Consider the following 57,671-nt stretch of genomic DNA (forward strand, 5'->3'; position numbering starts at 1 on the left):
GCGAGGCCATGCTCGGCTGGCTGCTGCCGCGCGATACGCACTCGTTGGCGGAGATCCTGGCAGCTGCCCAGCGGGCGGGTGTGCGCGACGAGGTCGAGCCTGACACCTCCCGCGTCGACGCGGCCCGGCTGCATGGCTGGGTCAACGGTGTCCTGGACCCCTTGGGTCGGCTCCGCGGGCCCTCCCTGTACCAGATCCTCGAAGCAGACCCCCAGTTGGCGGCCCGCCTCATGCCGCCGCACCTTCAGCTGTACGCCCGGCGGACGGCCTCGCTCACCGCGGAGATCACAGAAACCGACCGGTGGATCGAGGACATCCTCGCCCTGATCAAGCAGCGGACACCGGCCGCCGGGCAGGGCGAGCTGTCACCCGAGGCGGCCGAGGAATGGCGGCAGCGCCGCGCGGCGTTGGCCGACTGGCTGCGCCGCCACCAGGACATCACCCTCCTACAGGACAACGTCAACGACGCCTACGTCATGGCGGTCTACCTGATCAGCGGACCGGACGCGCGGCTGATCACGGCAGTGGACGGCGCGGGGGGCGGCAGCCGGGAGCGGCTGCGACAGGAAGCACGCGCACTGGTGACGGCCGCGTCGGCGAACGAACACCCGCAGTTCCCGCTGCTGTTCCTGCGGGATGACGCGTTCCGTTCCTTTGTCCGCGCGGGGGGGCTCCGGGACCAGAGCAGCCGGGCGCGGGGCCGCGTCGAACAGCTCGCGGAGCAGGCCGAGTGGCTGACCAACGGGCTGGGCAACGAACTCGTCGGCTATGGCGAGCTGGCCGCCGAAGCGCTGGAGATGCTGCCTTCCGTCCACACCCGGATCTACTGGACCAGCAGGCTGCCGGATCCGGCGCAGGGTCTCGGCGTGCCCAAGCCGGGGACGGAACTGGAACTGCCCCGGTTCCACCGTGCGACCACCAGCCAGGAAGCCGCGCTCGGCGAGTCCCGTGACCTCGTCGGAGGCCAGGGCCTGCCGGTGATGTGGTCGGTGGACCGCGCCACGGCCCCCGACGTCTCCCCTCTGTCCAGGACTCCGGAGCTGCGCACGGTCGTCTACCCGTCCAGGGCCAGGTTCCGCGTGGAGTCGGCACGCCTACAGCACGACGCGGCGACCGGTGGCAGCTTCCTGCGGGTCGAGTTGACCGAGCTGCCCCTCGTCCGACCGAGTGAGTCGTGGGACCGGCCGATCGTCACCCGGGACATCATGTCGGCCGGGCGGCGTATCGGTGTCGCCAGCCACAATGCCCGGGGCTGGTCACAGCGCAGGGACTACTTGTCGCGTGTGCGCGAGACAGCCAGCTGGACGCCCTCGAACGCCGACTCGTGGAACGCAGTCGGAGCTCCGCAGCCGCTGAACTGGGACGGGGACTGGTTCGTGGCCAACGCACACGGCGCGGCGCAGTCCGTGGACGTCGTGTCGCGCTACGGTCCGCGGAGCGTCAGCGGGCCGCAGTGGGGCCGGTACCTCAAGGCGTTCCTGGACGGCGACGGCCTGCCGGCGGAAACCCGGATCTTCCTGCACTCCTGTTCGGCGGGCGCCGAAGTGCCCGGCGGGGATCCGGTCGGACAGCAGACCGCCGACTGGAGCGGTCACCGGACCACCGCCCCCACCGCGTCCATCGCGGGGACACTCCGACCGGGAGCAGGGCCGATCATGGCGCTGGCGGTGAAGGCCGGGCAGGAGCTGCCCCGCCTGGCCGAGTTCACCCCGCGGGACCGGGCGCGGGCCGCCGCCGCACCCCCCGGGGACCCCGGCTTCCCCGAGTACGCCAGCGGCTTCCGCGCGTTCTACTCCGACCCCGAGTGGGAAGCGACCAGCCTCCAGTACGACAGGGAACTCGGCGAGGCCATGGCCGCGGACCCGGATGTGCTGCGGGCCGCCTGGCACCTCCTGGACGTCGTCGGCCGCACGTACGAGAGGATCATCGCGGAGTGGTTGACTGCGGACGCCAACGCCGAGGTCAGCGGCTCCGCCCGGCGCTTGCTCGAGGTGCTGCGGCAGGACCCGGTCACAGGCGAAGCCACCGACCGCTCGGCGGACCCCGAGGTGTGGGAGCTGCTGGAGACGGTCGCCATCGCCGTCCTGTACGGCGGGATGCCCGTACGCACATCATCGTACGACTCCGCCGACGGCTGGCGCCGGATGCTCAGCGACGTCCACGGTTTCCGGCTCGCACCGAGCCGCAAAACGGACGTGGCCGGGTGGCTGCTGGAGATCTACCGGGGCAAGGCACCGGTCCGGACGCTGCCCGCCGTCCGGACAGCGGTCATGGCCTGGCTGCTCCCCCAGGAGCGCGACAGCCTGTACGAACTCCTCGCCGACTCGCACGCGGTCGGGGGCTTCCCGGCGGTGGAACGTGCCGTGCTCCTGCGGGATGCCGCGCACCTCTACGCCTGGGCCGACACCGCGTTCGGGGCGCGCTACCAGCTGCCGACGCCCTATCAGACCCTGTACGAGGAGCGGCACCGGTGGCTCACCCCTGAGGTCACCGGGGACGGGCAGGTGCCCGAGGGCATCGAGCGCGCCCTGAACCCGGACACGGCCCCGCCCTCCGCAAACGATCCCCAGCTACCGGCGCGGAGTTGGGCCGTTCGCCGGGAAGCCGCGGATGCGTGGGCACAGCGTCACCCGGAGGCTTCGGCCGCCGACCGGCTGACCTCCGGACACATCACCGCGCTGTATCTGCTGAGCGGCCGGGCGGACCGACGCCTGCTGACCGTCGCGGCAACCGGCGAGCCAGGGGAGCGCGGCCGAAACGCCCTGCGGGACGAGGCCCGAGCTGTCGTCCGCGAGGCCGTGGAGAACATGCACGTCGACGGGGCATTGGGCTTCCCGCGCACGCTGCTGCGCGACGACGCCTTCCGCGACCTCGCACAGACCGTTCAACGGATGCCCGTCACCTCACCCGACCTCCACACCCGGCGAGCGGTCGCCCTCGACAGCATGCTGGAATGGCTGGACAAGGGCTTGGTCGACGAGTTGTCGGTCGAGGCCCCGGAGCATCTGGCCATGGCAGAGGAGGCGTTGGCTCTCCTGCCCCCGGTCGGCACCTCGGTCTGGTGGTCCGGCTGGGTATCGCGGGATACTGAGGACTTCGCTGTGGTGAGCGTGCCACGGTTCCACGCGGGGTCGCTGAACGAGCTCGTCGCCCTGGCGGAGATGCCGCTCTCGGGCGAGCCCGGTGGGCATCCCGTGCTCTACGAGGTGGTGGACGCCTCGGCCCGTGACGTCTCGTTCCTGTCGGCTGATCCGGCGCGCGGTGCGGCGTTGTTCCCGCAGCCGGCCGAATTGGAGCTGGTGAAACGAGTTTGGCGGCAGGACGCGGCAGGGCGGCTGTACGGGTACGTCCAGCTCAAGGAGACCGTCCCCGTCCCCCAGACGGAGAGTTCCGCGGCCCCCTTCGTTTTCCCGGCCGACGACCAGTGGAACGCGCCCTCTTCCCCCGAGGGCTCGTTCGTCGGCGGGGTACAGGCCGCCGACGCCTCTGGTGCCGTGATCTTTTCCGGGGTTACCCCGGAGTCCTCGGATGCCGAGGACGGCAGCGAGTTCTCCGGGACGGAGAGTGACTCTGGCGGCACTGACTTCTCCGAGGGCACTCCGGAGTTCTCGGATGCCGAGGACGACAGCGAATTCTCCGGGACGGAGAGTGACTCTGGCGGCACTGACTTCTCCGAGGGCACTCCGGAGTTCTCGGATGCCGAGGACGACAGCGAATTCTCCGACGAACTCGACAACACAGGCCGGCTCGACACGGAACCCGCTGTCTCCGACGGCACGGAGCAGGGCGTCCTCGGCGTGCTGGACCCCTCCGTCAAGATCGACCCCCTGTACTTGCTGTTCGACCGGAGTGCGGTTCTGCGGATCCACTCCCCCGACGATGCCCCCACGGACGCGCTTTCGTGGGACGAGTGGCGGCGCCTGCGGCGGTGGGAGCAGGTCCGCGTCTCCTACCTGGTCGACGGCCGCATGTCGGCGCAGCGCGATCTCCACCCGCTGGTCGACCGGCTGGCGAGCGCCGGAAATGTCGTCATGGCTGCCGAGGTCCGCGCGTACGCCTTCCGGCTCGACAGCGCGGTGCGCGCGGCCGGGGTCACCGACCCCGCTCGGATGATCTGGACTGGTGACGAGGTCCAGGCCCGGTACCGGGAGCTGGAAGGTGCCCTGAACAGCCTGGAGCAGCTGCTCGCGGACCCGGAGCGGTCCGCGCTGACTCGGCAGACGGCGCTCGAACTGGCCGCTGGGGTCCGTGAGTCTGCGGATCTGGTGGCCGGTGCGCTGGCTGGCTTCGTCCGAAACGCCGCCGGTATCGGCGGCCTCCACCGACTCCGCAACGCGTACACGCCTGTAGTGGCCGCAGCTCGCGGACTTGCGGCGGAGGTAGCCTCGGGCCGCGTATGGGACGCGCCCGACGGCGGCCCGCGCCCGGCGTCGGCGCGGACGCTGAGCGCGTTGGTCGGCCACGCCCGGGACCTCCGTGTCCGCAAGGCGTACGCGCTGCTGCCCACGGGATCCCAGTGGCACCGGGCGCGGCCGGACGTCGACGACCTCACCGACGAGGAGCGGTCGGCCTTCATCCGCGACCTGTCACAGGCGAACCTGGCCCGGCTGCGGAGCGAATTGGCGGTTCTGCTCAACCGTGCGCGGTGGCGGGAGCTGTACGAGCGACTGGCGGCACTGCCGCTGCGGCTCAAGCACGCGACACCCGCATACCACGCGATCGCCAACAGCGGGGTGCTCTCCTCGCTGGCCGCCCTCGACCGGGAAGACCACGGGCACTTCGCCTCCGGCTGGAGCGAGTGGGACACCGACCTTCTCGGCAACCAGGACTTCGTCTTCTTCCGCGTCGAGTCCGGTGATCAGCCGATGGCGACGCGCTACGGGCCGACCACCCTGGTCTTCGACATCGACGAGCTGGGACGGCTCGGCGGCTGGGTGTCTCTGCACGACCAGCTGGACCCGCTCAACCGGGCCAGCATGCGCGCGCTGCGGATGCCCGGCCGCGAACGACCCGTCCGCACCTCCACGCTTGCGGAGGGCGACGACGGAGACGGCGGACGCGTCCGGTGGATCAACACCTATCCGGACGCGCCCGAGCAGGGCCGCACCTTCACCGTGTCCTTCGAAGACGAGGTCTTCCACGGCGCGGACGTACGGGAGGGCATCGCCCTGTCCGTGCTGCGCGAGGTGGCGCGGATCGGCGGGGACTTCCGACGGTGGGTCCTGGGCCTCAAGGACGCCGACGAGCTGGGCAGGGTGGTGTCGAGCCTCTACCGCCCGGAGGCGAAGTTCGCCTCCGGGATCCCGATCGACCGCAGCGGCGACGTGCGGGACTCCCCGCGGCCCGTCCCCATCGACGTGCTCAACCCGGACGGCGACGGCCGCTACCTGTCCGACGGCACCGTGGACCCGGCCGGCATGGCCGCGAGTAAGAGCGCCCTCAAGGCCGACAAGCTGGCGGCCGAGCTGGACTACGACTGGTCGCGGTTCCGACTCGACCTGGAATCTCGCCAAGGTCCCATGCCCCTCAACGATTACGAGGAGATCAAGGGCCGGGCGGGCGAACTGCGCGACCGGTTCGCAACCGCTCTCGTTGACCACCAGGCCGCCGGGGATCAGGCCGTCGCACACTACGAGGAGTTCGGGCAGACGGCGCAGGGGGACCGCGCGTTGCTGGCCGAACGCCTGCTGCACCAGCACCGGGAGAACCTCGCCAAGGCCCAGCGCGACATGACGTCGGTGGTGCACGAGCTCGACCGCGTGATCACCCCCGCCGCCGGCTCCACGGGCCTCGGGGTCCTCATCGCCGAGCCAGAATGGGACAGGTCGAGCCAGGAGTACGAGAGTGCCCTCGGCGTGGCGCTGGCCGCCGACCCCGCCGTGACGCGACAGGCCAGGCGGGCGGTGACCCGGCTGCACCAGGTGCTCGCCGAGGCCTACGGGCCCATCGACGCGGCCCGTGCTTTCCTCTCCCCCGAGGTCGGCGGGACCGACGCAGAGGGAACACTCAGCACACTCCTCGACGAGTTCTCGGGCACCTCGCTCTACGAGCTGATGGACGCGTTCATCCGGGCCGCGCACGCGAATCCCGACGTGCCGCATACGCTCGGCCACCTGTGGGAACAAAGGCCCGAACTGCGCCCCCAGAGCCTGCCCACCCGACCGCAGACCGTTTTGCAGCACACCTACGCCACCCGCAACGAGATGGCCCTCCGGGGCTTCCTCCTGGGCGAACGCCCCGCGGCCGAAGCGCACTGGCTGCTTCAGGTCCACCGGACGCTGGGAGTGCCCGGAGAGACCACGGACTTCGCCAGGGCCGTGCTGGCGCACGCGCTCGAATCGCGGACGCACACACTCTTCGAGGTGCTGCACGCCGTGAACGCGGACGCGCCTTCGCCTGAACTCGCCGCCGCCTTCGACACTGACGCCCAGGCCTTGTACGCATGGGCCGACCGGAGCTTCGACCCCAGGAGGCACGTCCCGGAGGGCCACATCCTCAGCGGTATGCTGGTTCCTCCCTTCACGAAGGTGTATGACGCGCTGGTACAGCGCGTGTCCGTACCCGCCGCCACCGTCTCCCCGGACGAATTGCGGCGCATGCTTCTCGCCCCCGGCGACTACCCGACCTCCGGCCTGCCCGAGTACCTCCAGCAACGACTCGACGGGATCAAGCGCTGGCACCGGCACTACTCCCGGCGCGGCCAGCTGGACACCTCGGCGCTGAGCCGGCTGACGGCTGGTCACTTCGCTGCGCTCCGGCTGCACGGCGATGCCGCTGCGGCGGGCATGTCCGCCTTCAACGGACTGCTCGCGGAATCCGGTGTGGACCAGCGGACCGGGCAGTGGCTGACGCAGTGGGCCAACTGGTGGACTCACCAGGCGTGGACCCGAGCCGCGATGAGCACGGAGGGCATCTTCGGTGGAGACGCTCGGACCTTCCCGCAGCTGCTCGCGCAGGACCCCGACTTCCGGAGCCTGCTCGACGAGGTAGCGGCGCACTCGGAACTCGGCGGGCCCGACCCTGAGGACCAGCGGCTGCGGCAACGTCTCGACGAGCACGCCGACTCCATCGTGCGGACGCTCCCCGCCCACGCCTGGGCCGCGGTGCAGGCGCTGGAGGCGCTGCCGCCGTCCGGCCGTGAGGTGTGGTGGACCGAGCTGGTGCCGGGGGAGGCCCCGGACGGGAACCTGCCCGCCCCCGGCACGCGGATCGTCGTGGACGCGACGCGGTTCCTCACCACCAATCCGCAGGCGCAGCAGGCGTTTGCACGTCCGATCAACGCCGACAACCTGTCGGGCGAGGGCCCCCGCCACATGCGCGTCTACCGCGTGGCAGGCTCCACCGCCCGCGACACCACGCTGTTCGTCAGTCGCCCGACCCAGCCCCAGTTGAGCTATCCGCCGGGCATGGCGTTCCAGGTGAAGAGCGCCCGGGTGATCGCCAGCCGGGACGGTCGGTCCTTCGTGGAGGTCGCGCTTACCGAGGCCACCCCGCTGTCCAGCGGCGTGCCCACGGCCGATCTGGCTCAGGCTCTGCGCCCGGCTCAGGCTTCGGCGGACGTGGAGCCGGTCGTCGCGCAGCCGGGATCGGAGTCGCCGCGCCCTGAGACGGCTCAGGCTTCGGCGGACGTGGAGCCGGTCGCCGAGCAGTCGGGATCGGAGCCGCGGCGCCCTGAGATGGATCAGGTTCCGAGCCCGGCCCCGGCTTCGGCGGACGTGGAGCCGGTCGCCGAGCAGTCGGGATCGGAGCCGCGGCGCCCTGAGATGGATCAGGTTCCGAGCCCGGCCCCGGCTTCGGCGGACGTGGAGCCGGTCGCCGAGCAGTCGGGATCGGAGCCGCGGCGCCCTGAGATGGATCAGGTTCCGAGCCCGGCCCCGGCTGCGCCGGACGTGGAGCCGGTCGCCGAGCAGTTGGCATCGGAGCCGTCGCGCCCTGAGACGGCTCAGGCAGCCCACACGACCTGGCTCACTGCTGGTCCCGACCGGCACGCCGAAGTCGTCCGAGCCATCGCGGCCCTGACCGCTCTCGCCGCTCAAGGCGGACGCGCCGCGGACGCGGCCCTGGACGGGATGGAGCCGTGGCAGGAGGCCCTGGGGGAGTGGCTGACGCACCACCAGTCCCCGGTTGTGCCGATTCCGCCGACAGACGTCTCGCCGCCCGTCTTCGACCTCTCCGGTACGGATTGGGCATTCCACGGGAAGCCGTCAACAGGCCAAGAGCTCAGCCCTGTTCAAGCCACCTCCAACCTGAAGAACCTGGCACGTGACTGGATGAAGATTTCATCCCACAAGGTGACACGGCGTTCGACGGAGTTGCAACGAATCGACCAGGCCGTTGCGGAGTGGCTGAACGGGACAGGAATCGAGTTTGTCTCCGGGCAGTGGGAACAGCAGCGGGACGCTCTGCAAGAGATCAAAGCGCGGATTCAGGACTGGCGGAATTCCAAGCGTGGCGCCAGTCGGCGGATGTCCGCCGTCAATGAGCTCGAGGGCAGGGTCGACGCCGCGCTGGAGGGAATCAAACGCTTTTGGCAGAGTCCGGCCGAGACCACGCTCCTTGAGGATTATCGGCGCCAGACTCAGGATCCCACGCTCCGAGCGCTCCTGGACGAGTTGACGCCGCTGGCCGGCAAGGTGACTGAGTACAAGCCGACCCCTGAAACGACCGGCGGTTCCACCATCGCCCTCGGTGACGGTGCTTACGAAATCGAGTACGCAATGGGTCGTACTCCGCAGGAACACCTTGCCGCGCTCATTCGAGGACTGACGCAAGTCGCCGTCAACGAGGCTTACGGCTCAGATGCGCTGAAGTATTCGGTTCCCACTCAGGAAGAGCTCAGTCGGGAAGCGGAGACTGTCGATTCGCAGAGCATCGACGACTTCAGGGTCCATGTCCTGTACGGCGTCAAAGAACTGCTACAGCTCCTTTCTGGATCGGGGCTTTCCGCTTATCGGAAGGAGAGTATCCGCGAGAAGTTGTTCCGCCACACCGATCGAACTGGCCTGGGTCGGTATGATGCGGACCTTTCTCAGATCCTGGTGTGGAGCAGCACGGAGAACGCCACATCCTCGCCGTTCCATCGGCGGTTGACCGAGATGGTCGCCGAGGCTGCCGGGTGGCGGAAGGGTAAGAAGGTCATCGTACCCAGCCATCCGGAAGAGACGCTGGGGAAGTTGCTGTTCCCGATCCTCAGGCTGAACAGGGAGCTCGCCGCTGGTCAGCAGCTCTCCGAGGAACTCACCGTCAATGCCGATGGCGAGGTGTTCGGCTCGGCTGGGCCGGACGTATTCGAGTTGGTCGAGGCGAAGACCGGCAGCGACAACGCGCTGGCGCTGATCGGCAAACCTTCCCACGAACAAAAGTCGGTCGAAAAGCGGTTCAAGGGCTTCGACCTCAGTGAGAACGGTGTTCTCTATCACTATGATCGGCCTGCCGGCGGCCGGTTCATCGTCTACGGCGATAACACGTTCCCGCTGCCTGAAGGCTTGGCTGGGAAGCCCATTCTCGTCATCAACGGGCATGGGGAACCGGACCACATACAATTCGGTCTGAAGGGCCGCTCTTCTCAGAATAACGACTCGTCAGAGGCCAGAAATTGGGTCTCACTCACCCCTGCCCACTTGGTCGATACGGTCATGAAGTCCGATGCCTACGCCAAGGCGCTGAAGATGGCGGAGGGCAGGGGAGAAAAGCTGAACGTCCTGTTCTGGTCTTGCGAGGTCGGCAACGAAGACCTGACCGATGTCTCGTTTGCCGAAGGAGCCGCCGCGAAGCTTCCCGCGGATCAGGTGAACGTGTGGGCCAGCCCCTATAAGGTCGTAAACGCCTCGCATGGGAAGATGGGTGTGTGGGCGCCGCGGAGCGGCGTTTCCGATGTCCTCAAACAGTTCTTCCCGCCGGTGGTGAATTCGGATCTCCACGGTCGCGAGGCGGTGACGATCGGAGATCTTTCCCCCTTCGCCGGTGCCGTTTCGCTGCGGAAGGCCGGCGAAGATCTACGGCTGCGGCACGAGTACGCCCTGCCGATGTCGGAAGCTGATACCGACAAACTGGTTGCCCGACTCGGCGGTAAGCCTCATGTCGTCCTCGGGCGTCGTGTCGGAAACAAGGTGGAGCTCTACGAGAAGAAGGACGGAAAAGAGACCAGGACCCTGCTGAGTCCGAAGGGGCTGGCCGACTGGCTGAGCGAGGATCGGGTGCCGAGGAACGCTCCGCTGTTCCTCGCGGTCGACGGCTCCGGAGTCAAGGAACTGATCGGTTCGGGGCGTGACGGCGACTCCGAGGAGTGGGGGGACTCGTTCGCCGATGAGTTGGCCGACCTCTGGGAAGCCCCGGTCATGGGCGTCGGCGGGCCCCTGCGGCAGGTGAAGAACCTGCAGACCGGAAAGTGGGGGTTCAGGGTCGACTACTTGCCGGGAGTCGGAGCGGACAGCCCGCTGACTCTTTCCTGGCCCCGTAAGGCAGTCGCCGCCGCGAGCGGACTGGAAGCCGCGGCGATGACGTTCCATCGGGAAATCGGCGAGGTCACGGACCGAGTGCGTGACTCCTTCCAGCTGGCCAAGGACATCATTGATGCGAAGGGCGTCGAGGCCTTCGACGCTCTGGCTGCCCAGGTCTCCGGCATCGTGCGGGAGGAGATCGTCTTCCCCGTGAGCGGTCTGCCGCAGGAATTCCAAGCGGTCGTGCACGCTGTCGGCATCCTGGCCACGCACCCGGTGCCGCAATCCGTCGAGGCCTTCGAATCCGTCAAGGCCTACTTCAGCGACCTGCGCGGTTGGTGGAACCTTCCCAAGCCGACCGGCACGGAAGCGAGCTCGGCAGCTGTGCGAGGTGAGTGGAGCGCCACGGGCTCGTCGCGCGACGGTGAGTCGGTGTTCCTGTCAGCGTTCAGCCACCTGACACCCGCGCTCGTCGTGCGGGATTCGGTCACGTGGCAGAGCCCCACGGCTTCCGCGTTCGAGCCCGTGCCGAGTCGTCCGTGGCCGTCTGTCATCGGTTTCGACGAGGGGAAGAAGGTCCTCACCTCCGAAGCCGAGGCTCAAATTCGGGAGGTCGCCGGGGAAATAGCCGAGGAGGCGGTGCGCAACTACCGAAGTGGTTCGCCCGTGCCCGAGGTCTATATCACCGGATTCGGAAATTCAGAGCTGACTGGCATGAACGCCGGTGAACAGCGGGCTCGCAGCGTCGAGAAGATCCTCAAAGAAGAGCTGCTGCGACGGCTGGACGACCTGAACGTCGGATTGGAACCGGGCAGCCTGCGTCCGACCATTCCGCTTCTGGAAAGCATCAAAATCGTATCCGCCTCGCTCGGTTACAGAGGGGCCGCACCGCAACACGGTGCCACACCGGGGGACAGACGTCGGACGGCGGTCATCGACGTCGTTCGCAGGCCGCATTTCTACGAGACGTTCCTCGAGGGCGCCGTCTCCCTTCGGCCGACTGCTGAGTTCCAGGGAACGTGGGGCCTTCCGGACCGGGCAGGGCTCGAGCGGGCGGTTCGCAGCGTTGGGAACGCCAATGCGTTCCTGGCGGACGTGCCGGAGAGGTTGCGGAGGGGCACCCCCGTCGAGATCAAGCTCCTGGCGCAGGCGCTGAGAAACGCGGGGCTGCCCGGGACAGGACCGGTGGTCCTGAACCTGCCGGGCACCGAAAGCGACGCCGGGCAGGAGGGCGTCCGGGCGGAGGTCCTGCTGGCCCAGGAGCTGGGACGCCCCGTCATCACGCACACGACGGCATCCGAAAGCGGCTCGGACGCCACCAGCGCGACCTGGCGGGTTCACCACCCGGCCGGCTCCCCCACCCAGCCGCAGAGCGCGTCGACGGCCGACTCCAACGGGACAAGCCCCTTCCCCGCACCGGCCCAACCGCCCGCCTCGGACAGCAATCCGCACGCCTCCACCGACGACCTGGCGGCGACCCCCGCACCCGTCACGCCACAGCCGGACCACAGCGAACTCTCTTCGCAGTCCGAAGAGATCAACGTCCCGCCCGCATCTTCCAGCCCGCACCAGGGGTCCCACACCGGAGGAAGGAGAGGTGTCGGGGCAGCAACGGACTTGGAGGCCATGCTGGCGAACCTGGACCTCGCCAGGCTGAACGCCCTGTACTTGGCGAGTGGACCCGACGCGCGCCTTCTGGAGGAGCGGGCCGCCGGGAGCGAAGAGGAGGGCATTGCACACCTGCGACGCCAGGCCCGGATCACCGTCGAGCGCGCGTTCGACAGCGGTGGCATCATCGACCACCTGCCCCTGCTGTTCCTGCGCGACCCGGCCTTCGCCGACCTGGCTGAGGAAGCCGCGCAGATCGCGGGCCTGCCCGGCCGAGGCCAACGCCTCCAGGAAGTCCGGCGGACGCTCGCGGACATGGCTTCCGAGCTCGTCTCGGGTATGCGCGAGGAACTGCGCGACCACCGCGAGCGAGCCGTCGCCACGCTGAGGGAGCTGCCACCGCTGGTGGATTCCGTGTGGTGGGCGACCCACGAGCCCGGGGCGCTGGAGGCCCGTGTCGGCGGATACACGCTGTCGGAGCGTCCCGCCGTTCTGCCGAGCCTGCACACGGCCACGGCCGACCGGTCAGTGGCGCTCGACACCGCACTGGCGCGCGGAGCCGCGCTGGGCGACGACCACCTGGTGCTGTGGGAGGTGCGCGGATCGAGCGGGCGCTCCCTCGCGCCGTTCTCCCGCGACCCGCGCACCCGACCCGTGCTGTACCCGGAGCGCGTCCCGCTGCGGATCACGGACAGCAGGATCGTGCACGACGCCCGGTCCGGGCTGACCTACGCCCATGTCACCGCTGAGGAGGTCCCGTTCCGGGCGGCACCGGTGTGGGACCGTCCGGTCACCACCCAGGACGTGCACTCCCGCGGCGACGAGGTACGGATCGGCACCATCAGCGGCGACGCACCCACCGCCCTCGCCCGGATCGAGGCGGAGCGGGCCCAGGGCCGGCGCAACGACCAAGTGTTCCAAGCCCTGCGCCTCACCCTCTCCGGCACCCAGGTCCCCGGTTCGCGCGGTGAGGGTCTGGCGGGACTCCCGGCGGCGAGCGGTACCGAATTCGCCGGTGCCGCTGTGCGGGAAACGGTCCCAGCGCCCGAGCCCCTGGAGACACACGGCCCGGACGAAACCCACATCGCCGCGCTGCGCCTGCTCACCGTCCAAGCCGATGGCGAGGTGTTCGGCTCGGCTGGGCCGGACGTATTCGAGTTGGTCGAGGTGAAGACCGGCAGCGACAACGCGCTGGCACTGATCGGCAAACCTTCCCACGAACAAAAGAAGTTCAAAAGGCACTTCAAGACCTTCGACCTCAGCGAGAATGGTGTTCTCTATCACTATGATCGGCCTGCCGACGGCCAGTTCATCGTCTACGGCGACAAGACGTACCCGCTGCCTGAAGGCTTGGCTGGTAAGCCCATTCTCGTCATCAGCGGGCATGGGGGTCCGGACAACGTACGATTCGGCCTGAAGGGCAATTCTTCTCGGAGTGACGACTCGTCAGAGGCCAGAAATGATGTCTCACTCGCCCCCGCCCACTTGGTCGATACGGTTATGAAGACCGGTGCCTACGCCAAGGCGCTGAAGATGGCCGAGGGCAGGGGAGAGAAGCTGAACGTCCTGTTCTGGTCTTGCGAGGTCGGCAATGAAGACCTGACCGATGTCTCGTTTGCCGAAGAAGCTGCCGCGAAGCTTCCCGCGGATCAGGTGAACGTGTGGGCCAGCCCCTATCAGGTCATAAGCGACTCGCGCGGAGATTTCGGTGTGTGGGCGCCGCGGAGCGGCGTTTCCGATGTCCTCAAACAGTTCTCCCCGCCTGTGGTGAATTCGGATCTCCACGGCCGTGAGGCGGTGACGATCGGAGATCGTTCCCCCTTCGCCGGTGCCGTTTCACTGCGGAAGGCCGGTGAAGATCTACGGCTGCGGCACGAGTACGCCCTGGCGCTTTCGAAAGCCGATACCGAGAGAGTGTTTTCCGCGCTCGGCGGTAAGCCTTATGTTGTCCTCGGGCGTCGTGTCGGAAGCAAGGTGGAGCTCTACGACAAGACGGGCGAGGTGGAGACACGGACCCTGCTCGGCCCGGAGGAGCTGGCCGCCTGGCTGAGGCAGAAAGGCCGGGTGCCGAGGAAGGCTCCGCTGTTCCTCGCGGTGGACGGCTCCGGAGTCAAAAGGCTGACCAAGGGCGGCAGCGACGGGGATTCCGAAAAATGGGTGGATTCGTTCGCCGATGAGTTGGCCGACCTCTGGGATGGTTCGGTGTTGGGGCTCGGCGGGCCCCTGCGGCAGGTGAAGAACCTGCAGACAAGCAAGTGGGGGTTCAGGGTCGACTACTTGCCGGGAGTCGGAGCAGACGCTGCGTGGACCGTTTCCTGGCCGCGTCAGGCAGTCGCCGCCGCGAGCGGACTGGAAGCTGCGGCGATGACGTTCCATCGGGAAATCGGCGAGGTCACGGACCGAGTGCGTGACTCCTTCCAGCTGACCAAGGACATCATTGATGCGAAGGGCGTCGAGGCCTTCGACGCTCTGGCTGCTCAGGTCTCCGGCATCGTGCGGGAGGAGATCCTCTTCCCCGTGAGCGGTCTGCCGCAGGAATTCCAAGCGGTCGTGGAAGGCGTCCGCATCCTGACAATGTTCCCGGTGTCGGATTCCGTCGAGGCAGTCGACGCGGTCAAGGCTTACTTCAGCGACCTGCGCGGTTGGTGGAACCTTCCCAAGCCGGCCGGCACGGAAGCGAGTTCGGCAGCTGTGCGAGGTGAGTGGAGCGCCACGGGCTCGTCGCGCGACGGTGAGTCGGTGTTCCTGTCAGCGTTCAGCCACCTGACACCCGCGCTCGTCGTGCGGGATTCGGTCACGTGGCAGAGCCCCACGGCTTCCGCGTCCGAGCCCGTATCGAGTCGTCCGTGGCCGTCTGTCATCGGTTTCGACGAGGGGAAGAAGGTCCTCACCTCCGAAGCCGAGGCTCAAATTCGGGAGGTCGCCGGGGAAATAGCCGAGGAGGCGGTGCGCAACTACCGAAGTGGTTCGCCCGTGCCCGAGGTCTATATCACCGGATTCGGAAATTCAGAGCTGACCGGCATGAACGCCGGTGAACAGCGGGCTCGCAGCGTCGAGAAGATCCTCAAAGAAGAGCTGCTGCGACGGCTGAACGACCTGAACGTCGGATTGGAACCGGGCAGCCTGCGTCCGACCATTCCGCTTCTGGAAAGCATCAAAATCGTATCCGCCTCGCTCGGTTACAGAGGGGCCGCACCGCAACACGGTGCCACACCGGGGGACAGACGTCGGACGGCGGTCATCGACGTCGTTCGCAGGCCGCATTTCTACGAGACGTTCCTCGAGGGCGCCGTCTCCCTTCGGCCGACTGCTGAGTTCCAGGGAACGTGGGGCCTTCCGGACCGGGCAGGGCTCGAGCGGGCGGTTCGCAGCGTTGGGAACGCCAATGCGTTCCTGGCGGACGTGCCGGAGAGGTTGCGGAGGGGCACCCCCGTCGAGATCAAGCTCCTGGCGCAGGCGCTGAGAAACGCGGGGCTGCCCGGGACAGGACCGGTGGTCCTGAACCTGCCGGGCACCGAAAGCGACGCCGGGCAGGAGGGCGTCCGGGCGGAGGTCCTGCTGGCCCAGGAGCTGGGACGCCCCGTCATCACGCACACGACGGCATCCGAAAGCGGCTCGGACGCCACCAGCGCGACCTGGCGGGTTCACCACCCGGACGGCTCCCCCACCCAGCCGCACGGCTCCACCGACGGTCCGGCGGCGCCCCCCGCACGCGTCACGCCACAGCGCTTCACTTCCTCCGGCACCCAGGTCCCCGGTCCGCGCGGTGAGGCTCTGGCGGGACTCCCGGCGGCGAGCGGTACCGAATTCGCCGGTGCCGCTGTGCGGGAAACGATCCCAGCGCCCGAGCCCCTGGAGACACACGGCCCGGACGAAACCCACATCGCCGCCCTGCGCCTGCTCACCGGTCTGGACCGCCCACTGCTCAGCGACCGGTTCACCGCCGGCACGCAAGGACTTGCGCAACTGCGCGACCAAGCTGAGAGGTTGGCCGTCGTCTCGTTCGACAGGCGGAACTCCGGCTACCCGCAGCTCTTCCTGCGCGATCCGGGACTCCGCGGGCTCCTGGACGAGGCCAACGGGGTTCCAGCGCACAATCCCCGCCACGACCAGTGGCTCGCGGAAATCCGCGCGGACGTGGCCGCTCGCGCCCGCGAACTCGCGGCCGACCTGAGTAAGGAAATCACCGGCCATCTGGATGCGGCGGCCGAAGCCGTGCGGGCGATGCCGCCGCTGGACGGCCCGGTGTGGTGGGGCATGCGAGTGGACGGGAGGCTGGCGGCGGCGCTGGACGCCATCACCGTGCCCCGCTTCCACGAGGTGACGACCGACCAGCGGAAGGCTTTGGAGGATCTCTTCGGGCTGGACGCACCGCACACAGGTCAGGTGGTGCTCGTCCGGCTGGACTCCTCCTCGGCTCGGGACATCACCGCCGCCCTGGCAGCGGGCCAGGTCGGGCCTCGCACCGGAATGTTCCCGCACGACACCGAGCTGCGGATCGTCGCCCGGGAACGGCACACCGGCGAATCCGGACGGTCGTACGTGTACCTGCGCGTCGCCCATGCTGAGGCGGGGACCGCGACATTGGACTCGGTCCGCCCGGTGCCGCACTCCGTGGCAGTCGGCGCCAATCCCCTCGAAGGCGCGGTCTCCAGTGTTCCGGGCGGCAGTCCGGTCACCGCCCCCGGTGCGGGTACCGGTGACCCGGGCCAGCAGTCCGAAGCCGGAACCGGGACCGGGACGGCGGCCTCCGGCCCGACCGGCGTCTCCGCCGCCGAGATGCCGGACCGGGGCTGGAACAGCCCGGGCCACCCTCAGCCGGCGCAACTCGACGCGGCCGGCGGCGGGTTCGGGGATGCTTCCGAGGATGTTCCAGAGCGGATCAAGGCTCGCATCCTGTTCGAGAAGGAAGCGGCTCGCTTTGAGGATTCCCTCGGCTGGCATTTGATGGAACACGCGGCGGCCAACGAGCACCTGGGTCGGATGGTCCAGGCCGCCTGGGAGCGTACGCCGGTGGAGTGGCGGGACGAGTACGGCACTGACGATGCTGGTATCCCCGGTGCTGTCGGCCGGGATTTGGATGCGTTGGAGCAGGCCGTCTACTCGGGCAATCTGCGAGAGCGCATAGCGATCTTGTTCAATGGATGGGAGCTCATCCACGAGCTCCTCGGGCTCAGCCATAGGGACCCGCGAGCGATCGCGATCGAGCGCAGCCAGCGTCGTACACATGAGATGACCCGTTGGCTCCGGACGGTGAACGCGCAGATTGAGGCGTCGGACCTGCCGGACGATGAGAAGAGGGCGCGGCTGGCCGAGGCCAAGGCGAAACTGCTGGTGAGCATCCCGGTGGACCGTGTCCGGCCGCCGTTGAGCGAGGCAGAGCGGCGGCTGGTCCAGGGGGACGCCGTCGCATGGAAGTCGGGATCGCGGCGATTCGAATTGCCGATGGGTGGAGCCTTCCACAAGGCCGCCCAGTCTTCCGGCGCACTGGCAGCCGCCGGCACGTCGGCCTCGACATACCGGCCTCTGCTCCAGGCAGCCGCCATGCGGGAGCGGTGGGGGGTCGACATGGACCTCGGTCTCGTCCGCCTGGCGCTGCTCGGCTCGATGCTGACCATGCGGCACCACACCTTCCACGAGGTCATGCGCGGCGCCCAGTTGGTCTTCGACGCACTAGCCCAGAACGGCACGCCGGAATCTCCGGAACTCAACTACTACGACAATTGGGGACGCTACTGGCGAGTGGCTCCGCTCTCTGAGGACGAGCTGCGTACGAACGTCGCCATCGATGGAAAGTTCCCAGACGAGCACGTGTGGGAACAGATCGGGCTCCCCGGTCAGGAGCCGGCCGCTCCCGCTCGCCCACAGCCAGCGCAACTCGACGCGGCTGTAGGCACATCAGAGACGGCCGTCCTCCCCAGCCAGCCCGACGTGGTCCAGGAGAGCGCTGCCGCCCATTCCCGCGACAGCATGGAAGCCCCGCTCTACCCGGCCCCTGAGGACTGGAACGCACCCCAGCGCACCGCGCCGAGGACTGCAGCCGAGTCGCTTGAGCGTCACCCGCCGAGGCTGACGAGCATGTACGGCGACCCGCGTTGGGAGGAGGCCAGCCGCCGACACGAGCACGCCCTGGGCCACGTGCTGGCCGCAGACCCGAACGCCATCGAGGCGGCCAGGAACGCGGTCAGGCATCTGTACCAGTACCTCAGCAGCCTGGTGGGCCTGAGCGCCCCGAGCGCGTTCTTTGGGAACATCCCCGACCCGAGTGAATCCCTGGTCCGGCTGGTCGATGACAAGGGCGGAGCGAGCCTGGGGCAGCTGATGAGCGCGTTCCACTATGCCGCCTACGCCAACCCGACCACGCCAAACACGCTCAGCCGGCTGTGGGCTGCCGACCCGCGCTTGAACACCAAGGGTCTGCCGCTGGAGCCGACGCTTGTACCGAGAAACGGCGACTGGCACCAAGCCATGACGCGCAATCGTGGCTTCCGGATCATCCACGGGTCCTCGCCGCTGGCCGAGTGGCTGCTGCAGATCCACCAGAGCGTCGCTCCTGACGACGACCCGATGCTGTTCCGCGAGGCGCTGCTCGGGTGGCTGCTGCCCGCCGATACCTACTCGCTCGTGGAGATCCTCCAGGCTTCCCACCGGGTAGGTGTGCGCGATGCGACGGAGCCCGATTTGGAGGTCATCGACGCCTCGCGTCTCTACGGCTGGGCCGCCGCGTTCTTTACCCCGCTCGACCGGGCGTCCCGTACCAATCTGAGTGGGGCTGAGAAGCACGGGGACCTTTGGCAGGACCTGTGGCTGCCGCACCGACGGCTCTACGCCGAGCGAACTATGTGGCTCACCCCACAGCTCACACATGACGGCTCAGCGTTTAGGACGATCAAGAGCCTGTACAGCCTGTATGGGGCCGTCGAAAACTACCCGCAGTTCGACGAGCGGCCTTCAGACGCACCGACCGAGGTGACAGGTGCCCAGCGCAGGCAGGCATGGCGTGCTTGGCTGCTGCGCCACCGAGAGCCGGAGCTGATGCACAACGTCAAGCTCGAGCTCGTGCCCGCCCTCTACCTGGCCAGTGGTTCCGATGCCCATCTGTTCAACACGTCCCTCACCGGTGACCAGGAGGGCTTGCGGACGCGGCGTCGGCTTGCCCGTTCTCTCGTCGACCAGGCATTCGACTTCGGCGACCTGCGTTTTTCCCTGCCGCTGCTCTTCCTGCGGGACGCCACTTTCCGGGCACTGGCTGACCGGGCCAGGGCCGTGTCCGATTCCGCGCCCGACCGCGAAGCCCGGCTGAGCGACGTGCGTGCCCGACTCGCCAACCGGGCGGCCGGACTGGTCGATGGACTCGCCTGGGAGCTGCCCGAGCACCGCGACATGGCGATGGAGGCGGTCGAGCAGCTGCCCCCGGTGCTTGCCCGCACCTGGTGGGCCAGTCTGGAGAACGGTCCGATGGAGGGTGCCACGGCGGTGGGTCAGCCTGGGCACACCATCGCTCGGAAACCGCTCCACCCGGTTACCTTGAACGCCAGTTCGGCGCTCGATGCCGCGCTCGCCCCGACGAAGATGCCTGGCTATCCGGTGCTGTGGGAGGTTTTGCAGTCGACCGCGCGGGACGTCTCCATCTTCGCCCGTGATCCCGGGGAGCGGCAGGCGCTCTACCCGGAGAAGAGTGAGTTCCGCGTCAAGGAACGGAAGATCCGAGTGGATGGCACGACCGGCCGCCGGTACGTGCATATCAGGCTCAAGGAGCGCAATCCGGCACTGTCGCGCAAAGCGTGGAAGCGCGAGATCATCACCCGGCCCATCCTCGACGAAGGCGGTCGGCAGATCGGCTTGACCAGCCTGGAGGGCCGGGACTGGGTAAACGCCAGGTGGCAATTTCCCCGGTTCTTCGAGGAGAGCGCCTACGAGGTCTATTACGGCGAGGATCTGACACCGGTGTCGGGCCCGCACCCCATTCCGTGGCACGGCGAGGACGCATTCCTGTGGGTTTCACACGGCAGCGAGAGCAGCATCAAGGTGATGTCGCGCTTTGGCACGAAGCGCGTCGCCCCGGAGCAGGTCGGCACCTATCTGAGGCGGGTGCTCAAGGGGCTTGGGATGCCCGCGACCACACGTCTGGTGGTGTTCTCCTGCTCCACGGGGGGGCAGCTTCCGCGAGTCGAACGGGTGGGCCAGGCCGTCGCCGACCGCAGCGGCTACTCCGCCTTCGCCCCCGAAACCGAGGCGGCATCCGCCCGTCGCCCCGACGGGCGGACGTGGATCAGACTGCAGTCGCAGCCGGGCGATCCCACGCCTGCCTGGGTGCGGTTCGATCCGCGTAAGTGGACGGCGCTCGACGCCGCCGCCCGCTCCGCCAGACGTGACTTCTACGGACAGGCAGCCAGGTTCAGCGCCTTTTACGGCACCGAGCGGTGGGAGGAGCTGACCCGTTCGTACGAGGACGCGCTCGGCCGGGCGCTGGCCGAGAAACCCTCGGTGATCGCCGCCGCTCGGCGGGCCGTGACCCGATTCTACGAGCACGAGGTGACCCAGCACGGCCGCCACGGCGGCGCCAGTCGGTTCTTCCCGCCCACCCACCCCGCAGCGTCCGACTACCAGGCGGCGATGGAGCGGCTGCTGGACACGAACTCCGCCGCCAACCTGGTGGAGTTGATGTCGGCGCTCGACTACGCGCTCATGCGGGACCCCGTTCCGCTGTCCCGGCCCGTAGACAAGTCGAGCCGGTACTTCCGTGAGCTGAGCTCGTCCGGCGTCCTCGTCGTCAGGGACAAGGCCCACCTCGCCAAGGAGATGTTGCTGCGGTACCGCGCCGTCCCGGGCGTTCAGGCCGCGGACATGCCCGCGTTCCGCCAGGCGGTCCTCGCCTGGCTGCTCCCCGACAACTACCACACCCTCTTCGAAGTCCTGACAGCCTCAATCGAGGCCGGGATGGGCGACGTCGTCGAGAGCACCGTGACGTTCGGCGACGCCACCCACCTGTACGAGTGGGCCGATGCCCTGTTGGCCCCGCGCGTGGACGCCCCCGCGTCCTTGCGGAGGCAACTGCGTCTGCCCCACCACTCGCACTACTTCAACCACAGCCGCTGGCTCACCCCGGAGGTCAGCCGGGACGGCTCGGTGCCCTACGGCATCTGGACCGCGCTCCACAGAGGCGATGAGCACCTGTCCGGGACCGGCGTGGTGCTCCCCACCCCCCGGACCGCCGATCCGCGCTCGCGGGACTTCGATCCGCGTTTGCCCCACGCCACGTGGGACGCGCGCCAGAAGGCCCTGGCCGCCTGGAAACGGCGCCACAAGGGCTCTCCGCTGGACCGACTGAGCCCCCCGCACGTCCTCGCGCTCTATCTGTTCGGCGACCAGGACGCCCGCCTGCTTGACCAGCGATTCACGGCCAACCGGTCGCCCGCGCAGGTCAGGGCTGAGCTCCGGCAGGAGGTCCGCGCCGTCGTCAATGCCGCTGTAGACGGCGAGGTCGAGTTCCCGCTGCTTCTGCTGGGGGATGACACCACTCGCGCGCTGGTGGGCAGACTGCAGACCCTCCCCGCGAGGGCCCGCGAGCGGGTGGCGCAGACGGCAGAAATCCGACGGGCGCTGCTGGCCCGCACTGACAAGCTGGTGAACCGGCTGTACCAGCAGACCCCGGAGCACCGCGGCATGGCCGCCGAGGCGCTGGGGCTGCTGCCGCCGGTGGGGACCCCCATGTGGTGGCACATGACGGCGTCGGGCCCGCTGGATGACCAGCCTTCCGTCGGACTCCACGAGATCACGGTGCCCGAGTTCCACTTGGCGAGGTTCACCGAGCCCCACGCCCTCGCGGCCATGCGCGTGGAGATGGCCCAAGCCCCGGCCGGGAGTCACTCGGTGCTGGTCGAGGTGGTCAGATCGTCGGCCCGCGACGTCTCGGTGTTCTCCCGCAACCCCGCTCGCCGGGAGGCTCGCTACCCCGAAGAGGCTGTCTTCCGCGTCCTGGACCGGAAGGTGCTGCACGATGCGGAGACCAGACAGTGGTACGAGCACATCACGGTCGAGGAAGTCGAACCCGTCCCGCAGGCTCCGGACACCGGGCCGCTGCCCGCACGGCGCAAGACCTCGCGTCGGTCCACCAGGCCCGCTTGGCACGCCGACGTCCAGCTCCACGACATCCTCTGGGGCAGCAGGGTCGTGGGCAAGGCGTCGTTCAACACCGGGGACTGGGGCCGACGCGAGGCCACCTACCGGAAGCTGCCCGACGTGACCCACTACCGGCAGTGGAGCAGGGACGCGATGAGCGGCAGGCAGTCCGCGATCGACCTGCCGCTGCCCACCGACATGGGGCGGACCTTCTTCTTCGCCTCGCACGGTGCCCCGCAGGGCTTTGAGCTGGCGTTGGGCAGCGGCGGCACAAAGGTGGACGACGGCACGTTCGTCAGCGAAGTCATCGGCAACGCCGCCAAGTTTGGTTTCACCAGCATCATGGTGCTCGCCTGCAACGAGGCGCCGGCGTCGGGCAGCGGTGTGCCCTTTGCCTCGGGTGTCCGGCTACACCGGATCGCCGGTGCTTCACGCCTGCCGGTGTACGAAACGACGGGCCGCGTCGCGGTCACCGCCGCCGCGCCGGAACCCGCCTTCGTGCACCTGCTGGAGGACAGCGACGGGCGGCCCACGTCGTGGCGGGTGGTCCGCCCCTCGGGCACGGCCTCGCAGCCGGTGTATCCGGGCGCGGAGGACTGGAACGCGGAGCTGTATGAGACCGGCATCGGAACCGGGGCCTGGAGCGGGGCCGAGCCATTTGGCCAGGCTGGCGTCCCCGCCGTCGAGTTCCCGGAACACGGCTGGAACTCCCCAGGTTCGGCAGCGGACCGCGAGGACGACGGCCCGCTGCTGGAGTCGGCGGACGAGGAACCGCTGTTCCCGGCGAGCCAGGCACCACACGCCATACGTACGTGGTGGCGGGCGATGCGGTCTGATCGTTCCCGCCTCGGGAGTGGAGACTCTGGCTCTGTTGGCGGTCGACCGCACGAGAGTCAGGGCCCGGCATACGTTCAGGCAGCGGAGCTTCTGGAGGATCTTCGGGCTTCCGCTGTCCCGTCCGGGGCCATGGGGCAGCCGTCGTCCGGTACGGAGTTGCTGGGGCCGGACCTGTTCGGCCTGCGCCGCCCGTCGCCGGCCCCGTCCTTCCTGGCAGGGCATGACCACACCGCTCTCACCGGCGGGCGGTCGGTTTCCTTCTTCAACCTCCTCGACATGGCGCGGTCAGGGCCCGCTCCCTCGCACCGCGAGATGGCGGCGGACGCCCTGCCACGGGTCAAACGCCTCGAAACAAAGGCGGAGTGGCCGAAGGACGTGCGGGCGTGGTGGGCCGACAGGCCGGATTTGCCGCAGCTCCCCGCTATGGTCCAGATGCCACGAGTGTTCCACTCGATCTGGCTGGGCGGCCCCCTGCGGAACACGGGCACCCAGGAAGACTTCCGCGCGAACCTGGCGGAACGGTCCGAGATCCACGGGACGGAGGCCCGGTCGGTTCTATGGACCGATGTGCCGCGCGTCAAGATCGAGCAGGTCAAGACGGCCTCGTCCAGCGCGGACACCGGCGACCTCGCCGAGATCCGGGACATGCTCGCATGGGCACAGGAAAACAAGATCGCCCTGGTGAACGTCGACGAGGTGTTCCACGCCGAATCACCCATGCTCTTGCACGAGTTCTACCGGAATGAAATCTTCAAGCAGGCAGGCCCCGGCTACGCCGCGGCAAGCGACATCCTCCGCATGGAAATCATCCACCGGTTCGGCGGAATCTACCTCGACGGCGACATCCAACTCCTGAATCTGAATTCGGTATTCCGGTCGGTCGGCAACGTGGCCGGATTCTCCATGCACAATGCACGCGGAGCAGTTAACAATGACATGTGGGGGGCGCCCAAGGGCCACCCTATTGCCCGCATCTATCTGAATGAGATTCAGCAACGCTACACCCAGCAGCAGACCAAATTGATGGGCCATTTCAAGGGGGCGCGGGAGGAATTCGTCCGGTCGCGCTTCGGTCGGGTGCACCGGAACTCCGTTATGTATCGAACGGGGCCGACAATCGTGGAATCTATCGCCGGTAAACTGGGACTCGATCAATTCGATTTGCCGGCGATGAAGGGCGCAATCGCCCAACACGCTGCGAGTTGGGCGCGGCCTTCGGCGCCTCGGGAACGAGAATCGATCGTTCCGCGTGCTGAAACGCTTCGGACCGCCCAGATGGCGACGCAGGCACTCGTGCGTGACTTGTTCAACCGTGAGGGCGACCTGCACGTCACTCAGGTGGAAGCAGCGCTGAAAGGACACCCGCACCGGGACCTCATCTGGGAGGCGGCGCTCACCTTCCTCGCCCAGCGGCCGGAACTGGCCCCACTGGTCTCCACAGTCACACTCAAGAGGATCGATACCGAGGGAGAGCACCAGTTCGAACTCCCGGCCGCGGCCCATCGCCTTCTCGACTTCGACACCCCCACGCGTGAAGGGGATCGAGAAACCTCCTGGCTGGGCGAATGGAAGACACCCGTCCGCTTGCGCCCGGTACCCGTCGAGACGGAAGGGCCGCGCCAGCTGCTATCGGGCGCGCCCGCACCCGGCCCCTCGCGCCTCGGAGGCCGTAAGACGGCGGTGTTGGCTGTTCCCTCACTCGACCCCATCCGCCCCGAGGCGTGGCGGCACCGGCGTGAGGGGGCCGTACCGGCCCTGTTGAACACCGAGATCTTCGACCCCGGTTCCACTCCCGACCCGTCGGTGGGCGAGGACGGACGGCCTGGTCTGCTGGCCGGCCGGTCCACGCTGGTACGCGCCGACATCCGGCGGATCCAGGCGCAGGATGGCCGGTGGGTACGGGAGGTGTCGGTCACCCTGCCCCTGAAACTGGGCACGGGCAGCGGCCCCGAAACCGCAGGATGGCTCGGTCGACGCATCAACGAGCTGCTGGACCAGCACATCAACACCGGCTTCCGGCTCCCGGTGTCAGGCGATCAGCTCCATATCGCCGCCGAGGTCGTACTGGCTCCGCAGCACAAGCAGGCCGTCGAAGTGACCCTGACCGAGCGGCCGGGAGCCTCCGACCAGTTGCACTTCCACCTCCACCCCGGCAACGCCACCGCCGAAGCCCGCGCCGAGGACCGCGCTAAGGACGACAACGTCCTGCTCCACGAGGTCCTGCACTACACCGGGGTCACCGACCGGTACTACGACCCCACAGCACTCTTCCGCAACCATCCCGACAAGGCGTACAACGCCGGCATCATGGCCGACGGACCCGCGGATGGCGGAAGCACCCTGCCCGAGGACTACCTCCACCAAATCGAAACCGCCACCACCTCGGGACCCGTCCTCCACGATCACCCCCTCGACCCCCACGACAGCACCGCGGACACCACGACCGGCAGCCACCCAGATGCGCCGGCGCCGGTGGAGACCGTCTCCCGGGGGCCGGAGACGGCCTCGCGCTCCTCCGGCCCCGGCAGCGGTGAGCCAGCGACCGCTGACGCACGCTCAGGGGAAACTGGGAGGCTGCTGGAGTCGGCGGACGAGGAACCGCTGTTCCCGGCGAGCCAGGCACCGCACGCCATACGTACGTGGTGGCGGCGGGCGATGCGGTCTGATCGTTCCCGCCTCGGGAGTGGAGACTCTGGCTCTGTTGGCGGTCTTCCGCAGGAGAGTCAGGGCCCGGCATATGTCCAGGCAGCGGAGCTTCTGGAGGATCTTCGGGCTTCCGCTGTCCCGTCCGGGGCCATGGGGCAGCCGTCGTCCGGTACGGAGTTGCTGGGGCCGGACCTGTTCGGTCTGCGCCGCCCGTCGCCGGCCCCGTCCTTCCTGGCAGGGCATGACCACACCGCTCTCACCGACGGCCGGTCGGTTTCCTTCCTCAACCTCCTCGACATGGCGCGGTCAGGGCCCGCACCCTCGCGCCGCGAGATGGCGGCGAATGCCCTGCCGCGGGCTGAACGCCTCGAAACAAAGAGGGAGTGGCCGCAAGCCATTCGGGCGTGGTGGGCCGACAGGCCGAATTTGCCGCGGCTCCCCGCAATGGTCCAGATGCCACGAGTGTTCCACTCGATCTGGCTGGGCGGCCCCCTGCGGAACACGGGCACCCAGGAAGACTTCCGCGCGAACCTGGCGGAACGGTCCAAGATCCACGGGACGGAGGCCCGGTCGGTTCTATGGACCGATGTGCCGCGCGCCAAGATCGAGCAGGTCAAGACGGCCTCGTCCAGCGCGGACACCGCCGACCTCGCCGAGATCCGGGACATGCTCGCATGGGCACAGGAAAACAAGATCGCCCTGGTGAACGTCGACGAGGTGTTCCACGCCGAATCACCCATGCTCCTGCACGAGTTCTACCGGAATGAAATCTTCAAGCAGGCAGGCCCCGGCTACGCCGCGGCAAGCGACATCCTCCGCATGGAAATCATCCACCGGTTCGGCGGAATCTACCTCGACGGCGACATCCAACTCCTGAATCTGAATTCGGTATTCCAGTCGGTCGGCAACGTGGCCGGATTCTCCGTACACACGACACGCGGAGAAGTTGGAAATGACATGTGGGGGGCGCCCAAGGGCCACCCTATTGCTCGCATCTATCTGAATGAGATTCAGCAACGCTACACCCAGCCGCAGACCAGCTTGATGGGCCGTCTCGCGAGGATGCCGGAGATCTTCTTCCAGTCGTCCTACGGTCGGGTGCACCGGAACTCCGTTATGTATCGAACGGGGCCGGACATCATGGAATCTGTCGCCGGTAAACTGGGACTCGGTCAATTCGATTTGCCGGCGATGAAGGGCGTAATCGCCGGTGGCGATGCGAGTTGGTTGCGGCCTTCGGCGCCTCGGGAACGAGAATCGATCGTTCCGCGTGCTGAAACGCTTCGGACCGCCCAGATGGCGACGCAGGCACTCGTGCGTGACTTGTTCAACCGTGAGGGCGACCTGCACGTCACTCAGGTGGAAGCAGCGCTGAAAGGACACCCGCACCGGGACCTCATCTGGGAGGCGGCGCTCACCTTCCTCGCCCAGCGGCCGGAACTGGCCCCACTGGTCTCCACGGTCACACTCAAGAGGATGGATCACGAGGGAGAGCACCAGGTCGAACTCCCGGCCGCGGCCCATCGCCTTCTCGACTTCGACACCCCCACGCGTGAAGAAGCTGATGACCACGCAGGCTTCTTGCTGGGCGAATGGAAGACACCCGTCCGCTTGCGCCCGGTACCCGTCGAGACGGAGACGGCCTTGCCCTTCTCCAGCGTCGGCGGCGGTGGGCCCGTGACCGCTGACGCATCCTCGGGGTCGACCGGTGTCCCCGCCGTCGAGTTCCCGGAACATGGCTGGAACTCCCCAGGTTCGGCAGTGGACCGCGAGGACGGTGGCCCGTCGCTGGAGGACAGTGAGGGGCGGCCCACGTCGTGGCGGGTGCTCCACCCCTCGGGCAGGGCCTTGCGGCCGGTCTATCCGGGAGCGGAGCACTGGAACGCGGGGTCGCACGAGACGGCGACCGTCTCCCGGGCGCCGGAGACGGCTTCGCCTTCCTCCAGCGCCGGCAGTGGTGAGCCTCTGGCCGCTGACGCACGCTCAGGGGAGGCTGGGAGGCTGCTGGAGTCGGTGGACGAGGGGCCGCTGTTCCCGGGGAGCCGGGTGTCGCACACCGGTTCGGCGTGGCCGGGTGGGGGAGCGGGGGCTTCGGGGCCGGTGGTGAGGAGTATCCGCGCGGGCACGCGGACGATCGGCGTGGCTTCGTTCTCGCCGCATGACTGGTCGCTGCGTGCCGGGGCGTATGCACGTCTTCAGGAGGTGGGGGAGTACTCGCAGTGGAGCCGGGGTCCGGGGGGTGAGGACGTTGCGGTGCAGGCGCCGATGCCTGTATCGGGAAGCGGGACGTTCTTCTTCGCCGCGCATGGCCACCCGAGTGGTGGGTTCTTCGCAGCCCTTGCCAATGGCGGAACGAGTTTGGTGGACGCTCAATGGGTCGTGAGCGTGTTGGGGGGTTTCGGCCGGCTGCTCGCGGCCGGCTTCCGTGATCTGGTGATCCTGTCCTGCCAGCCGCCAGCGCCCTTGTCCGAGGACGGCGCGCGGCTGCTGGAAAGCCGGCTGAGAGCCATCGCGGACGGCACGGGATTGAACGTCTTGCAGAACACCGGACCGGTGGCCGTCACTCCGCACGACGATGGTGAGGCCCCGCTGGTTGACCTGCTGCCGGACTCCACAGGGCGCCCGACGACCTGGGCCGTCGCCAGCCCTGATGGAACGTTCGTGTCGACTCCGTCGTCGCTGACGCCCCCGCTCCCCGCCGGAGCCGACCCGGGTGCTCGGCCGTGGTCGGTGACGGGATGGCGGCCGGCCGGTTCCCCGGAGAGTGTGCGGTTCTGGCCGCTCTACAGCGACCGCGCGTGGCAGGAGCAGAGTGTGCTGTTCGAGGCCAAGCTCGCCCGTGCGTTGATGCAAGACGGGGAAGCCGTCGCCGCTGCCAAGCAGGCGTTCGAGCGGCTCTTTAACTTCCTGGCGCGGCAGTACGATGTGCCCGGTGCTGATCTGGCGTTCTTCCCGCCCAACCACCCGGGTCAGGGGTCTGGACGGCTGGTTCGGGACTTCGCCGCCTCGCGGCCCGGGCTCATGGGACTGATGAATGCGTTCGACCGTGCGGTTCGTGGCGCATCCCCCACCTCGCTCAGTAGGACGCTGCCCGGGAGGATCGCTCCGGCCTGGCCGGAGCGCGGCCAGGGCTACCACGGCTGGCCGTATCAGCTCGCCCACGATTCGCGCGGGTTCCGCCATGTTGGCGGTGCCGACGGCCCTGCGTTGGGGATGCTCCAGGCACATCAACTGTTGGGTGCGGACCAGAGGGAGCTGACGGCCTTCCGGAAGGCCGTCATGGCCTGGGCTATAGCGTCAGGCACCCAGTCACTGCACGAGGTGCTTCGCGCCTCGCACTCTCTCGGCATAGGGGGCAGTGCGGAGCGAGACGCGCTGTCCCGCGACGGGGCGCGTCTGCATCTGTGGGCTGCCGCACACCTCACGTCAACCGGTGCTGATCTGGGTATTCCTCATCACCAGCTCTACGGCAGCAGGTACCGGTTCACTGTGGGTGACGGCGAGGTGATGGTGCCGGAGACCATAGCCAGTGAGCTGGAACTCGCGGCTTCTGGGCAGTCACTCCCCGACCTGCCATCGCGACGTCTGGAGGCGGCCATCAAGTGGCTGGACACCTACGGGGATGTGGGGCGGAATGCACTGCGTGCGTTGCAGCCCGCACATCTGACGGCGCTTTACCTCTATACCTCCGACGACTACACGCTGTTCCAGGTGCACATCAATGGCGGCCGGCTTGGAGAGGTGGCAGGACGGTGGATGCTTTGGCGTAAGATCCGGGAACTGGCCGTAAGGCATGTGGATGACGACGCGCAACCGATGCCGATCCTGCTTCAAAACGACCCGGGATTCACACAGCTGGCAGACGTCCTGGCCAGCGTGGAAAACGAGCCTTCGCCCGAACTCGACCGCATCTTGCATGAGATCACCGAACGCATAAGCAAGCAGTTGCCGGTACACGTGGCGATGGCCGCCGAGGCACTTGATCTGCTGCCGCCGGTCGATTCGGTGGTGTGGTTCGGAATTCAACCGCCTGGCCAGATCGACGAGCTTCCCACGGACAGTCCGTTGCTGACCTCTAACACCTGGATTTCCACAAGGTTCCGCAGTGCCTCGCTTGAACAGGGAATAGCACTCGGCTTCATCGACGAGGAGAACCCGCCTGGCGGCAACAGCCACCGTGCGCTGGTGCGTGTGATCGACTCCACCGCGAAGGAGATCGCGCCCTTCTCGCAGGCTCCGTACGAGAAGGAGGCCCTCTACCCTCCGGGGACGGCGTTCCAGATCGTCCAGCGCCAGACCCTAACCCACCCGAAAATCGGACCGCTCGTCGCTTACACCCTCACGGAGATGCCGTCGTGGCCTGATCCGGCGTACTGGAACGCGCCACCGCAGCGCGTCGCCGACCGCGGTTCGGCATGGCCGGGGGCCACGGACACCACGAGGAAAGCGGCACTGCACGAGACCGTCACCGGGACCGGCGGCGAGCCTGCATCCTCCGGCCCGACCATCGTCCCCGCCGCCGAGTTCCCGGACTACGACTGGAACTCCCCGCCGCTAGAGGGGAACCGCGAGGACGACCGCCCGCTGCTGACCCGTATCTACCAGGACCCGTCCTGGGAGGGGCTGAGCGCCGATTACGAGAAGGCGATCGGTCAGCTCCTTGCCGAGGACCCCAAGGTGATAAAGGCGGCCCGCAGCGCTGTCACCGCGCTCTACAACGTGTTGCTGCGCACTCGGGGCCACGAAGCTGCCCTCGCCGCGTTCACCACGGGTGTCCCCACCAACGACCCCCCAAGGTTCCTTGCCCGCCTGCTCGGCGAGGGCGACAACAAGGCGGCGCTGGCTGAGCTCATGTACGCCTTCACGGCAGCAGTCATGAAGGCCGCCGCATGGCGTGAGCTCCCCGCCCTAAACGTCGCAGCCGCCGGGCCGTGGAAGGCAGACGAGCACGATCGCGTCGGCGACTGGTACCGCGACATGCGCCACCAGCGCGGATATCGGCTGACCAGCCGCCCGGCCGCCATTGTCGAGCGGCTGCTCCTCTCCTGGCGTGCGTTGGCAGGAGGCTACAGAGGGACGATGCACGCGGAGTCGCTGCTGTTCAGGGAGGCTCTGCTCGGCTGGCTGCTGCTTGCCGGCCAGCACTCGATGGTCGAGGTCATCGAGGCATCCCATCGGGTCGGATTGCGGGACGAGACCGAGCCGGATCTGCAAGCCGTCGAGGCGCACCGCCTGTATGGGTGGGCCGACGGCGCGCTCGATCTGCGGGAACGGGCAGCCAGGCTCCGCCCGTCCGTCCAGCCGGATGTCGTCCTGCGTGAACTTCCACACCGCCGGGCCTACGCGGCCCGGAATCGGTGGCTCACCCCGCACCTCTCCCAGGACCCTTCGGTGTCGGCGTCCATCGCGCGGATGGCCGGAACGGACATCGAGCTGCTCACGACCGAGCTGACCGGGAACGCCCGTCCCGTTCCCGAGGAGACCACTTTTACCGAGCGCGCTCGGGCCCTTCAGGACTGGCTGCTGCGCCACCGCTGGCCTAATTTGCTGCGGGAGGTCCGCACAGGCCAGGCGCGCGCGCTGTACCTGGTGAGCGGAGCGGACGCCGTGCTGCTCGGTACCTCTGCCACCAATCCGCGGAACCTGCCGGAGGTGGCCGGTTCACTAGTACGGGATGCGTTCGCCTCCGGCGACCTTCGGTTCGGGCTGCCCCTGCTGCTGCTCAGGGACGCGACCTTCGCTCAACTCGCGGACATGTCCCGGGACATTCCTGCCGACGTCCCGGACCGGGCGGAGCGGCTCGCCGAGACACGGCAACGGCTCATGGACCGAGCCGCCGAGCTCGCCGACGGCCTCGCGGACGAGCTGCGAGAGCACCGCGGTGTCGCCACCGAGGCCCTCGACGTACTGCCTCCGGCCCTACGAAGCGTCTGGTTCGCCACGCGCGGCCGGGCCACGCTGGGAGACGGGGCGGCGACCGCGGAGCTTGGCCAGGTCATCGACCTGCCGCCCTACCACCCGATGACGCTGGACCGGGACAGGGCACTGGAGTCGCTGCCGCGCGAAGGCACCGGGGCCCCCGTGCTCTGGGAGATCACCAACTCCACCGCTCGCGACGTCTCCGTGTTCGCCAGGCGTCCCGACCACCGCCCCGCGCGCTATCCGAGCGAGGTCCAACTGCGGGTCATGGACAGCAGGACCCTGCTGGACGAAGCAACGGGGCAGCGCTTTACACACGTCACGGCCGAGGAGGTCGTACAGCTCTCCTCGAAGGTGTGGGACCGCGAGATCATCACCCGCCCGATCGCCCACCGGACCACAGGAAAGCAAATCGGCGCCACTGCCGACGGCGCCCGCAACGTCAAGAAGGCGACAGTGCTGTTCTCCCTCCTCGCTGACGAGGAGCGCTTCTACGCCATGGACGGCGCGACGAGGAGCTACGTCGGCGGTCCGTACTCCGTGCCGTGGCAAGGGCAAAGCGTCTTCTTCTTCGCTGCCCACAGTGACGGCCGCATGGTCTACGTGCCGTCCCGCTTTGGCCGCAAGACCGTCAGTGGCGAGCACCTCGGCCTGTACCTGCCGCGGCTGATCGGGGGCCAGCACATTCCGCACGGCACCCAGATCGTGCTGGAGTCCTGCTTCATGGGCGGGAGCTTCGGCGGAACCGCGCCGCTAGCCCAGCGGGTCGCGGACCGGTCCACGATGGTGGTGTACGCCCCTAAGAGCACGACGGGCATCGGGCCGTTGCTCGGGCCGTCCGAAGTCCAGGCCGTCGCGACGGTCGCCGGTGGAGACCCGGCCGCCACGTGGGTGCGGTTCGATCCCCACGGCGTCGACCACGATGCGCCGTCCCGCGAGGCCGTTCGGGACTTCTTCGCGTACACCGGCGGGTTCGGCGGGTTCTACGGCACCGAGCGGTGGGAGGAGCTCACCAGGAGCTACGAGGACGCCCTCGGCCGGGCGCTCGCCGCGAACCCCGAGGTGGTGGCCGCGGCCCGCCGAGGCGTCAGAAAACTGCGCGACGTGCTTTCCATCGAGTTCCCGGGCACCGCCGACCAGCGGTTCGTCCGGCCCGGTATGGACGCCGTCAGAGCCAAAGCGGCCATGGATCGGCTGCTCGACGACCGCTCCGGCGCGGGACTGCCGCACCTGATGACGGCCTTCGGCACAGCCGTTTTCCACGGCGGCCCGCCCGTCACATCGGGACCGGTGGACAAGGGCAGCGAGCGGTACCAGGAGCTGCGCGAGCGGGGCTTGCTGCTCGTCAATGACAGGGCGGCGCACGCCGCCGAGTTCCTGGCCTTCTACAAAGAGCTGCCGGGCGTGACAGACGATGAGGTACGCGAGATCGTTCCGCCGGTTCTCGCCTGGTTCCTGCCCCGCAACAGCACCACCTTGTTCGAAATGGTCGAGGTGCTGGTCGAGACCGGGATCGGCTCTGCCGTCGAAGAGGCCCTGCGGTGGGGTGACGCGGCCCAGCTGTACGAGTGGGCCGACCGGCGCTTCAGGCCGCTCGACCACGCTCCCGCCGAATTGCGCGACCGGCTGGTCGCCCCGCACCGGGCCAGGTACGCCGAGAGCACCCGCTGGCTGACGACGGAGCTGACCGGCGACGGCGCGATCCCGGCGAGCGTCGTGGAGGCACTCGCCACCGGAGTGGACTGGATCAATGCCGGAAACGGTTTGCCGCCCGCCCCCCAGCGCTCGGACGCCCCCCGGGGCCCGCTGTCCTGGACGGCCAGGCAGCACGCCCTGCACAGCTGGATGGTCCGGCACGGCGGCTCCCCGCTCGCTCTGGTCTCGGCCGAGCAGATCACCGCCCTCTACCTGTTCGGCGGCCCCGACGCCCCGCTGCTCGACAGCCGCGCCACGACCGCCGGCGCCTCCGCACAGCGATTGCGCCATGTGGTCAGCTCGCTGATCAGGGGCGCGTTCTGGTCCGGGGAGCTCAACAGCGCCTTCCCGCTGACCCTGCTGGCCGATCCGACCTTTGGTGGCCTGGTGCAGCACGCCAGGGCCGCGCTCGGGGGCGGATACGAGAACGACTCCGTCCTGGACGGCATCCGCCGACTGCTGATCAGCCGGGGTACGGAACTGGCCGACATGCTGCACGGCCACCTCGCCGCACACCGCGGTATGGCCGCCACCGCGCTGCGCTCCCTGCCGCCTGTGCGGACCACGGTGTCCTGGCACACGTGGGCGCCGGGCGGGTTGTCGTGGTCGGCCGCGAGCGCACCGGACGGCGGGTTCGGCGGGATCACCGTTCCCGGATTCCACCGAGCCACCCTGAACCCCGAGGCCGCGCGGGCGGCCATGTGGTCCGAGCTGATGCGGGGCCGTGACGACGGTCACCCGGTGCTGGTCGAGGTGGTGAACTCCTCGGCTCGGGACGTCTCCCTCTTCCAGCCGGACCCGGGAGCGGGAACGGTGATGTACCCGAAGGCCATGGAGTTTGAGGTCCTGGACCGCCAGGTGGGCTACGACCCTGAGACCCATCAGGAGTACGAGCACATCCGTGTTGCCGAGACCGGGCCGACGGACGGTCAGGACACCGTGCCCGCGGCCATGTTCCCGGAGCATGGCTGGAACTCCGCCCCGGGCCAGGTCGCGGAGGCGTCCTCGGACACGGCGGACGACTCCGGCGCCGCCCTGGGCCACGGCCCCTCAGCCGTGACGTCGCCGTTGGCCATGGCTCCCGACGCACCGCCCTGGATTCTCTCCCGGATCCGCTATCTGGAGGAGGCGGAGTTCTTCGAGGACAACCTGGCCGTTCATCTGATCCAGCTCGAGGAGGTCAACGAGGAGCTCGGGAAGATGACGCGTGCCGTGTGGCAGCACGCGGAGAGCGCCGGCGCGGACGTGACGCGGTTCGGCACTGACGAGCCAGGCCCCGGTGCGGTCGGCACCGACCCGGCCACGCTTGCGCAAGTGGCCGAGTCCGGCAGTCTGCGCGAGCGGGCTTCCTTCCTTTACATGGGCGTGAGACGCGACCTGATCACCAACCTGCTCGGGGAAGGTCGGCTAAGCGATCCGCAGAAGATCAAGGATCAGAATCAGATCCGGAAGGACCCCAGAACCAGAAAGCCTGACGTCTTGGTGCGCTTTTTGGAGGCCGAGGCGCGGTACAGGGCGGCACTGAGGGCGGTGGAAAGTGGTGGGTCGGATCTGATCCCGGATCTGTCGGAGCTGGAAGCGGCGTACTCGCAGGCCGCCGAGGGGATGGTCACCGGGATTCCGGTGGGCGACGTGCTGCCTCCGCTGAGCGAGGCGGAGCGGGAGCACATCGGTGACGAGGAGATCCTGCCGTGGGTCTTCGGGAGCAGCCAGATCAGCATGCCGCTCTGGGCTGATCTGCACCCGGAGTCCGAGGACACCGGCGGTTTGGTCAAGACGGGGATATCGGGCACCGCCTACCGGTTTATGCGCGTCGCGATGCTGATGAACGAGCGATGGGGGCTGGACCTGGATCTCGGGCTGGTCAGGCTTGGCGTGCTCAGCAGCCTGCTGCCCTTGCCCTTCATGCACTGGAGGGAAGCGGCCCGAGGGGGGCATCACACCTTCCATGAGGTGATGCTGGGCGCGCAGTTCGCCCTGGACGAACTGCCCGGCCACGATCCGGCCCTCGACTATGTCGACGACCTGTATCGGTACCGGAACATCCACCCGCTGACCGAGGACGAACTGCGCGAGGACGTCGCTGGCTACGACAGGTTCCCTGACGAATACGCCCTGGAAGTGCTGTCCGAGAACCACAAGGAGGCGTTGGACCAAGAGCGTGACACGGGCCAGGCGGCGGATTCCTCCTCCCGGGAAGTGCCCGCGGCTCTGTTCCCCGCCCAGGGGTGGAACTCCGCCCCGGGACGGGTCGCGGAGGCGTCCGCGGATCCGGACGCCATCGCCGACCAGGACGGTACTGACCTCACCGGTGTCACCCCCGACGCTCCGAGCCGGCTCGCCAGGTCGAACCCGAGTACCGTCGCGGACTCGGTCGCCGCCGTACTCCTCGGTGCAACGCCAGGCCCCGAGGAGACCGTGCCCAGGGGCGGTAACAGCCCCGACGCCCGTTATCTGGCGGATCTGCCGGGCGAGGACGGCGTGCGGCTTCACGCACCTCAAAACGGGCAGCCGGAGGTCCTGGGCGCGGAGATGGATCCGGACAGGTACCGGGTGGAGCCCGCGGCCGAGGGCCGTACGCGTCAGATCCGCGTGGCCAAGCTCGACCCGGCAGGGGACGCCCCCGTGCACACGTGGACGTTCTCCCTGGGCTTCTTTGCCGGGCGACCGTCCCTGACGGGGGAGACAGTTGTTCTCTCTGGCGGGCCGTTCGACGGTGAAACCCTCATCCGGCTAGACGACCAGGCCCAGCCGCTTCGTGACGCCGAAGCACACCACTGGCCTGTGAAGGTGGGCGAGGAGTACGTCGTCGCCTCCCCGGAGGGGCGTCAGGTCTACGACCGAGCAGGCGTGTTCCAGCCACGCGCTGAGGCGGCGGCGACAGCGCGCCTGACGGAACGTCCGACGCTGCCCGCCAGGTCGGGCGCAGAAGCGGTCGAGCGCTGGGCAGCCTCGGTCGAGCTGTCCAGAACGCATCTGCTCGCGGCGGCGAACGACAAGCGGGTGGCCGACCTCATGCGCGGCGTCGTCGGCGGGGCCTTTACGTCGAGGAAGGGATACGGAGGCTTCGTGAAGCCGTCCGCCCTGGCTGACGGCACGCTGGTGGAGAAAGTACGTCATTTCCACGAGGTGACGCGGGATTTGCTCTTCGAAGGGGGCAATAAGGACGTCACCGTCTACCGCGGCCTGTCCATGGATCCGGAGAGCCAGCAGGCTGACCGGTTCGTCGAGCGGCTGCCCATCTCCACGTCAAACAACTACGACTTCCAGGCTGTGTGGGCGGCCAACGGGAGCGCAGGCAACCGTGTGATCTTCGAGATCGACGTTCCCGCGGATCACGGCAAGCTCGCCATGGCCTACCCCGGGCAGTACGAGCCGGCCGAGACGGACGCGCCGGCGTTCAACCAGAGCCAGTGGGAGGTCGCGCTCTCCCCGACCGTGCTCGTCCGTGCCGGAGAACCGCGCATGGAGAACGGCATCAGGATCATCCCGGTCCGGGCCGAGGCCATCCACCCTGACCGTTTCGAAGAGTTGATCCGCGAGGAGTGGCCCGGTCTGCCGTCGCAGACAGCGTTCGAGGACTTCAGCACGGCGTTCCGACAGGACTCGCTGCGGCACTGGCCTGACCTGGAGAACGCCCATGTCCAAGAGACTGCAGACGAGTCCGGCCTGACCAGGCGTTTCGTGGTGACCGTGCCGGAGTCCACGATCCCGCTGATCATCGCCGTGGTCCACCAGCCCGAGTCCGACGCCGTCGCGCTGTCCTTCACCGACGGCGACGGGAACGTGCTGTGGGAAAGGACCTACAGCGGCACGGGCTTCCGCGCCATCGCCACCGATCTACGCGGCGGCGTGCTGTACGACAACGAAGAGTTCTACCCGTTCCCGACCCCCGACGCGTGGTACGACCTCCCACCGAGCCCCCAGCCCGTCACGGAGGACGCGGCGCTGGCGGAGTTCAACATCACGCCCAAGCCGCACGGCTTCGACCCTACGGGCCTCACGGCCGCCACTCCCAGCACTCCTGCGACTCCCAGCACTCCTGTCACTCCCGCCGTCGGCGACGACGCTTGGAACGCCGACCCTGACGTCCCGAACGTGACCGCCCCGTCTGAGCCGCGCAACCTCGCGGACGCGGTCAGTTCCATGCTCCTCGGGGCGGCGCCCGGCTCCGGGGGGTCCCCGGCCGGGGGCGGGAAGAGTCGCCAAGCACTGTTTGACGAGGTGGAGGGGCATGGTGGCGGGGTTGTGCGGTCGCCGGAGGAGGTGGAGCTGCTGCGGACGGTGCGTGACCGGCTTGTCTCGCTTCCTGGGGTGACGGTCGTCGTGGATGACGCCGCGAACTTCGGCCACCAGGCCGCGGCCACCATGCTGATGGACTCACTCCACGAGCTGGGCTACTCCGGGCGTATCACCGTCATCGCTCCGGGCAGCGTGCACGATCGGCTCCAGCTGCTCGTGCCGGCCGCCATGAGGGAGCGGATCGACTGGCGGACAGGCACGTTCGGCACGAGCGAGCCGGAGCTTGCCACCCAGACCGTGGGCGACGCCGCGAGCGATGGGAACTCTCTGGTGCTGGTGGCCGCGAGTGACCGCCTTGACTCCGACCCGGACACGGCAAAGGACTTCCTCGACTTCGTCGGGGCCGACCGGGCGGTCGTACTCAAGCCGTATGCCTGGGGTGAGTCCCACCGTCTGCTCTATACCCGTTCCGGACCGGAATCCCCGGTCACGGTTCAGGACCTGGAGAACGACGGCACGGACATCCAGCCGATCCCCGGCAGCGCCCTGTATCGCTTCCACGTGCAGACTTTGACCGGCCCCGAGTTGGACGCCCTGATCACCACGCAGGTCGGCGGTGCCCGCGGCGACGGCCTGAGGGCCCTGGCGGACGCGGTTCGCGGCGGTCGGGCCGATCTGATGCCGGTCTACGGGCTGCACAACGTGGCCGCCCCCGGCCGCGCCTCCGCCGTGGGCACGCTGGCCGGCGGGGTGCACGTGGCAGATCTGGGCAAGCCCTCGGTGGTGCTGACTCTCGGCAACGCCACCGTGTCCTTCGCTCCCCGCCACACCGCGGACTGGCTGGTCTACGCCGACCTCGGAGACCGGGATATGGCCGAGCGGATCGCTGGTCTCGGACCGGACCAGGTGTTGGTCGTGGACGGCGGACGACTGCCGCAGGATGTCTTCCGACAGGTGTACCAGCTCGGTACCCTGCCCGCCGTCCTGGAGGGCGCCAACACCAGCAACCTGGTGCAACTCCTGGGCCGGCCCTTCTTCTCCGTGCTCACCCACCACACGCCCTACGACCGCCTCGACCCGGACGCCGCCAACCGGCTTCAGGACGTCACCGACGCCATCGTCCGCGAGAGCGAGTGGGGTGCCCAGCTGGAGGATGCCCCGGGTTGGGAGGAACTCCAGGCGGCCGAGACCGCTCAGTCGGTGCTGCGCTCGCTCCCCACTCAGGATGGCGGCCGACTTCTGACGCAGGACGAGATGCAACGGCTCACCGACGTCCTGCCGAAGGAACAGATCACAGACATCCTTGGCGAGGACGACACCGTCCAGCGGATGGCGGACTACGACCCCAACGACGTGCGGCAAATGAAGCGTCAAATGCGGGACCCCGCAGAAGTCATCATCACCACCGAACAGGTGACGCTCCTGCAGCACGCGGTCCACGCCTACCGCGCCGAACAGGAGGCAGCCGTAAAGGACGCGACGGGTACGTACTCGGTGGCTCCGCAGCGGGAGCAGACGCAGACGATCGCATCCGCGATCAGGGACTCGCTGACCGAGGGGACGGCACTCCACACCTACTTCCAAGGACTCGCCGCGCAGGCCCAGGACCCGCGCAATGACCAGGTGCTCCAGGCCCTGCGCATCGTCTTCTCCAGCGCCCAGGCCATCCCCTCAGAGCAGGCCATGCTGCCCCAGCAAGCCGAAATCGGCTTCGAGGCGTGGGAAGGGGAAGAAACCTCGGAACGGTCGGACACACCCGAGGACACGTCTGCTGACAAGGGCTCGTTCGCCGAGCCGCTGCGCCCACAGGAGGAGCCGCCGTACCAGTCACCATCAGGCGAGGACGGCACCGCACCGGGGGCCCTGGTATCCCCGAGCCCCTCCGAGGCCGGACCGCAGCCCACGAGCCTCCCGGAGGAGACGTTCGCCCCGCGCTTCACGGCGTACTACGGCACGCCGCAATGGCAGCAGTACAGCGAGGAGCACGAGAAGGCGATCGGCCGAGTTCTGGCCGCCGACCCGGTGGTCATCCAGCATGCGCGTGCCGCCGTCGACCGCTTGTACACGTACCTGGCCTCCCACCACGGGAAGGTCAAGGCCCGCCGCGCGTTCTTCCCCGAGCGTCAGGAGGCCGACGCACGGACGGCGATGCTCAGGCTGCTGGATCAGAGCTCGGACGCGAGCTTGTCTGAGCTGATGGCGGCATTCGCCAGCGCCGCGTACGCCAACCCGTCCGGTGACTACACGCTGAGCAGTCTGCTGAGCGCACGCGAGCGTCGGCCGCGGTCGCGATGGCGGCGGGCGTTCAGGTTCGTCACCGCTCTGCCGTCCACCATGCACAACTGGTGGCCCTCGCGGCACCGAGGGAGCCGTATCCGCACCGGATCCGTCATTCCGTCCAGCCCCGAGCCGGCGAGGCAGCGTGACGCCGCTTGGCTGGCGGAGATGCGCGACCGGCGCGGCCTCCTCGTCGGGCCGCGCACGGCGACCGACGTCGAGTGGCTGATCGAGGCCCAGCAGTGGCTGAACGTGTCAGAGAGCGATCGGCTGCTGTTCCGCCAGACGTTGATGGGCTGGCTGCTGCCCTCGGGCGAACACTCTTTGTTCGACATCCTCGAGGCGTCGCACCAGGCCGGAATGTGGGACGCGACCGAACCGGACTTCTCCCGGATCGACGCTGCGGGCCTGCACGGTTGGGCGGACGGGAACCTCGACCCACGCGGGCTGCTGCACGATTCATCAGACGTCCGGCAGCGGATCGCCGCCGACGAAAGGGAAGCGCTCCAGAAGGAGTTGCTCACCCCGCCGCACCAGCGGATGTACTTGGGCAGGACGGGGTGGTTGACCCCGGAGGTCACCGGGGAAGGCGCGGGGACGGACGCGATTGTCCGGATGATCGGCCAGCCTGGTGTCGAAGGTTTCCGCGGGCCTGTGCCGTCGCGGTTCCACCCTGTCTGGCGCGAGAGGCGCGAGGCCCTGCACGACTGGTTGGTCCACCACAGCGACGCCCAGCTTCTCCAGAACGCCAAGACGGCTTATGTCCCCGCGTTGTACCTGGTCAGCGGCTCCGACGCACGGCTGCTCGACGAGCGGTTCGGTCATGGCGAGGAGGGTGCACGGCTGCTGAGGGAGCGGGCGCGCGAGGCGGTCGAGGCTGCCTTCGCGGCGGCTGATCGTCTGTCAGAGATGGACGTCCGGTCCTTGCTGCCGCTGCTGTTCCTGCGCGACGCGCAGTTCCGGGAGCTGGCCCGGCAGGTCGAGGAACTCGCCGACCGGGCGACGCCTGGGGGGTCGAGGACGCAGCTGTCAGAGCTCCGGCGGGAGCTGACGGAGCGCGCCGAGAGGCTGGCCGAAGGGCTCTTGGGAGAGCTGGGGGAGCATCGGGAGATGGCGGCCGAGGCGCTGGGCATGATGCCGCCCGTCGCGTCCACCGTCTACTGGACCAGCCAGGAGGCGGACATCCCGGCCGAGGGGGCACGTTTCACACCTTCGCGCTTCCACTGGGCGACGACCCGTTTCGAAACCGCACGCGCCCAGTCCCTTGGGCGGGGCGCGGGCAGCCACCCGGTGGTGTGGGAAGTGGAGCGTTCCACGGGCCGTGACATCTCCCCGTTCTCCCGCGTTCCCGGCGAGGGAACGGTCCGCTATGCCAAGCCGGTGACCTTCCAGGTCGTCGCCCGGGAAGAGCGTCTGGACGCGAGCGGGCGGCCGTATGGCTACGTAAGAGTCCGTGAGGTCGCCGACCCGCTGCCCCGGCAGCATTGGCAGCGGGAGATCATCACCCGGCCCATCGTCAGCGACGGCCGCCGGATCGGTGAGGCCAGCTTCACCGAGCGGGAATGGGCTCGTCTCGGGCCCGTGCTCCAGAGTCTCCCCAGCGTCCAGACGTACACCAGCTTCCAGTTCCGGCCCGGCGGCGGTTCTGACTACAGGAGCGACCACGCCGAGGCGGTTCCGTGGGGCGAGAACGCCCACCACTTCGCCGCCCACGGCCATAGCGGGAACCTCTTCACCGTCTCGCCCGCGGGTCTGCGACAGGCCAGCTCCGACGAGGTGGGTTCCTACCTGGGCAACGTGCTGCGCGATCAGCAGGTGCCGCCTGGGACGGAGTTGGTGCTTCAGTCGTGCTATGTGGGCAGCGGTCAGGGCATCCAGCGAATAGCCGACCACGCTGGCCACGTCGCCTATGGATCACCCGGCCGAACGAAATTGGCCGACCTGAATGGGCGCCTCCGCTTGGGGCTGCGGCACAGCCCATACGAGCCCAAGCTGACATGGCAGGTCGGCCGCCCTAGAGAGCGGGCCGTGTCCGCAGGCCAGCCGACCACAGGCCCGGCAGACCAGTCGGCGTGGGCCGGGGTGTACACCACCCCGGCCTGGCCGGGCCTGGCTCGGCGGTACGAGGACGCGCTCGGCCGCGTGCTCGCCGCCGACCCGCGCACGCTTGAAGACGCCAGGAACGTCATCCGCTGGGCCTTCGACGCCCACCAGAACACGTTGGGCCAGGACGAGGCCAGGAAGAAGTTCTTCACCCCCGGCCCCCCGGACACGTTCGACTATCCGGCCGCCTTCAACCGCCTGCTGGACGAGAACTCGCGCGTGACGCTGCACGAGCTGATGACGGCGGTGAGCCACGGACTTCTGGGGAAGAGTCCGGACTTGCGCAGCGCCACCGAACCGCTGAACCCCGACGTCGTCGAGGAACACCGGGACGAGCGCGGCTTCACGCTCATATTCGTAGAGAACGGGCTCTCCGAGTCCCTCTTCACCGCCTACGGGGAGCAGCTTCGGCACGCCCCCGTCGGCGGCAGTGCGGCGTTCGTGCGCGCGGTCACCGCATGGCTGCTGCCCGACAACACCGCATCGCTGTTCGCCGTGATGTTTGCCGCCGACCGGGCGTTCGGCGCAGATCAGCCAGCGGAGGCATCGGCAGCTGTCGCCGCCGACGCCGCGCACCTGTACGAGTGGGCGGACCGGGTCTACGCCCCCCGCTCGTTGAACCCGGGCAAGCTGCTTGACCGGTTGGCTCCGCCGCATCTGTCGGCATACGGCAATCTGTCGGCTCCAGCTGCCCTCCCGGCTGCCAATGGCCAGGCCCTGCCGAGCCACGAGGCGGCAGCCTTGCGTCTGTTGGCCGGCTCGGACTCCGAGCTGCTCGACACGAGGTTCACCGGCAGTGCGCGAGGCCGTGAGCGGCTGGTCGTGCAGATCCGCTCCGCCGTGCTGAGAGGGATGGCCAACGGCGCAACATTCCCCGCGCTGCTGATGAGAGACTCTTCCTTCCAGAGCCAGGCCGAGCAGATCAGGGCCGCACTGGCTGCTGGGGGCACGCTCACCGAGGCGGACCCCGCCGTCACGGCTCTGCTGTGGCGCGCCGGTGAGCTCGTCGACACCGTCCAGGCTGAGATCCCCGCGCACCTCGCGATGGCGGCGCGGGCGCTGCGCGCGCTTCCGCCCGTGGCCGCGCCCGTGTGGTGGGGCACTTGGGTACCCGGCTCGCTGAACGGTGACGCCGCCGCCCCGAACGCGATCGACGTTCCCCAGTTCCATCCCGTATCGCTCGACCAGCGAACGGCGCTCGGCACCATGGCCGCGGGCAGGCCCCGGACTGGTGACCACCACCTCGTGCTGGTGGAGGTGGCCGACTCCTCGGCCAGGGACATCTCCGGCTACTCGGACCTCACTGCTCCGGGTCAGGCGCGCTACGCGGACGACGCGGTGCTGGAATTCGTCCGCCGCGAGCTGTGGCAGGACGAGCTGACCGGACTGACTTACGAACACCTCTTGGTTCGCGAGAAGGGCCGCCCAGGCCCCGACGGTCCCGGAGACGAAGATCCCGGCGACGGCGGTCCCGGAGACAGCGGTTCACCAGGCGAGGGGCACGGTTCGAAAGGCCCCGAGGCATCCGGACCTGACAGCGCCCCCGGACCCGACAGCGCCGCCCCCGGACCCGACCGTTCGGGCCAGGGCACCGTGCCCGCGGCCATGTTCCTCACGCACGGCTGGAATTCCACTCCCAGCCAGGACGCGTCCGCTCAGGACGAGGTTGTCGCGCCACCCGCCGAGGAACTCCAGCTCGACCGGGCCGCTGAACCGGAGGCCACCGCCGGGATAAGTGCACTGGACAGCACCGACCGCACCGGCATCGAGGCCGGTAACGCCGACCTCGAGGTCCACAACCCGCCCGCCCCGCCCGCCCCGCGCACCCTCGCGGACGAGGCTGCAGGGGTGCTCCTCAGGACGACGCACGGCCCCAAGGCATCCGCGGGCTCTCCCGGAAGCTCCACCGTCTCGTCCTCGGACGCCAAATCCGCTCAGCCGCGGCGAACGACCCTCGCGGAAGAGGAGTTCACCCCGCGCTTCGTCGCGTATTACGGCACGCCGCAGTGGCAGCAGTACAGCAAGGAGCACGAGAAGGCGATCGGCCGGGTCCTGGCCGCCGACCCGGTGGTCATCCAGCATGCGCGTGCCGCCGTCGACCGCTTGTACACGTACCTGGCCTCCCACCACGGGAAGGCCAAGGCCCTCCACGCGTTCTTCCCCGAGCACCAGGAGGCCGACGCACGGAGGGCGATGCGCAGGCTGCTGGATCAGAGCTCGGACGCCAGCTTGTCTGAGCTGATGGCGGCATTCGCCAGCGCCGCGTACGCCAACCCGTCCGGTGACTACACGCTGCGCAGTCTGCTCAGCGAACGCGAGAAACGGCCGTGGGCGCAATGGCGGCGGGTGACTTGGTACGTCACCGCTCTACCCGCCACCATGCGCCGTTGGTGGTCCTCGCGGCACCGAGGGAGCCGCATCCGCACCGGATCCGCCATTCCGTCCGGCCCCGAGCCGGCGAGGCAGCGTGACGCCGCTTGGCTGGCGGAGATGCGTGACCGGCGTGGCTTCCTCGTCGGGGGGCGCACGGCGGCCGACGTCGAGTGGCTGGTCGCAGCCCATCAGTGGCTGAACGTGCCAGACAGCGATCAGCTGCTGTTCCGCCAAGCGTTGATGGGCTGGCTGCTGCCCTCGGGCGAACACTCTTTGTTCGACATCCTCGAGGCCTCGCACCAGGCCGGAATGCGGGACGCGACCGAACCCGACCTTTCCCAGATTGACGCCGCGGGCCTGCACGGCTGGGCGAACGGGAACCTCGACCCACGCGGGCTGCTGCAGAAGCCAGACGTCCAACAGCGGATCACCAACGACGAAAGAAAAGCGTTCCAGGAGCCGCTCACACCGCCGCACCAGCGGATGTACTTGGACAGGACGGCGTGGTTGACCTCGCACGTCACCGGCGAAGGCGCTGATGCGGGAGCTATCGCACAGATGCACCGCCTGACGGGTGTCGAAGGATTCCGCGGGCCGGTGCCGCCGCCGTTCTACCGTGTCTGGCGCGATAGGCGCCAGGCCCGCCACGACTGGTTGTTGGCCAATCAAGATATCCGGCTTCTCTACAATGCCAAAGCGGCTTATGCTCCCGCGCTGTATCTGGTGAGTGGTCCCGATGCCCAGCTTCTCGACGAACGGTTCGGCCGCGGTGAGGAGGGCATGCGGCTGCTGAGAGTGCGGGCACGCATGGTGGTCGAGGACGCTTTCGCGGCGGCTGAGCACGCACCGGACAGGGACATCCGGGCCTTGCTGCCACTGCTGTTTCTACACGACGAGCAGTTCCGGGAGCTGACCGGTCAAGTTGAGGAACTGCTCGCCTCGGGACAGTGGTCTGCCGCCATTTGGGGGGCCAGTCGGACGCTGGCACCGCAGTTGTCCGAACTTCGACGAGCGCTGACGGAACGCGCCGAGCAGCTGGTGGCGGGGCTCGGGGAAGAGCTGGGGGAGCATCGGGAGATGGCAGCCGAGGCGCTGGCCATGATGCCGCCCGTCGCTTCTGCCGTGTACTGGAGTAGCCAGGAGGCGGGTACCTCGCATGTGGGTGCGCGTGTCACCCTGCCGGGCTTCCATGGGGCGACGACCCGTTTCGAGACCGCGCGCGCCCAAGCCCTTGCGCCGGGGGCAGGTGGCCACCCGGTGGTGTGGGAGGTTGAGAGTGCCACGGGCCGTGACATCTCCCCGTTCTCCCGTGCTCCGGGTGAGGGCACGGTGCGCTATGCCGCGCCAGTGACCTTCGAGGTCGTCGCGCGGGAGGAGCGTCTGGATGCGAGCGGGCAGCCGTATGCCTACATAAGGGTCCGTGAGGTCGCCGCCCCGCTGCACCGGCAGCTGTGGAAGCGGGAGATCATTACGCGGCCCATCATCAGCGACGGCCGCCAGATCGGCGAGGCAAGTTTCAACGAGCGAGATTGGCTCGCTATCGGGCGGCCGTTCCGCAATGTCAACCTGCGGAGTTACGATATCTATCGGGGTCGGCCCGGCGGCGGTATTGATTACAGCACCGAGCCCAACGAGCTGTTTCCGTGGAGCCAGAACGCCTACCACTTCCCCGCGCACGGCGCTCCCGCTTCCCTCGACACCGTCTCTCCCGCAGGTCGGAGATCGACCAGCCCCCACGAGGCGGGCGTCTACCTTTGGAACGTACTGCGCGATCAGCAGGTACCGCCTGAGACGGAACTCGTGCTTGAGGCGTGCGACATGGGCGCTGGGACGGGCATCCAGCAGATAGCTGACCGCACCGGCCGCGTCGCGTATGGACCGCCCGGGCGGGTGGCCTTTGATGACAAGAAGGGGCAACTGCGCCTATCGCTGCGCCAGGATCCCTACGGGCCCAAGCCGATGTGGGAGGTCCACCGCCCCGGAGAGCAGACCGGGTCTGCTGGTCAGTCGCCCACGAGCCTGGCACGCCAGTCGGCGTGGGCCAGCGTGTACTCCGCCCCGGAATGGCCGGACTTGGCCAAGCGGTATGAGGACGCACTCGGCCGAGTGCTCGCCGCCGACCCGCGCACACTCAGGGACGTCAGGGAAGTCATCATCTGGATCTTCAACGCCCACCGGAACATCTTGGGCGGCTCGGAGGCGGCTAGCCGGAAGTTCCTCGCCCCCGACCGCCCGGACACGTTCGACTATCAGGCCGCGTTCAACCGCCTGCTGGACGAGAACTCGGGCGTGACGCTGGACGAGTTGATGACGGCGGTGTCGTTTGGCCTTCTGGGGGAGAGCCCGGAGCAGCGCAGTAGCATGACGCCGCTGAGCCCCGAGACGTTCGGGCTGTACCGTGGCGAGCGCGGCTTCGACACCATTGAGGATCAGCAGCGGCTGGCCTACGACCTCTTCAAAGCCTACGGTCGGCTCCTTGAGTTCACTCCCGCCAGGGGCAGAGCGGCGTTCGTGCGCGCGGTCACTGCATGGCTGCTGCCCGACAACACGGCATCGCTGTACTTCGTGTTGATGTACGCCGACATAGCGTTCCACGCTGAACTGCCAGCGGCGGCCTCGGCGGCCGTGTCTGGCGACGCCGCGCACCTGTACGAGTGGGCGGACCGGTTCTATGCCCCACGCTCGTTGAACCCAGGCGAGTTGCTCGACCTGCTGGTTCCGCCACATTTGGCGGCGTACGAGAGACTCATGGCTCCCGTCGCCCTCCCAACCGCCGACGGCCAGGGCCTGCCGAGCTACGAGGCGGTTGCCTTGCCTCTGTTGGCCGGCTCGGACTCCCAGTTGCTCGACACGAGGTTTACCGGCGGTGGGCGAGGCCGGGAAATGCTGGCCGAGGAGATCCGTTCCGCTGTGCTGGGCGGGATTGCCGCCGGCGGGAAATTCCCCGCGTTGCTGATGCGGGACTCTGCCTTCCAGAGCCAGGCTGAGCAGATCAGGGCGGCACTGGCTGTTGAGGGCATGCTTACCGAGACGGATCCTGCCGTCACGGCCCTGCTGTGGCGCGCCGACGAGCTCATCGACACGCTCCAGACTCAGATCCCCGCGCACCTTGCGATGGCGGCGCAGGCGCTGCGCGGGCTTCCGGCCGTGGCCGCACCCGTGTGGTGGGGGACCTGGGCGCCTGGCTCGCTGAACGGCGCCGCCGCTGCCCCGGACGCGGTCAGCGTTCCCCAGTTCCAGCCCGTGTCGCTCGGCCAGCGAGCAGTGCTCGACGCGATGGCTGCGGACGGGCCCCGGTCTGGAGGTCACCACCTGGTGCTGGTGGAGGTGGCCGACTCCTCGGCCAGGGATATCTCTGCTTACTCGGACCTCGCTGGTTCTGGTCAGGTGCGCTACGCGGATGACGTGGTGCTGGACGTCCTCCGCCGCGAGCAGCGGCAGGACCGACTGACCGGACTGACTTACGAACACCTCTGGGTTCGCGAGAAGGGCCGCCCTGGCCCCGACGGTTCCGGAGACGAGGGTCCCGGCGACGGCGGTTCACCAGACGAGGGCCCCGACGCCTCCGGTCCCGACAGCGACGGCTCCGGCACCGACGGTTCGGGCAAGGGCAGCCCCCGGCCGCAGGGGCCAGGAAACGGCGGAACCGGACCCGACACCGACGCCCCCGAGCCCCCGCCGGACAGCAGCGCCTCCGTCGACCCCGCCCCGACGGGCAGCTGGCAAACCGGCCCCGATCAGCCCACCGCACAGGATCAGCCCACAGCACAGGACCAGCCCGCCGAAGAGGACCGGCCTGCCGCACAGGAGCAGGACGGCGCCCCGGAGGCCCCCTGGTATCTGGACCGTGACGCACTCGGCCACGCAAGCGTGGACCGGGCGGACATGCCCGAACCCGTCCGCGCGGTCGAAGCAGCGCAGTCCGCCGCGAACGGGCCCCACCCGGGCGACAGCGAGACGGCCGCCACCTGGGCAAGGCAGATCATCGACGGGCTGCGCTCCGGACCAAACGACCCGGACGCCGCGCTGTTCCCCGACATCGAGGCCGCCCTGCGCGACCTGCTGCTCACCACCGACCCCGCGACCTGGGGCACGCTGCTCGCCAAGGGCCGCATGTTGGTCGCCGGGGGGCGGCTGGTGTGGCTGCGCCCCGTGCTGCGCGACACCCGACCCCGACCCGCCACGGACACGGCCCCCGACGCCGCACGCTCCTACAACGTGGCCTTCGCCGCGACCAGCAGCGGTGGCGAGACCTGGCACGAGGTCACCCGCGCCTTCCAGTCAGTCCTGTTCACCGCCATCGAGGTGGCGTCGCGGGCCGTGTCGTGGGTCCTGCTCGGGGCACCGCACTTCGGCGGCAGCGCCTCCGAGAAGTGGGCCAGGAAATGGAACCGCAACGTCATCTCCGGACGGAAGCTGTTCATCGCCGGCAGCACGGCTTTTGAGGCGGATGTCAAGGTCAGGGTGTTCATCGACGGCGTGGAGCGCGAACACGGCGTGATCACCCCGCGCGCGCTGGGCGTCGAACTGCCGTCCGAGTACACCACGCCCGGAGCGCCGCGCCCACGTGACCCGGAGCCGCGTCTTCCGGCCGCGCCGCAGAGCAGCTCGCCCAGGCGTACACCCAAGGCGAGGCTCACGCTCAATGCCGTGGACATCACCCCCGTCGTCGCCGGCGTTCAGCGAGGGCTGCGCTCCGGCGGCCTCCCCGCGCGTGCCGCTCTCGAGGTCGTCGAGGGTTTGCAGGCCACGGTCAACGAGAAGACCGTGATCAGCCGCAGCCGGTGGCTGCTGACGTCCGGCGACGTCACCAACCCGATCCGTTCGGGGTTCATCCGCACCAAGAGGTTCCAGGGCCACTTCTCGGTCCGTGCGGAGATCGAGGCCGCCCAGTACGTGGGCACCACCCCGGGGGTGGCAGTCCGCGACGACCTCGGTGGGGGGCTGTCCAACGAGGAGAAGAAGGCGGGCGGGACCAGCGCGTTCGTCGGCCTAGGGCTGAACCTGGCCGATGCGGACCCCGGTGCGGTCATGTTTATGTACCCGCTGTTGGGAGGGACCGTGGGCACCAGCCGCTCCTCCGGACACTCGCTGCACCGGCAGGGCCTGGTGCACACTGTGCTCAACGCGCGATCCGATCAAGCCAGATACTGGGCTCGGTTGAAGGTGACCGTGGCCACCGAGTCCACGACACACCGCATCCCCGCTGTGGAGAGCGTCGTGGATTCGGAGATCGGCGTGCCCGTGCGGGAGGCTGCGGGCTTCGAGGAGCGCGTCTTCGGCGCCGCCGCCCGCCACACCGCCGCGATCGAGACCGAAACCGCGGCCGGTCCCGGCGTCGCGCCTGTTCCGCCGCGCGGCCCGCAACTGCCCGGCCTTGTTGAGTCGGGCCGCTGGGTACGGGCGCTGCTGCGCGAATCCGGAGCCGCTCTGGTCCGGAACACTGTTCGGCCCGCACGTCTGGACGCCAATCTGCCCGTCCCGCACCCGAGAGAGCCGCTGGCCCTCGCGTCGCGCCGTGGCCAGGGCTTCGGCATGCTCACCGACCTCCCCGGCTCTGAGCTCGTCCACGACCAGTTGCGGGCCGCCCTCGCCGAGCAGGCCGGTAGGGCAGGGGCCAAGGCTGACTGGTCGTCGACCGACCGCGACCTGGCTCTGTTCTTCGGCCGACCCGCGCTGGAGTCCGACCTGTCCCACCTGCTTTCCGGGATCTCCCACAGCGTCAAGCTCGCCGGGCGCTCCTACCAGCTTTACGCGCGCGGTCACCTGCTGGAGCGGATCGCCGGAGAGAGCTATGCCCTGACCGTCAACGCGCGTGCCGCCGCTGGAGCCACCGTGGCTGGGAGCCGAAAGACGGGCTGGGACGCGCGCTTCGGCGGCGGCGGCGCCGCACGGGTCGGGATCGGCAAGTCGTTCAAGATCCAGGCCGGCGCCTTCCAGGTGTCCGCGGACTATGGCAGGACCCGTGAGGACGAACTGTCCAACGGAGCGAAGCTGTATCGGCGCACCGAAACAGCGACAAGCGTCGACGAGCATGTTTACAACATCGTGTACGAGCTGGCGATCCGCCCTGAGCCTGAGCGGGAGGGGCCGGCTTACACGTGGTGGATCGATAAGCCGGACGAGGTCGTCGCCGCCGTCGCCGTCCCGCACGAGCATGTCCCCGCCACCTCGGTCGCTCCGCCGGAAGCCAGGTCGGCGGGCCGCCGCTCGCGACTGGCCGGGAGCCTGCCCGCGCCCGAGCGCCGCGCTGTGGACTTCGCCGTCGGCGGATCGTCCGGCGTTTACCCGGTATTCCTCGTCATGCCCCAACTGAGCCGCCTCGCCGCCCTGCTGCACGCCCTGGTCAATCGGGTGCCCGTACGAGAAGCGCGGGCGTGGGCCGACAACCCGCTCAACTGGCCCGCTGAGATCCGCCACGCCGCCACCCCCGCCGAGCTGGCGAATCAGTTCGCTCACCTGGTGGGGCCGTATGGCCACGAGTTCGGGCTGCCGGTGCGCGACGGATTCAAGCAGGCTGTCCGAATAAGGCTGTTCGCGCATAATCCGGTCAAGCCGGTCACAATCGGCGGCGATGTGGAGATCGAGCACTACCTCCAGGCGACCAGCCACCACCGGCCCGGCAACGGCACCCGCAAGGGGCTCGGTGCGCTGGCCGCGGGCGGCCCACAGATTCGTTTCGGCGCGGAGGCTGCCTCCAGCGCAGGAGACGAGTACGGCGACGGCGCGCGACACGGCGCGCCGAACACGCACGGCGACAGCGACGAGGGCGGCATCGGGGGACGTGCGGCGGCACTGCTCCTCGCGAGTGGTGAACGCCGCTGGGAGTCCGGTAAGAGCGGCAAATACGGCGACATCCAGATCAGCAGGGCCACTTACCGGACGGCCGCCCACACCGTGCGCAGCGACGCCGTCTTCCAGGTCACCGCCCTGCGCTGGTGGGGCAAGAAGATGGTCGAGGAGACCCGCTACCTGACCGTCGAGAATGCCCTGGAGATGCTGATCCCGCAGCGCCGGATGGAAGATCTGGCCCCGTGGCTGCTTCTTGATGAGCAGCCAAGCCAGTCTGAGCCCTCCCGGGCCTTGGTCCACCCGGAGATGTTGGAAGGCGTTGCGCACACCGAAAGGCTCCGCGCCGACCAGGTGCTTCCCGAGATCGAGCGACGGCTGCTGGAGCGCGGCGTCCTTCGGGGTGGCCCGGAGGGCGAACGCAGGCCCAATCTGCTGCATCGCTCGCTCACCGCGACGTACGCGACAAGCGGTCTGGAGTCCCAACTCCGGGCCCTGCGCGGGTCCGGAGTGCGCCGCTGGCTGCCGATCCCGGGCCTGCTGGGGACCACCCGTTACCTGTGGGTGCGGGTCACCGCCGACATCCGGACTGCCCACGCGGACCGGCCGCGTCCAGATGTCTCGCTGACGCTGCGGGACGAGGGCGTGACCGAGGACTCGGCCTCGCGCTCCGTCTCCGACAGGCTACGCGGCGGCCTCGACGTCCGAGTCCGCGCCGGTTCCGGCCATCGCCATGGCGGGCTGGAGGCCGGCGGCGGATACGGGTACGGAAAGGGCCGTGAATCGGAAGACGTTCGTGAGGTCAAGGACATCTACCGGGTGTCCAGCAAGGAGGCGTCCCACGAGTTCACACACGGGCTCGACTTCCGGATCGAGATCGGGATGAGCACCGAACCGCCCGCCTTCCTCGACGCTCTTGCGAAGCTCGGCAAGCGGATGCTGCTCGCGATGAGCCTGCCTTTCGACGCCGCCGCCGTAGCCGATTTCTGGCAGAACCAGCGCCGCTGGACGTGGTACGAGGACAGCTCGGCAGACTCGGGCAGCCAGTTGGCCGGTGAAGTGCGCCTGCTCGTACCCCGGCATCTGACGACCGGGGTCGCGGTCGCCGCCCTGACACCGGGCCAGCCGGCCGCGATCGGAACCTATGCGCGGTGGGAGAGCGCCATCGAAGCCGGGAAGCGTCCCCAGAGCAGCCACCGCCCCAACGCCCCGAAGGAGCTGATCGACAACCTTCACCCATGGGCGATGCCCGCCGCGGCGGCCGTTCAGCACTGGTCCGCGCTCGCGTCTAAGCGGTTCCCGAACGGCGCCGCCCCAGACCTGGGTAATCGGACGGTCGTGCGCGTGCCGGGCTTGGATTCCAGCACCATGGCGGGGCTTCTCTACAGCCATTACACCAGCGAGGGCATGCTGCGGCCGAACCTCGGTGCGTTGCTGCGGCATGACTATGCAGTCCCTGTCGGTGACGGGGTGGTCACCTTGGGGTTGGAACTGACACATGCTCAGCAACTGTTGCCCGGCGAGGAAGTGAGGTATAAGGCCCGCCGCTACCAGCAGATCGATTACGCGCCCAAGTCCGAGCACCACAGCGGTTCCGGCTGGTATCTCGCGTTCGGGCCGGAGGGCGGCGGCGACGTGCAAGCGGGGCGTGCCTTTGACCGGGCGCCCTTCGAGTTCTACGGGCTCGAGGAGGGCGAGAAGCGCACCTTCAAGGTCGCCGAGACCGATGAGCACAACAGGGAAGGCGTCCGCTTCTTCCGTTACTACAGCTTCGACTCGGTCCTGGTCGCCAGGGGCGCGGGCGGAGTTGTGCGGGTCAAGGTGGAGCGTGCACTCTACGCAATGCTTCCGCTCGGCGCGGACGGGAAGCTCGCCGGCGACCTGGAGACGAGCATGCCGCAGCTGTTCGCCGGCGCCACCGCGGTGGACTCGGAGACCGCTCAGCGGGATGTCTGGCAGCCCGTACGGCACTTGGCGATCGAGGGACCTGCACACCGCTCTCAGCACACCGCAACCATCCCCCTGCTCCCACAGATCACGGTCACGGACACGGACACGGACCCGAACCGCATCGAAGAAGTCGTGCCGGCGGATCGAACCAGTGAAGACCACGCCACAGCCACGACGGGACACGTTTCGTTCCCCGTCAGCCTCGACCGGAACCCCTCGACGACGCAAGGGCGCTGGCGGCTGCCCGTCTACCTGGAGCGGATGCGGGCCGCAGGCTCGGCCCAGTTCCACAGCCCGGTGGGCCTGGACTGGGTCGACGCGACGATCCGCACGCTGACCGGCCGTGCCGCTCCCGACCTGATCACCGAGGAACTGCACCAGTGGCCCGGACGCTTCGTGGGCGCGGGCAAGTCTTTCCATATGCGAGGCGGCGACGGCTGGTACGACGTAACGGTCGCGATGGTCCGCCATCCCAAGGAGAGGCGGCCGCTCATCACCTCCGTCGCCAACGCCGAAGAGATCTCGGCGGGGGTGATGCCCGTTCAGAACACGTCCCTCGGAAGCTCGCGGTCCGCCGCGGTCTCGCAGGGCTTCGCCGTCAGGGGTGCGGGCTACGCCCTTGCCCCCACGCCCGTGCCCGGCCTGCTCGCTGGAGCCACCGCCGCCGTGAACGTCGCCTTCGGCCAGCGAACGGTCACGACGACGAGCAGCCAGGGCTTCGCCGACAGCCGCAGGTCGGTGTACTCCTCGGGCACCGTGGACGTACCCCGGCAGGTGCAGTGGGTGGTCACCGCCCAGAAGGCCGGCGTATCCCGGGGCCGAGTGTTCCACGGTGACGGCTCGGCCATGGCCCGAGTGCCCGTCGAGCATCTGGTCAAGGACGGGGAGCGGCCTGCCGAGCACCGGCCGGAACCCATCGACACCCAGAAGGCCCGCGGGATTGAGCTGGCAGATTCGCTGTCGCTGATCGCCGCGTACGATCACGCGCCCGCGAGCGAGCCGACCACCGGCCTCTACCGCACCGTCAGCTCAGTGCTGCACCCCGCGCTCACCGCACCCGGGTCATCCGGTCGCTCGACAGTCATGGCGCAGACCTCGCCCGACAGCGTCCTGAGAACCCTGGCGACCGCCTTCGAGGGCTGGACGGACTCGCCCGACCTCTCCGGCCGCGGCGACAGCGTCCGGGGCGGATACCGGATGAGCGCGCGGATCACCGCACTCGCCCCGGTGTCCATGGTCGGCTATACCAAGTTGAAGAACTACCAGATGTTCGGCCAGGAAAACGGGGCACAGGTCGACAAAGCCTACGGCGGTGAGGTCGCCGCCGGTCCCGCCTTCGGCGTGGGCCTCATGGCTGGCGGCCCCAGAGCCCGGTTCTTCCTCCAACCTGGCCTGAGGGCCGCGCGCATCCGGGCGGTTTCCCGGTCCACCGGGGTGCAGGTGGCTCAGGGCGCCGAGGTCAGCGGTGCGAAGGTGCTCTACGAGGCCCAGGTGAGGATCACCGTAGAAGGCACCACCCCGGCGCCTCTGAGCGCCCGCACCAAGGCTGGCGCGCGGCCCGGCGAGCACGAGTTGACCGTCTGGATGAGTCTGCGGCTCGACCAGGCCAAGACGCTCGGCCTGCCGCTACCGCCCGGCCTGAAGCCGGACCCGCTGTTCCGCAAGCCGGCCTTCGACCGGCACCTGCCTGCCGGTGCACGGGGGGCGGGCGCCGCCCTCGGCAGGGTGGACACCGATCCGCTGGTCCAGCGGATCGAGGAGCTCTTCTCGACTGACGAACGACTGGACGGGTTCCTTCCACGGTTTGGGGAAGTCTCCGTGTCCCCCGGCTTCTTCGAGACCGAGGAGGACCTGGCCAGGCAGCGGGACAACCACCGCGCGCTGACTCAGGCGCTGTCCCCAAGGGGCCTGCGCACTCGCAAGGCCATGCTGCTCACGACCGGCATCCCCATCAGGCTGCGACGAAAGCGTTGGAACGTCACCGAGTCAGTACTCATCCGTGTCGAGGGCACGCTCGTCGACGACGCCACCTCGTACCTGGGCGACGTCGACGACTGGGCGGTGGTGACAGCACAGGGGGTCAGCACGGGAGGCCAGAGCGGGGGAGCGGTCGGGCAGGGCGCGACGGTGCGCTTCGGGATCTCCGTCAAGCCGATCCCCGGGCACCTGTACCTCGCCGGCGCCCTGACGGTCGCCAAGAACACCGCGCGCGGCGCTCAGGCGGGTCCGAGCGCGTCGCGGGGCTTCTTCAGCGAGGGCTCGCAGAAAGCCAGCGCGTTCGAAGGCAGCCTTCGCTTCAAGGTGACCGTCACCTTCGTGGAAGTGCCGCGCACATGGCGGCGCTGGACCACGCCAGGGCTTCCTGGGCAGCAGGTGCCCAAGGTGACCACGTTGGCCAGCACCGACCCAGGCGGTGGCGACGGAGTCCGACAGCTGGTCATACCGCCCACACCAGTGCTCCTGACCACCCCCGCGTCGATGACGGCGCGCGCGCCGCGGGAGGACCTGCGGGCCTCCGCCGCGCCGCGTCCGCTGCCCGTGCCGCCGGCGTCCGGCATCAGCACGCTCTTCGACCCGCAGTGGGCACCCCCGGAAGGTGGGCAGCGCCGGCTGATCGAATGGCTGGTGATGGAGGCGGCTGGAGATCCGGGGCACATCCAGGATCTCGCCCGCAGGTTGCTGGCGCGGGCCGCCAGAGGCGACACGGCTCTGTCCACCCCCGGCCTCAACCCGGCGCTGACGCTCGAGGAGCAGATGAGCGGGGACTCGATCGCGGCTGGGCTGCCGCGCGCCCTCAAGGGGGCGTGGGTCGTGGACGGGTTGCGTTATGACCGGCGGTGGAACGGAGTCACAGCCGCGGTCGGCATCCGTGCCAATGTGGTCAACCCGACCGTGGTCCACGTGGGCGGAGCTCCTTCGGTCCAATCCGGCGTAGGCGGCGGGCACTCCGCCGCCAGCGGCAAGGAGCGTGCCGTCGCTGTGGGCGTCGGCGCGAGCGTCTTCGGGGCCGGAGACGTTCCGGCAAAGACTCCCGAGGCCTGGCTGCTTGGCGGGCCGGGTGCCTCGTACAGCGCGCGCTGGTCGGCCGCGCGGCAGATCAGCAATTCCGGCGCGATCGAGCGGGTCACGTTCAGTGCAGCCGGCGACCGGCTCGTGCTCGTGCAGGGCGACCTCGAGGTGTTGATGGTCGCCGAGGCATCCGTCCGCGGAGGTGACCCGCGGGTGGAATCGGAGGGGATGGCACTCGACAGGTCCGTCATGGCCTGGCTCACCGAACAGCAGGCGCTCGCCCTCGGGCTCGGCCCGCAGATCGACCAGCGCCTGGCAGACCAGGCCCGCATCAAGAACGGCGACCCGGCGAAGACAACCCCCGAAGCCACCGACGGGGCACGGGAGGCCGCGGCGGTCGCCGACCTGGTCGCCGTCCCGACAGTCGACGTGAGCGCCGCCCCCCCCGCCGATCCGGCAGCCGGCCTCAAACTGCCTGGCACCGGCCCGCTCGGCCCCGGAGGTATCGACAGGCTGCCTGACTTCGGTGTCCTCTTGCCACGGCTCCGCGCGGAACTGGAGCGTCTGCACGGGACGAAGCTGGCGGAGGCACTGCTGCCCGCCCAGGTCGTGCGGGACACCTGGCAGAACACGCAGCGCCTCGCGGCCGTACTCGATCCGGTCGGCGCCACGGGTCTCCTCGGCAGCGCCCTCGACGGAGGCGTCCCGGTCGAGCTGTTCCGCAAGGGCTCGCAGGACGCCTACGTCGCCAGGTTCGTCGTCAGGCGGGGCACAGGCACGTTCGAGGACCGACCGGCGGGCCGTCAGGAGATGGCGTTCGTCACCACCGCTTCGTTCGACGAGGCCATTTCGCGATCCACGACGAAGGGCTCGGGTGTCAGCGCATTCGTCCTTCCGATGGTCCCCCTCGGCGACACGGCTGGGGCCACGGCTCCGCAGGCCTCAGTCGGGCTCGCCCCGCTGGACACGGCGGCACATGGTGACAGCCACAGCCGGCAGGCATACGCGGTGAGTGTGACGCCCGCGGACGCCGATTACCTCCGGTTCCGTGTCCCGCTGACCGACGCCAGGCTCGACCTGTACGCGCCCGGTGCTGACGTGGACGCGGGTGCCGAACCCCTGCTGTCCGTGTCGCTTGACGCACCGACGACCGGCCACGACGACCGCTATATCCTCTACCGCGTCCTGGAGTCGGATGCTCGGGCCATGGCGGCTCTCGCTCGGGAGCGGCCGCTCGTCCCTCCGGGTTGGCGGCTTGCGGCGCGGCGGGAGCCGCTGGAGACCTGGCGGAGGCACGGCGTCCGCCTCTCACCGGAGGCCCAGGTCGCCGGCATGGAAGGCGCGCCGCTGATCCGGGCCGCACTTGCTGACATGGCCCGGAACATGGGTGCTTACCGGGATTTCACGACGACCGGCACCGCCCAGTCCTACGTCAGGGACGAGTCACTGACTGCTGAGTGGCTGACGGCGTCGCTGCCCATGCTGGCGAAGACAGGCGCTCGGCTGCCCGACGTGTACGTGCTCGGCGCGCGCGGCGGGCAGGAGCTCAGGGTCTCCCTGCACGCCAGGCTCACCGCGGGCGAGATCCTCGCCACCGGCGAACGCCTGTACTGGGAGTACTTCGACGAGCTCGCACCTGGAACGCCCCCCCTCGCCTCCGAG

The 57,671-nt window shown here is 68.8% G+C and carries 1 protein-coding gene (cut by both window edges); it reads left to right on the forward strand.

Every position in this 57,671-nt window falls within one protein-coding gene, locus OG395_RS56680, for a hypothetical protein, read on the forward strand. The gene is 78,984 nt long; 19,426 of those nucleotides lie to the left of the window and 1,887 to its right, leaving coding positions 19,427–77,097 in view (codon 6,476, partial, through codon 25,699, complete); the first complete codon in view begins at position 3. Both codon boundaries (start and stop) fall beyond the window edges.

The sequence above is a fragment of the Streptomyces sp. NBC_01320 genome (assembly GCF_035974375.1).
GTDB lineage: Bacteria > Actinomycetota > Actinomycetes > Streptomycetales > Streptomycetaceae > Streptomyces > Streptomyces yanii.